This is a genomic window from Rhodopseudomonas palustris (assembly GCF_013415845.1).
In the GTDB taxonomy this organism is placed as follows: Bacteria; Pseudomonadota; Alphaproteobacteria; order Rhizobiales; family Xanthobacteraceae; genus Rhodopseudomonas; species Rhodopseudomonas palustris_F.
The window spans coordinates 3,581,506-3,639,176 of sequence record NZ_CP058907.1; the positions used below are offsets into that span (position 1 = coordinate 3,581,506).

The 57,671-nt window shown below is 64.4% G+C and carries 46 protein-coding genes and 2 tRNA genes (1 of these 48 running past the window's edge); 12 read left to right on the top strand and 36 right to left on the bottom strand.

The features are described from left to right. From HZF03_RS16415 to tuf, 20 genes are all read right to left on the bottom strand, one after another. Positions 1–709, bottom strand: the 5' portion of a protein-coding gene (locus HZF03_RS16415) for an ABC transporter ATP-binding protein (RefSeq protein WP_119019710.1). It extends 1,427 nt beyond the left edge of the window; only the first 709 of its 2,136 coding nucleotides appear in the window; its start codon is at positions 707–709; its stop codon lies off the left edge, out of view. A 119-nt stretch (positions 710–828) separates the two neighbouring features. After that, complete coding sequence (locus HZF03_RS16420) at positions 829–2,892, bottom strand: FAD-dependent oxidoreductase (protein ID WP_119019711.1); 2,064 nt, start codon at positions 2,890–2,892, stop codon at positions 829–831. A 302-nt stretch (positions 2,893–3,194) separates the two neighbouring features. After that, on the bottom strand, positions 3,195–7,397 hold the full coding sequence (gene rpoC, locus HZF03_RS16425) for a DNA-directed RNA polymerase subunit beta' (RefSeq protein ID WP_042441622.1): 4,203 nt from the start codon (positions 7,395–7,397) through the stop codon (positions 3,195–3,197). Positions 7,398–7,539: 142 nt separating this feature from the next. After that, positions 7,540–11,664: a DNA-directed RNA polymerase subunit beta gene (rpoB, locus tag HZF03_RS16430; RefSeq protein WP_011158811.1), complete on the bottom strand. Its 4,125-nt coding sequence runs from the start codon at positions 11,662–11,664 to the stop codon at positions 7,540–7,542. Between the two features lie 465 nt (positions 11,665–12,129). Then, the gene (gene rplL, locus HZF03_RS16435; RefSeq protein ID WP_011158812.1) at positions 12,130–12,507 is read right to left on the bottom strand and encodes a 50S ribosomal protein L7/L12; all 378 of its coding nucleotides are present in this window, start codon (positions 12,505–12,507) and stop codon (positions 12,130–12,132) included. Positions 12,508–12,562: 55 nt separating this feature from the next. Beyond that, positions 12,563–13,081, bottom strand: coding sequence for a 50S ribosomal protein L10 (gene rplJ / locus HZF03_RS16440; protein ID WP_011158813.1), 519 nt, complete (start codon positions 13,079–13,081; stop codon positions 12,563–12,565). A gap of 901 nt (positions 13,082–13,982) precedes the next feature. Next, complete coding sequence (locus tag HZF03_RS16445; protein ID WP_119019712.1) at positions 13,983–14,933, bottom strand: NAD(P)-dependent oxidoreductase; 951 nt, start codon at positions 14,931–14,933, stop codon at positions 13,983–13,985. Positions 14,934–15,032: 99 nt separating this feature from the next. Then, entirely contained in the window at positions 15,033–15,722 is a 690-nt protein-coding gene (rplA, locus tag HZF03_RS16450) for a 50S ribosomal protein L1 (RefSeq protein WP_011158815.1), read from the bottom strand. Between the two features lie 7 nt (positions 15,723–15,729). Beyond that, entirely contained in the window at positions 15,730–16,158 is a 429-nt protein-coding gene (gene rplK, locus HZF03_RS16455; RefSeq protein ID WP_011158816.1) for a 50S ribosomal protein L11, read from the bottom strand. A 221-nt stretch (positions 16,159–16,379) separates the two neighbouring features. Further along, positions 16,380–16,910 carry a transcription termination/antitermination protein NusG gene (gene nusG / locus HZF03_RS16460; protein ID WP_011158817.1) on the bottom strand — a complete coding sequence of 177 codons (531 nt, stop codon included), beginning with the start codon at positions 16,908–16,910 and terminating at the stop codon, positions 16,380–16,382. Positions 16,911–16,926: 16 nt separating this feature from the next. Further along, positions 16,927–17,115, bottom strand: a complete 189-nt coding sequence (gene secE / locus HZF03_RS16465) for a preprotein translocase subunit SecE (protein ID WP_012496665.1) — start codon at positions 17,113–17,115, stop codon at positions 16,927–16,929. A gap of 328 nt (positions 17,116–17,443) precedes the next feature. Beyond that, positions 17,444–18,292: an energy transducer TonB gene (locus HZF03_RS16470; protein ID WP_119019713.1), complete on the bottom strand. Its 849-nt coding sequence runs from the start codon at positions 18,290–18,292 to the stop codon at positions 17,444–17,446. After that, positions 18,289–18,738 (bottom strand): biopolymer transporter ExbD, encoded by a 450-nt coding sequence (locus tag HZF03_RS16475; protein ID WP_119019720.1) that lies wholly within the window; start codon positions 18,736–18,738, stop codon positions 18,289–18,291. The genes HZF03_RS16470 and HZF03_RS16475 overlap by 4 nt, the downstream gene beginning before the upstream one ends. A gap of 14 nt (positions 18,739–18,752) precedes the next feature. Next, positions 18,753–19,688, bottom strand: coding sequence for a tonB-system energizer ExbB (gene exbB, locus HZF03_RS16480; protein WP_119019714.1), 936 nt, complete (start codon positions 19,686–19,688; stop codon positions 18,753–18,755). Then, positions 19,685–20,368, bottom strand: a complete 684-nt coding sequence (locus HZF03_RS16485) for a biliverdin-producing heme oxygenase (RefSeq protein WP_119019715.1) — start codon at positions 20,366–20,368, stop codon at positions 19,685–19,687. Before HZF03_RS16485 ends, exbB begins: the two co-directional genes overlap by 4 nt. A 104-nt stretch (positions 20,369–20,472) precedes the next feature. Further along, a complete protein-coding gene (locus HZF03_RS16490) occupies positions 20,473–23,979 on the bottom strand; it encodes a TonB-dependent receptor domain-containing protein (RefSeq protein ID WP_234832327.1) in 3,507 nt (1,168 codons plus the stop codon). A 129-nt stretch (positions 23,980–24,108) separates the two neighbouring features. Beyond that, positions 24,109–25,074 (bottom strand): FecR family protein, encoded by a 966-nt coding sequence (locus HZF03_RS16495; RefSeq protein WP_119019717.1) that lies wholly within the window; start codon positions 25,072–25,074, stop codon positions 24,109–24,111. A 142-nt stretch (positions 25,075–25,216) separates the two neighbouring features. Further along, a complete protein-coding gene (locus HZF03_RS16500) occupies positions 25,217–25,792 on the bottom strand; it encodes an RNA polymerase sigma factor (protein ID WP_165858171.1) in 576 nt (191 codons plus the stop codon). A 307-nt stretch (positions 25,793–26,099) separates the two neighbouring features. Then, a tRNA-Trp gene (locus HZF03_RS16505) sits at positions 26,100–26,175 on the bottom strand. A 425-nt stretch (positions 26,176–26,600) separates the two neighbouring features. Continuing rightward, positions 26,601–27,791: an elongation factor Tu gene (gene tuf / locus HZF03_RS16510; protein ID WP_011158796.1), complete on the bottom strand. Its 1,191-nt coding sequence runs from the start codon at positions 27,789–27,791 to the stop codon at positions 26,601–26,603. Positions 27,792–27,976: 185 nt separating this feature from the next. On the opposite strand from tuf, the gene HZF03_RS16515 reads away from it, so the two are divergent. Further along, positions 27,977–29,200 (top strand): serine hydrolase domain-containing protein, encoded by a 1,224-nt coding sequence (locus HZF03_RS16515; protein WP_119019773.1) that lies wholly within the window; start codon positions 27,977–27,979, stop codon positions 29,198–29,200. Between the two features lie 122 nt (positions 29,201–29,322). On the opposite strand, the gene HZF03_RS16520 is transcribed toward HZF03_RS16515, so the two are convergent. Together HZF03_RS16520 and HZF03_RS16525 are read right to left on the bottom strand one after the other, a co-directional pair. Then, positions 29,323–30,090, bottom strand: coding sequence for an SDR family NAD(P)-dependent oxidoreductase (locus HZF03_RS16520; protein WP_119019774.1), 768 nt, complete (start codon positions 30,088–30,090; stop codon positions 29,323–29,325). 183 nt (positions 30,091–30,273) lie between these two features. Further along, positions 30,274–31,029, bottom strand: coding sequence for a histidine phosphatase family protein (locus HZF03_RS16525; RefSeq protein ID WP_119019775.1), 756 nt, complete (start codon positions 31,027–31,029; stop codon positions 30,274–30,276). Between the two features lie 156 nt (positions 31,030–31,185). Between HZF03_RS16525 and HZF03_RS16530 the strand changes: the two genes are divergently transcribed. Then, entirely contained in the window at positions 31,186–31,971 is a 786-nt protein-coding gene (locus HZF03_RS16530) for an SDR family NAD(P)-dependent oxidoreductase (RefSeq protein WP_047308228.1), read from the top strand. A gap of 347 nt (positions 31,972–32,318) precedes the next feature. Here HZF03_RS16530 and HZF03_RS16535 read toward each other — a convergent pair whose 3' ends face one another. Beyond that, a complete protein-coding gene (locus HZF03_RS16535; protein WP_119019776.1) occupies positions 32,319–33,377 on the bottom strand; it encodes a phosphotransferase family protein in 1,059 nt (352 codons plus the stop codon). Between the two features lie 151 nt (positions 33,378–33,528). Next, a complete protein-coding gene (locus HZF03_RS16540; protein WP_011158831.1) occupies positions 33,529–34,761 on the bottom strand; it encodes an acyl-CoA dehydrogenase family protein in 1,233 nt (410 codons plus the stop codon). Positions 34,762–35,004: 243 nt separating this feature from the next. Between HZF03_RS16540 and HZF03_RS16545 the strand changes: the two genes are divergently transcribed. Further along, on the top strand, positions 35,005–35,667 hold the full coding sequence (locus tag HZF03_RS16545; protein ID WP_119019777.1) for a TetR/AcrR family transcriptional regulator: 663 nt from the start codon (positions 35,005–35,007) through the stop codon (positions 35,665–35,667). 29 nt (positions 35,668–35,696) lie between these two features. Here HZF03_RS16545 and HZF03_RS16550 read toward each other — a convergent pair whose 3' ends face one another. The 10 genes from HZF03_RS16550 to HZF03_RS16595 all read right to left on the bottom strand — a co-directional run bounded on the left by HZF03_RS16550 (position 35,697) and on the right by HZF03_RS16595 (position 47,765). After that, a complete protein-coding gene (locus tag HZF03_RS16550) occupies positions 35,697–37,358 on the bottom strand; it encodes an NRAMP family divalent metal transporter (RefSeq protein ID WP_119019778.1) in 1,662 nt (553 codons plus the stop codon). A 209-nt stretch (positions 37,359–37,567) separates the two neighbouring features. Next, positions 37,568–37,834, bottom strand: coding sequence for a hypothetical protein (locus HZF03_RS16555; protein WP_119019779.1), 267 nt, complete (start codon positions 37,832–37,834; stop codon positions 37,568–37,570). A gap of 325 nt (positions 37,835–38,159) precedes the next feature. Beyond that, positions 38,160–38,912: an ABC transporter ATP-binding protein gene (locus HZF03_RS16560; protein ID WP_119019780.1), complete on the bottom strand. Its 753-nt coding sequence runs from the start codon at positions 38,910–38,912 to the stop codon at positions 38,160–38,162. Then, entirely contained in the window at positions 38,909–39,679 is a 771-nt protein-coding gene (locus HZF03_RS16565; RefSeq protein WP_011158836.1) for an ABC transporter ATP-binding protein, read from the bottom strand. Before HZF03_RS16565 ends, HZF03_RS16560 begins: the two co-directional genes overlap by 4 nt. Then, positions 39,676–40,899 (bottom strand): branched-chain amino acid ABC transporter permease, encoded by a 1,224-nt coding sequence (locus HZF03_RS16570; protein WP_011158837.1) that lies wholly within the window; start codon positions 40,897–40,899, stop codon positions 39,676–39,678. The genes HZF03_RS16565 and HZF03_RS16570 overlap by 4 nt, the downstream gene beginning before the upstream one ends. Before the next feature lie 4 nt (positions 40,900–40,903). Then, a complete protein-coding gene (locus tag HZF03_RS16575) occupies positions 40,904–41,911 on the bottom strand; it encodes a branched-chain amino acid ABC transporter permease (RefSeq protein ID WP_011158838.1) in 1,008 nt (335 codons plus the stop codon). Positions 41,912–42,157: 246 nt separating this feature from the next. Beyond that, positions 42,158–43,510, bottom strand: a complete 1,353-nt coding sequence (locus HZF03_RS16580; RefSeq protein ID WP_011158839.1) for a substrate-binding protein — start codon at positions 43,508–43,510, stop codon at positions 42,158–42,160. Positions 43,511–43,959: 449 nt separating this feature from the next. Further along, the gene (locus HZF03_RS16585; RefSeq protein WP_119019781.1) at positions 43,960–45,345 is read right to left on the bottom strand and encodes an alpha/beta hydrolase family protein; all 1,386 of its coding nucleotides are present in this window, start codon (positions 45,343–45,345) and stop codon (positions 43,960–43,962) included. A gap of 163 nt (positions 45,346–45,508) precedes the next feature. Next, positions 45,509–47,065 (bottom strand): acyl-CoA synthetase, encoded by a 1,557-nt coding sequence (locus HZF03_RS16590; RefSeq protein ID WP_119019782.1) that lies wholly within the window; start codon positions 47,063–47,065, stop codon positions 45,509–45,511. After that, positions 46,983–47,765: a TetR/AcrR family transcriptional regulator gene (locus tag HZF03_RS16595; RefSeq protein WP_119019783.1), complete on the bottom strand. Its 783-nt coding sequence runs from the start codon at positions 47,763–47,765 to the stop codon at positions 46,983–46,985. Before HZF03_RS16595 ends, HZF03_RS16590 begins: the two co-directional genes overlap by 83 nt. Positions 47,766–47,891: 126 nt before the next feature. Here HZF03_RS16595 and HZF03_RS16600 point away from each other — a divergent pair, with 126 nt between their 5' ends. The 6 genes from HZF03_RS16600 (at position 47,892) to nirK (ending at position 52,967) form a co-directional block, all read left to right on the top strand. Beyond that, entirely contained in the window at positions 47,892–49,076 is a 1,185-nt protein-coding gene (locus tag HZF03_RS16600) for a lipid-transfer protein (protein WP_119019784.1), read from the top strand. Between the two features lie 10 nt (positions 49,077–49,086). Then, positions 49,087–49,533, top strand: a complete 447-nt coding sequence (locus tag HZF03_RS16605; RefSeq protein ID WP_119019785.1) for a MaoC family dehydratase N-terminal domain-containing protein — start codon at positions 49,087–49,089, stop codon at positions 49,531–49,533. Further along, positions 49,530–49,955, top strand: a complete 426-nt coding sequence (locus tag HZF03_RS16610; RefSeq protein WP_119019786.1) for a MaoC family dehydratase — start codon at positions 49,530–49,532, stop codon at positions 49,953–49,955. The genes HZF03_RS16605 and HZF03_RS16610 overlap by 4 nt, the downstream gene beginning before the upstream one ends. Before the next feature lie 23 nt (positions 49,956–49,978). Beyond that, positions 49,979–50,806 (top strand): SDR family NAD(P)-dependent oxidoreductase, encoded by an 828-nt coding sequence (locus HZF03_RS16615; RefSeq protein WP_119019787.1) that lies wholly within the window; start codon positions 49,979–49,981, stop codon positions 50,804–50,806. 14 nt (positions 50,807–50,820) lie between these two features. Beyond that, complete coding sequence (locus HZF03_RS16620) at positions 50,821–51,597, top strand: enoyl-CoA hydratase-related protein (RefSeq protein ID WP_119019788.1); 777 nt, start codon at positions 50,821–50,823, stop codon at positions 51,595–51,597. 263 nt (positions 51,598–51,860) lie between these two features. After that, complete coding sequence (nirK, locus tag HZF03_RS16625; protein ID WP_119019789.1) at positions 51,861–52,967, top strand: copper-containing nitrite reductase; 1,107 nt, start codon at positions 51,861–51,863, stop codon at positions 52,965–52,967. Between the two features lie 29 nt (positions 52,968–52,996). On the opposite strand, the gene HZF03_RS16630 is transcribed toward nirK, so the two are convergent. Beyond that, positions 52,997–53,767, bottom strand: a complete 771-nt coding sequence (locus tag HZF03_RS16630) for an exodeoxyribonuclease III (RefSeq protein ID WP_119019790.1) — start codon at positions 53,765–53,767, stop codon at positions 52,997–52,999. 190 nt (positions 53,768–53,957) lie between these two features. Beyond that, positions 53,958–54,031: transfer RNA gene (locus HZF03_RS16635), tRNA-Gly, on the bottom strand. 227 nt (positions 54,032–54,258) lie between these two features. On the opposite strand from HZF03_RS16635, the gene HZF03_RS16640 reads away from it, so the two are divergent. From HZF03_RS16640 to katE, 3 genes are all read left to right on the top strand, one after another. Continuing rightward, entirely contained in the window at positions 54,259–54,768 is a 510-nt protein-coding gene (locus HZF03_RS16640; protein ID WP_119019791.1) for a YciE/YciF ferroxidase family protein, read from the top strand. Between the two features lie 14 nt (positions 54,769–54,782). Next, the gene (locus tag HZF03_RS16645) at positions 54,783–55,349 is read left to right on the top strand and encodes a DUF4142 domain-containing protein (RefSeq protein ID WP_011158851.1); all 567 of its coding nucleotides are present in this window, start codon (positions 54,783–54,785) and stop codon (positions 55,347–55,349) included. A gap of 144 nt (positions 55,350–55,493) precedes the next feature. Continuing rightward, positions 55,494–57,611: a catalase gene (gene katE / locus HZF03_RS16650; RefSeq protein WP_119019792.1), complete on the top strand. Its 2,118-nt coding sequence runs from the start codon at positions 55,494–55,496 to the stop codon at positions 57,609–57,611. Positions 57,612–57,671 lie beyond the last annotated feature (60 nt).

Sequence of the window (57,671 nt, forward strand, 5' to 3'; positions counted from 1 at the left end):
TCTCGCCGCGCTTGGTGCGGGCGAAGTAGCCGGCCGGCAGGCGCTGGGTGTGTTCGAACAGCCGGGTGCGGACATCGGAGATCACCGCCGCGGAGAGTCGGGCGTCCCAGCGCTCGTACCACACCGCGATGATCGAGGTGATGACGCCGGCGACGCCGAGGATCGACAGGATCTTGTAGAGTTCGTGGAAGTCCTCCTCGCCGAGCGCGTCGTCGATCAGGAACTTCAGGCTGAGCGGCATGATGACGTTGAACAGTGTTTCGACGACCACGCCGAACACCACGAACGCCAGCATCTTCTTGTAGTTGGCGACGACCGGCCGGATGAAGCCGGCGATCGTGGCGAGTGCGCCGGCGGCCTCGCGCGCGGTGAAGACGACGAGTTCCTCGTCCTCATCGTCGTCGTCATCTTCCTCGTCGTCGTCATCCTCATCGCCGTCGTCCGCGGCGGCGGCCTTGGCACCGGGCACCGGAGCGACCGGGACCTTGTCGGCGATCAGTTGCTTCACCGGAGGCTTGGTGGTCGGCACCACCGGCGCCGCGGCGCCGACCGGAAGCGCGAACTTCTCGTCGAGCGGCGAAGCCGGGGGGGCAGCGCCTTCTCTGCCGGGCGCTGAACTGCCGGCGGCAGCATCGGCCGGCGGCGTGGCGGCGGACTTGTCGTCCGGCCGGGAGTCCGGGGTGACGGGAGGATTGGGCTTGCGCGCCATGAATTGAAAACCGCTAGGTGGCCGGACCGCAGGACTACAATAAGCGACGCCGTGACTCGTTCAAAGCCACGGCGCCGGATCTGCTGAAGCGAACGCGAGCCGTCCGCGACGACCTTGGCTTAGTCGCCGTCCTCTTCGTCGTCGACCTTGTCGAAGAACGAATAGCGCAGGCTGTCGGCGTCGCTGTACCACTGGCCCGGGCCCCTGCCCGCCTTCACCGCCAGCTCCCACAGGGCGTCGCCGCAATCGTTGCGATGCACCGACAGATCGAAGCCGTTGTTGAAGAACAGCTCCGACCACTCCCACCAGGTGCCGAGCTTCTTGACGCCGCGCAGCAGGTCGTAGCGGTCGATCACGCCCGGATCCATGTCGCTGGTCACCGAGCCGAATATCACGCCGGTGCGCGCGACACGGTGCAGGTCGCGGATCGCCTTGACGACGCGGTTCTCCGCGAGGTGGCAAAGGCTGGTCTCAAACACGAAGTCGAACTCTTCGTCTGCAAACGGCAGTTCGACGACCGAGCCGAGCTTGTTGTAGGGCTTCAGCGCCTCCGGGGTCTTGCCGTGGATATAGCGGTTGTTCTCGACGCCGTAGGCATCGATGCCGCGCTCACGCAGCGCGCCGACCAGCTCGCCGCTGGCGGACCCGGCGACCAGCAGCTTGTAGCCGCCCGGCTTGTCCCACACCGTCTTGATGGTCTGGATCAGATAGTCCGGATCGGTGAACCGGCTCCAGACTTCGCGATACGGGCCCTGGTTGCGATAGTTCTCGAAATAGTCGCGGTCGATCTTATCGGAGACCGGCTTGCCGTCCTGGGCGCGGGCGCGGCGCAGCTTCATCGTCTCGGTGACGATGATGTCGGTGGCGGCGTCCGAGGAGTCGAGCAGGCCGTTCAGCGTCGAATCGAACAGATAGTCGCCGACGATCACGAAGCCCGGATGGTTCTTCGGCTCGGGGCGATGGTTGGTCATCACGTCGCGCACCGGCAAGCCGCCGGGGATGCAGTTCACCGACGACAGCCAGCGATGGGTCTTGCCCTCGAGGAAATGCCCGCGGACGTCGCCGAGTTCGGCCGGCAACGACTTCAGCGCCAGCTCGATCAGCTCGTTGTCGGTCAGGTTGGAGAACGCCAGCGCGTCCGAGCCCGCGATCAGGAAGTTGAGCACGCCGTATTTGCCAACGTCGTGGCGCGAGCCTTCGTTGTAAACGCAGCAGCCGCCGAACGCTTCCGACATGAACCAGGAGCCCGGGATCTTGTCTCCCCAGAACGGGGAATCGAACAGCATCGAGATCCGCAGGTAGTGCGCCGGGCGATCGAAATAGGAGACGTGCTTGACCATCGCCTTGCGCAGCTGCTCGTTGCCCCAGCTCAGCGTGGCGAGCCAATTGTGAGGCAGGCACATCAGCACGAGGTCGAAGTCGCGCGTTTCCGGCCCCTTGCCGTTCATCATGTTCAGCTCATAGCGGCCGCTCTCGGTCTTGCCGACCTTGAGGACGCGGTGATTGAACTGGATGTCGGCGTCGATCTCCGAGCGCAGGCACTCGATCAGCTGCTCGTTGCCGTTCTGGATCGAATACAGGCCGATATAGCCGTCGATATCCATCACGAAGTTCTTGAGCGCGTTGAGGCCGTTGGTGTTGTGGCTCTCGGTGGCGATGTCGGACTTCGCCATCACCTTGAAGAAGCGCTTGGCGGTGGAGTCCTCGATTTCCTTGTCGAGCAGTTGCTCGCAATTGGTCCAGGCCCAGGGGTGTTCGTTGTCGTGCGCGCCGACGCCCTCGTAATACTGGGTCGGCGTCATCTGCTCGGTGCACTTCTTGCGGAACGCGACGATCGCCTCGGCGGTCTTGTCGCCGTACTTCTTGCGCATGCCGGGGACGTCGTTGAGCAGCTCGCCGTCGAGCTGCACCTGCTCGGCATCCATCGGAATGGTCTGCAGGCCGAAGTGCTGCACCAGTTCCCGCAGCGGATCCGGACCGGTCATCGAGTAGTCGTACAACTCGGCGACGCCGGCCTCGTACATCGCCGGCGCGGTTTCGAATTTCTGGGTGACGATCTTGCCGCCGAGCCGATCGGAGGCTTCGAAGATGGTGACCTTGCACAGGCCCCCGAGCTTTCGTTTGAGATACCAGGCGCTCATCAAACCGCCCGGGCCGCCACCTACGATTGCAAGGTCAAACATGGTGCTCTTTCAACATCCCGCGGCATCGATCGCCACGCAGCGTGTCTCTGCTCCGCGCCGTCGGTCGAGGCGTGATTCTCCGAGAAAATCAGCGTGACTTCAGCGACTTGGGGCTGGTTTTGACGGCGAAACGGCGCCCCTGTGCCGGATTCCCGTCGTTCGGCATACAGCAAGGCGCCTTTCACCTGAAGGGAAGATGAACAACCCGTAAGGTGGCCGCAAAAGGCACGGAATGCGGCCCAGATATGAGAAAGGCCGGCACAAGGCCGGCCCTTCCCAGGATTGAATAGCAGAAGCGAACGTTACTCTGCCGGCGGCAGCGACAGCGGTTCGGCTTCCGGCGCAGCGGCCGGAACGATCGCCGCCTGCTTCTCGCGCTCGTCGAGAATCAGCCGATCGCGCTTCACCGCCACTTCGCGGATCTTGGCCATCGAGGCGCCGGTGCCCGCCGGGATCAGCCGGCCAACGATGACGTTTTCCTTGAGGCCTTCCAGCGGATCCACCTTGCCGTTGACCGCGGCTTCGGTGAGCACCCGGGTGGTCTCCTGGAACGACGCCGCCGAGAAGAACGAGCGGGTCTGCAAGCTGGCCTTGGTGATACCGAGCAGCACAGGATTGCCGGTTGCCGGCTTCTTGCCCTCCTCGACCGCCTTGGCGTTGAGCGCGTTGAACTCGATCTTGTCGACCTGCTCGCCCGAGATCATGTCGGTATCGCCCTGGTCGGTGATCTCGATCTTCTGCAGCATCTGGCGAACGATCACCTCGATGTGCTTGTCGTTGATCAACACGCCCTGGAGTCGATAGACCTCCTGGATTTCGTTGACGAGATAGGCAGCGAGTTCCTCGATGCCCTTGATTGCCAGGATGTCGTGCGGCGCCGGATTGCCCTCGACGATGAAGTCGCCCTTTTCGACGACGTCGCCGTCCTGCAAGTGGATGTGCTTGCCCTTCGGGATCAGGTACTCGCGCGCTTCCTCGTTCTTGTCGAGCGGCTCGATCGAGAGCCGGCGCTTGTTCTTGTAGTCGCGACCGAACCGGATGGTGCCGGCGATCTCGGCGATGATCGCCGCATCCTTCGGCCGCCGCGCCTCGAACAGCTCCGCCACCCGCGGCAGACCGCCGGTGATGTCACGGGTCTTGGCGCTCTCGGTCGAGATACGCGCGAGGATGTCGCCGGGCTTGACCTGGGCGCCGACGTCGACCGACAGAATGGCGTCGACCGACAGCATGTAGCGGGCGTCGCCGCCACGCGCCAGCTTCAGCACCTTGCCGTCCTTGCCCTTGATCACGATCGCCGGACGCAGGTCCGCGCCGCCGCGGGTCGAGCGCCAATCGATGACGATACGCTTGGCGATACCGGTCGACTCGTCGAGCGTTTCGGAGATCGACTGATCCTCGATCAGGTCCTCGAACCCGATCTCGCCCTCGACCTCGGTCAGGATCGGCCGGGTGTACGGGTCCCACTCGGCGATGCGCTGGCCGCGCTTGACCATATCGCCCTCGTCGACGTGCACGCGCGCGCCGTACTGGATACGATGGGTCGCACGCTCGGTGCCGTCCGGATCGACGATCGCGATCACCATGTTGCGGACCATCGCAACATTGTGGCCTTCGCCGTTACGGGCGATGGCGCGGTTCTTGATGACGATCTTGCCGTCGAAGTTCGACTCGATCACCGACTGCTCGTTGATCTGCGCCGCACCGCCGATGTGGAAGGTACGCATCGTCAGCTGGGTGCCCGGCTCACCGATCGACTGCGCCGCGATGACGCCGACCGCTTCGCCGTGGTTGACCGGAGTACCGCGGGCAAGATCGCGCCCGTAGCACTTACCGCAGATGCCGTTGACCAGCTCGCAGGTCAGCGCCGAGCGGATCTTCACTTCCTGCACGCCGGCCTGGTGGATCGCCTCGACGTCCCGCTCCTCCATCAGATCACCGCGCTTGACGATGATCTCGTTGGTGGCCGGGTCGCGCACGTCCTCGCCCGCGGTGCGGCCGAGAATACGGCTGCCAAGCGAGGCGACCACGGTGCCGGCGTCGACGATCGCCCGCATCTTGATGCCGAGCGAGGTGCCGCAGTCGGCCTGCGTGATGATGCAGTCCTGCGCCACGTCGACCAGACGACGGGTCAGGTAACCCGAGTTCGCGGTCTTGAGCGCAGTGTCGGCCAGACCCTTACGGGCGCCGTGGGTCGAGTTGAAGTACTCGAGAACCGACAGACCTTCCTTGAAGTTGGAAATGATCGGCGTCTCGATGATTTCACCCGACGGTTTGGCCATCAGGCCGCGCATACCGGCGAGCTGACGCATCTGCGCGGGCGAACCACGCGCACCGGAGTGGGCCATCATGTAGATCGAGTTGACCTGCTGTTCGGAGCCGTCAGGCGCCTTCCGAACCGCGGAGATCTCCTTCATCATCTCCTTGGCGATTTCTTCGGTGGCCTTCGACCAGGCGTCGACCACCTTGTTGTACTTCTCGCCGTGGGTGATGAGACCGTCGTTGTACTGCTGCTCGAAGTCCTTCGCCAGCGTACGGGTCGAGTCGACGATCTTCCACTTCGAGCCCGGCACGACCATGTCGTCCTTGCCGAACGAGATGCCGGCCTTGAACGCGTTGAAGAAGCCGAGCGCCATGATCCGGTCGCAGAAGATCACCGTCTCCTTCTGACCGCAGTGGCGATAGACCTGGTCGATGACGCCGGAGATCTCGCGCTTGGTCATCAGCTTGTTGATGACGTCGAACGGCAGCTTCGGCGACTTCGGCAGCACCTGCCCAAGCAGGATGCGGCCGGCGGTGGTCTCCAGCAGACGGACGGTGTTCTCGCCTTCCTCGTTCACCCAATGCCAGCGATACTTGATCTTGGTGTGGAGGTGGATGACCTTGGAGTACAGCGCGTGCTCAAGCTCGGCGAGGTCGGCAAACACCTTGCCCTCACCCGGCAGGCCTTCCCGCATGATCGACAGGTAGTACAGGCCGAGCACGATGTCCTGCGACGGCACGATGATCGGCTGGCCGTTCGCCGGATGCAGGATGTTGTTGGTCGACATCATCAGGACGCGCGCTTCCAGCTGCGCTTCGAGCGACAGCGGAACGTGCACGGCCATCTGGTCGCCGTCGAAGTCGGCGTTGAACGCCGAGCACACCAGCGGATGCAGCTGGATCGCCTTGCCTTCGATCAGCACCGGCTCGAACGCCTGAATGCCGAGACGATGCAGCGTCGGGGCGCGGTTCAGCAGCACCGGATGTTCGCGGATCACCTCGTCGAGGATGTCCCAAACCTCCGGCCGCTCCTTCTCGACCAGCTTCTTGGCCTGCTTGACGGTGGTCGACAGACCCTTGGCGTCGAGCCGCGAATAGATGAACGGCTTGAACAGTTCGAGCGCCATCTTCTTCGGCAGGCCGCACTGATGCAGCTTGAGCTCAGGACCGACCACGATCACCGAACGGCCCGAATAGTCGACGCGCTTGCCGAGCAGGTTCTGACGGAACCGGCCCTGCTTGCCCTTCAGCATGTCGGCGAGCGACTTCAGCGGGCGCTTGTTGGCGCCGGTGATGACGCGGCCGCGGCGGCCGTTGTCGAACAGCGCGTCCACAGCTTCCTGCAGCATGCGCTTTTCGTTGCGGATGATGATGTCCGGCGCGCGCAGCTCCATCAGCCGCTTCAAGCGGTTGTTACGGTTGATGACGCGGCGATACAGGTCGTTGAGGTCCGAGGTCGCGAACCGGCCGCCGTCGAGCGGCACCAGCGGGCGCAGATCCGGCGGGATCACCGGCACGACCGTGAGGATCATCCACTCCGGCTTGTTGCCGGAATAGCGGAACGCTTCGACGATCTTCAGGCGCTTGGCGAGCTTCTTGTGCTTGATGTCAGAGTCGGTCTCGGCCATCTCGGCGCGCAGCTGCGCGTCGATCTTTTCGAGTTCGAGCCCCTTCAGCAGCTCACGGATCGCTTCGGCGCCGATCATGGCGGTGAACGAATCCTGGCCGTACTGATCCTGGGCGCGCAGGTACTCCTCCTCCGACAGGAGCTGACGCTCCTTGAGGTCGGTGAGGCCCGGCTCCAGCACCACGTAGTATTCGAAGTACAGGATGCGCTCGAGGTCCTTCAGCGTCATGTCGAGCAGCTGCCCGATACGCGACGGCAAGGACTTCAGGAACCAGATGTGGGCGACCGGCGCGGCCAGCTCGATGTGGCCCATGCGCTCGCGACGGACGCGCGACAGAGTCACTTCGACCGAGCACTTCTCGCAGATGATGCCCTTGTACTTCATCCGCTTGTACTTGCCGCACAAGCACTCGTAGTCCTTGATCGGCCCGAAGATGCGGGCGCAGAACAGGCCGTCGCGCTCGGGCTTGAAGGTACGGTAGTTGATCGTTTCCGGCTTCTTGATCTCGCCGTACGACCACGACAGAATCTTCTCCGGCGACGCGATCGAGATCCGGATCTGGTCGAAGACCTGAGCCGGCGTCGTCGGATTGAACAGATTCATAATTTCCTGGTTCATCGCCATCTCCTCGCGTGCCGGTCGTCACCAGCCGCAAAATCGGAATTCCAGAGGCCCTCCCCGTCGCGCGCGTGACGCTAGCGCGGCGGAGACACCCGGCGGCCGGCGCAAAAGCGCACGCCGCCGGGCTTGACGCGTTGAGTTACTCGGCAGCCTCGGCCGGAGGCGGCGCCGCCAGCTTGGAGTTGTGCAGGTCGACGTTGAGGCCGAGCGAGCGCATTTCCTTGACGAGCACGTTGAACGATTCCGGAATACCGGCCTCGAACGTGTCGTCGCCGCGCACGATCGCCTCGTACACCTTGGTGCGGCCGGCGACGTCGTCCGACTTCACCGTCAGCATTTCCTGCAGCGTGTAGGCCGCGCCGTAAGCTTCGAGCGCCCACACCTCCATTTCGCCGAAGCGCTGGCCGCCGAACTGCGCCTTACCGCCCAGCGGCTGCTGGGTGACGAGCGAGTACGGACCGATCGACCGGGCGTGGATCTTGTCGTCCACGAGGTGATGCAGCTTCAGCATGTAGATGTAGCCGACGGTGACACGACGATCGAACTGATCGCCGGTGCGGCCGTCGTACACAGTCGACTGACCCGAAGCGTCGAAGCCCGCGAGCTTCAGCATCTCTTCGATGTCGGCCTCCTTGGCACCGTCGAACACCGGGGTCGCAATCGGCACGCCGTGGCTGAGATTGCGGCCGAGTTCGAGCAGCTCACCATCGTCGAGCGACTTGATGGTCTCGTCCTCGCCGTAGATCTTCCGCAGGGTCTCGCGCAGCGGCTTGAGATCCTGGCTCTGGTAGTAGGCGTCGATCGTCTCACCGATGCGCTTGCCGAGACCGGCGCACGCCCAGCCGAGATGCGTCTCGAGGATCTGACCGACGTTCATGCGGCTCGGCACGCCGAGCGGGTTCAGCACGATGTCGGCGTGAGTGCCGTCCTCGAGGAACGGCATGTCCTCGATCGGAACGATCTTCGACACCACACCCTTGTTGCCGTGGCGGCCGGCCATCTTGTCGCCCGGCTGGATCTTGCGCTTCACCGCGACGAAGACCTTGACCATCTTCATCACGCCGGGCGGCAATTCGTCGCCGCGCTGCAGCTTCTCGACCTTGTCGAGGAAGCGCTGTTCGAGGCCCTTCTTCGACTCGTCGTACTGCTTCCGCATGGCCTCGATTTCGGCCATCAGCTTGTCGTTCGGGGCAGCGAACAGCCACCACTGCGACTTCGGATACTCCTCGAGCACCGCACGGGTGATCTTGGTGTCCTTCTTGAAGCCCTTCGGACCGGCAATGCCCTGACGACCGTCGAGCAGGTCGGCGAGACGGCCGTAAACGTTACGGTCGAGAATCGCCTGCTCGTCGTCGCGGTCCTTGGCGAGGCGCTCGATCTCTTCCCGCTCGATCGCCAGCGCACGCTCGTCCTTGTCGACGCCGTGGCGGTTGAACACGCGGACTTCGACGATGGTGCCCTGCACGCCCGGTGGCACCCGCAGCGAGGTGTCGCGAACGTCCGAGGCCTTTTCACCGAAGATGGCGCGCAGCAGCTTTTCTTCCGGCGTCATCGGGCTTTCGCCCTTCGGCGTGATCTTGCCGACCAGGATGTCGCCGGCGCGGACTTCGGCGCCGATGTAGACGATGCCCGCTTCGTCGAGGTTCTTCAGCGCTTCTTCCGAAACGTTCGGAATATCGCGGGTGATTTCCTCGGGGCCGAGCTTGGTGTCGCGCGCCATCACCTCGAATTCCTCGATGTGGATCGAGGTGAAGACGTCTTCCTTCACGATCCGCTCGGAGAGCAGGATCGAGTCTTCGAAGTTGTAGCCGTTCCACGGCATGAACGCGACGAGCACGTTGCGGCCGAGCGCGAGCTCACCGAGATCGGTCGACGGACCGTCGGCGATGATGTCGCCCTTCTTGACGTGGTCACCGACCTTCACCAGCGGACGCTGGTTGATGCAGGTCGACTGGTTGGAGCGCTGGTACTTCATCAGCCGGTAGATATCGACGCCCGACTTGGTCGGATCGAGATCCTCGGTGGCGCGGATGACGATACGCGTCGCGTCGATCTGGTCGATGATGCCGGTGCGGCGCGCGGCGATCGCCGCGCCCGAGTCACGAGCAACCACGCCTTCCATGCCGGTGCCGACGAACGGCGCCTCGGCGCGAACCAGCGGCACCGCCTGGCGCTGCATGTTCGAGCCCATCAGCGCGCGGTTGGCGTCGTCGTTCTCGAGGAACGGGATCAGCGCCGCGGCGACCGACACCAGCTGCTTCGGCGACACGTCCATGTAGTCGACCTGGTCGGCCGGCATCGGCACCACGTCGCGGGTGCCGCCGGCGCGGCAGACCACCAGATCGTCGGTGAACTTGCCCTTGGCGTCGAGCGACACGTTGGCCTGCGCCACCGCGTAGCGGCCCTCTTCCATCGCCGACAGATACACCACCTCGTCGGTGACGCGGCCTTCCTTGACCTTGCGGTACGGGGTCTCGACGAAGCCGTACTTATTCACGCGGGCGAACGTCGCCAGCGAGTTGATCAGACCGATATTCGGACCTTCCGGCGTCTCGATCGGGCAGATACGGCCGTAATGGGTCGGATGCACGTCGCGGACTTCGAAGCCGGCACGCTCACGGGTCAGACCGCCCGGGCCGAGCGCCGACAGGCGCCGCTTATGGGTGATCTCCGACAGCGGGTTGGTCTGGTCCATGAACTGCGAGAGCTGCGACGAGCCGAAGAACTCGCGCACCGCCGCCGCCGCCGGCTTGGCGTTGATCAGGTCCTGCGGCATCACGGTGTCGATGTCGACCGAGCTCATCCGCTCCTTGATGGCGCGCTCCATGCGGAGCAGGCCGATGCGGTACTGGTTCTCCATCAGCTCGCCGACCGAACGCACACGGCGGTTGCCGAGGTGGTCGATGTCGTCGATCTCGCCCTTGCCGTCCCGCAGGCCGACCAGGGTCTTGATCACCGCCAGGATGTCTTCCTTGCGCAGCGTGCGATGGGTGTCCGGCGCATCGAGGTCAAGGCGCATGTTCATCTTGACGCGGCCCACGGCCGACAGGTCGTAGCGCTCAGCGTCGAAGAACAGCGACTGGAACATGTTCTGTGCGGAGTCCAGCGTCGGCGGCTCGCCCGGACGCATCACCCGGTAGATGTCGAACAGCGCGTCTTCGCGCGTCATGTTCTTGTCGGCGTTCAGCGTGTTGCGGATGTACGGGCCGACGTTGACATGATCGATGTCGAGCAGCGGCAGCTCCTTGTAGCCCTGCTCGTTCAGCATCTTCAGCGTCTTGTCGGTGATTTCCTCACCGGCTTCCGCATAGATCTCACCGGTCTTCGGGTTGACCAGATCCTCGGCCAGATAGTTGCCGACGAGCTCCTCGTCGGACATCCGCAGCGCCTTGAGGCCCTTTTCCTGCAGCTGACGGGCTGCACGCACAGTCAGCTTCTTGCCGGCCTCGAGCACGACCTTGCCGGTGTCGGCGTCGATCAGGTCGTTGACGGTCGAGTAGCCACGGAAGCGGTTGACGTCGAACGGAACGCGCCAGCCTTCCTTGGTCCGCTTGTAGAGGATCTTGTTGTAGAAGGTCGACAGGATCTCTTCGCCGTCGAGGCCGAGGGCGAACATCAGCGACGTCACCGGCAGCTTGCGGCGACGGTCGATACGCGCATAGACGATGTCCTTGGCGTCGAACTCGATGTCGAGCCAGGAGCCGCGATACGGGATGATGCGGGCGGCAAACAGCAGCTTGCCCGACGAGTGGGTCTTGCCCTTATCGTGGTCGAAGAACACACCCGGCGACCGGTGCATCTGCGAGACGATGACGCGCTCGGTACCGTTGACGATGAATGTACCATTCATCGTCATCAACGGGATGTCACCCATGTAGACATCCTGCTCCTTGATGTCCTTCACGGAGCGGGCGCCGGTTTCCTCGTCGATATCGAACACGATGAGGCGCAGCGTCACCTTCAGCGGCGCAGCATAGGTCATGCCGCGCTGGCGGCACTCGTCGACGTCGTACTTCGGCGGCTCGAATTCGTAGCGAACGAATTCGAGCATCGAGGCGTTGGAGAAGTCCGAAATCGGGAAGACCGACCGGAACACCGCCTGCAGCCCCTCGTCCGGCCGACCTCCGGGAGGCTCGGCAACCATCAGGAACTGGTCGTAAGATGCCTTCTGAACCTCGATGAGGTTCGGCATCTCCGCGACTTCCCGGATGTGACCGAAAAACTTGCGAACGCGTTTGCGACCGGTGAACGTCTGCTGCGCCATCGTGGCCTCTCGTTTCGTCGCCCGGTGGGGCGAACCTTCCGGAGCACGAGCCGCCTCGCCCCCGGGTTGAATACCGAACATCCGAAATTCAGGAGCCAGAGTTCAGGAACCAAATCCTAAGTCGGCTCAGCACTAATTCCGAACGCAAAATAACGCGCGGGGCGCTGCCGCACCCGCCCGTCGAAAACCTCATCGTCACAGACAGAAAAAGCCCGAAATTGCCGATTCTCCCAGAGGCTGCGCGGACACATTACCACGTCCTCGCGCCTGCGCTTTCGTGCTGCCGGACCAATATGGGACGGCAATGTGGAGATTCGAGGGGTTGTCCCCGTACCTTTCCACACATTCCTGTGACGGCTCGTCCGGGCACACCGCAGCCCGCCTTGCCGTTGCCGCCCGGACCCGAGGGCCCGAACCGCGATCGTGCCGGACCCGGGAGACCCGGGCCCGGCGAAACCGATCGGCTTACTTGAGCTCGACCTTGGCGCCAGCCTTCTCGAGCTGGGCCTTGACCTTCTCGGCTTCTTCCTTGTTGACGCCTTCCTTGAGCGGCTTCGGAGCGCCTTCGACCAGATCCTTGGCTTCCTTGAGGCCCAGGCCGGTGATGGCGCGGACTTCCTTGATCACCTCGATCTTCTTGTCGCCAGCCGAGGCCAGGACAACGGTGAACTCGGTCTTCTCTTCCGCCGGAGCAGCGGCGCCACCGGCGCCCGGAGCAGCGGCAACCGCGACGGCCGCAGCGGCCGAAACGCCCCACTTCTCTTCGAGCAACTTGGCGAGCTCAGCGGCTTCGAGCACGGTGAGGCTCGAGAGGTCGTCAACAATCTTCTGCAGATCAGCCATTGAATCAGTTCCTTACGGGTATCAGTTCGAACCAGGGTTGATTGGGAGTGAAGCGTCAGGCCGCTTCGCTTTTGGAGGCATAGGCCTGAACCACGCGGGCCAGCTTCGCAGCTGGAGCGGTGGTGACCTGCGCGATCTTGGTCGCCGGGGCCTGGACGAGGCCGACCAGCTTGGCGCGCAGTTCATCGAGCGACGGCAGCGAGGCGAGAGCCTTGACGCCATCGACGTTCAGGACGGTTGTGCCCATCGAACCGCCGAGAATGACGAACTTCTCGTTCGCCTTGGCGAATTCGACGGCAACTTTCGGCGCCGCCACCGGATCGCTAGATGTAGCGATCACAGTCGGCCCCTTCAGCAGGGGGCCGATGGCTGCGACGTCGGTGCCTTCAAGAGCAATTTTGGCGAGACGGTTCTTCGAAACCTTCACCGAGGCGCCCGCCTGCTTCATCTGCTGACGCAGCTTCTGCATCTGGGCAACGGTGAGGCCGGAATAGTGAGCGACGATCGCGACGCTGGTGGTCTGGAACAGACCATTCAGCGATTCGACCGCCTCTTTTTTTGCCGCTCTTTCCACAGCAAGCTCTCTCCGGTTGGCGGTCCCTGCGAGCAGGACCACCGGGTTGCACCCACCGTCCCGCTCCAACCCGACCCCGAGGCACAAGCCTCCAAGGACACGTAGGGCGAGACGATCGTGAATTGCCTGCCCTCCCGAACCGACTCCGGCTGATCGCCTTCGCCCGAACGGGGTGTCGAGGTTCGAACCCTATCCGCATCCCGCCGCCCGCAGCGTCGGGATACAAAATCCGGTCTTCACCCGTCTATGCAGGCCGTATGATTAAGCCTCTGAGGAAACGATTGCTTCCGCTTCGGCGCCTGCAGTCTCGGACAGGACCGAGATCGTTCTGGCAAACAGTCCGGCGAGCCGGCCTATCGACCTTTCCGATCCCTGCTCGCATTCCGATCGAGCGACAATGTCCTGCATCCTTCAGCGATCCGGGTGGATGAGTTGAAGGAACAGTCTCCTATCGATCAGGTCATTGGAATGCGCGCACGGGCGCGCCAGCCACAGCCGGCACGCCCGGAGCGGGGTGTTTAGCGAGTCTTAATGCGCTTGCCAAGAGCAAACTTCGCCAATCGGCACGATTTTGGCATAGGGGGCCCTCCCTAGGGGGCCTCGGTCGCAGCGGCTGAGTGAATCCTGCCGGATCGAGCCGGGCCGCGCAAGCCTCCCGGTCAACAGACCCCCCCTTCCGAACAAGGGGCGCCGGCCTCGGCGCAGGATCCAATCGGCTCGTCGAGCAGTTTCTGACCAAAGCAGGCGCGTCTCCCTCACCCGGAAGACGAGGCTAAGCTCGCCAGCTCATCTTCAGCGGTATGATGAGCTAAGACCACCATGTCCTTGTCGCGGCTGCGGGTTCAGCCCCTGACCTGGAAGCAAATCCGGGCCAGTTGGCGCTGGCGTTGGGTCGGAGCTGTTACCCCTGCACCGGATACGGCAGCGGCTTCCCCGCGAAGAACGCCGCAAGATTGGCGATGACGCAGTCCTGCATCGCGCGGTGGGCTTCCTGGGTGTGACCGCCGATATGCGGCGTCAACACCACGTTCGGAAACTCGGCCAGCGCATCCGGCGCGTAGGGCTCCAAGGCGAAGACGTCGAGACCTGCCCCGGCGATCGTGCCGTCGGCCAGCGCGGCGATCAGCGCGGCCTGATCGATCACCGAACCGCGGGAGATGTTGACCACCACGCCGTTCGGCCCGAGCCGCTTCAGCATGCCGGCATCGATGATCTTTTCGGTATCCGGGCCGGCGCGGACCGCGACCAGCAGCACGTCGCACCAGTCGACCAATTCGCCGAGATCGCCGACATAGCGATACGGCACGTCGTGACGGCTGCGGCTGTGATAGGCGACTTCGGTCTCGAAGCCGGAGACGCGGGCAGCGATCTTGCGGCCGATCTCGCCGATGCCATAGACGCCGACCTTGGCACCGGTCAGTCCGCGCGGCGGCTTCAGCATCGGCGACGGCTTTGCTCCGGACCACCCCCCGGCCCGCACGTAAGCGTCGGCCGGCAGCACGCGGCGCATCAAAGCGAGCAACAGCGCCAGCGCCAGATCGGCTACTGCCGAGGCATTCGCCGCCGGGCTGTTGCCGACCACGATGCCGCGCTCGGCAGCGGCTTTGAGATCGACCCCGTCGTAGCCGGTGCCGTAGCAGACCACCGCGCCGAGCGCCGGCAGCATGTCGAAGGTCTCGCGGCCGAGCGGCTGGCCGCCCATCGTCAGCAGCGCGCGGACGTCGGCGAGCTCAGTGGCACTGAAAACCTGATCAGCGGGCTTGCCGGCGGTCTCCAGCAGCTCGAACTGCTCGGCGAATCTCCCCAGCATCGACCGGCCAAACCGCGACGCGACCAGAACCTTGTCGGCCATTCCTGCCCTCATGTTTGTTATTGTTTTACGAGCAAACAAAAAGGGCGAACGGGTTGCCCCGTCCGCCCTCTTCAAATCGTCATCGTCCGGGCAACGGACTTAGTGGACGGTGCCCGGCTCGACCTTCACGCCGGGGCCCATGGTCGAGGACACCGCGACGCGCTGAATGTAAGTGCCCTTGGCGCCGCTCGGCTTGGCCTTGTTGACCGCGTCCGCGAGCGCCTTGATGTTCTCCACCAGCTTGTCGGCATCGAACGAGGCCTTGCCGACGCCAGCCTGGATGATACCGGCCTTCTCGACGCGGAACTCGACCGAACCGCCCTTGGCGCCCTTGACCGCGCCGGCGACGTCCATGGTCACCGTGCCGATCTTCGGGTTCGGCATCATGCCGCGCGGGCCGAGCACCTTACCGAGGCGGCCGACCAGGGGCATCATGTCCGGGGTCGCGATGCAGCGGTCGAAGTTGATGTTGCCGGCCTGAACCTGCTCCACCAGATCCTCCGCGCCGACGACGTCGGCGCCCGCGGCCTTGGCTTCGTCCGCCTTGGCGCCGCGCGCGAACACGCCGACGCGCACGGTGCGGCCGGTGCCGTTCGGCAGCATGACCACGCCGCGGACCATCTGGTCAGCGTGGCGCGGATCGACGCCGAGGTTGATCGCGACCTCGATGGTCTCGTCGAACTTCGAGATGGCGCGCTCCTTGACCAGCTTCACCGCCTCGTCGAGCGGATACAGCTTGGTGCGGTCGATGCCTTCCCGGATCTTCTTCAGACGCTTACCGATTGCCATGTTCGCCTTACCCCTCGACCCGCAGGCCCATCGAACGGGCAGAGCCCTCGACCATGCGCATGGCCGACTCGACGGTGTCGCAATTGAGATCCTTCATCTTCTTCTCAGCAATCTCACGCACCTGGGCGGAGGTCACCTTGCCGGCGAAGTCACGGCCCGGCAGCTTGGAGCCGGACTGGATCTTGGCCGCCTGCTTGAGGAAGTAGGACATCGGCGGGGTCTTCATCTCGAAGGTGAACGACCGATCGGCGTAGATCGTGATCACCACCGGAATCGGCGTGTTCTTCTCTTCCTTCTGGGTCTGCGCGTTGAACGCCTTGCAGAACTCCATGATGTTGAGGCCGCGCTGACCAAGCGCGGGACCGATCGGAGGCGACGGGTTCGCCGCTCCGGCCGGCACCTGCAACTTCAGGTATCCGGTCACTTTCTTTGCCATACCAACTCTCCTGTTGCCGGCGAACCGGCGGTTTCAGGTTCGTGGTGGGGCGCCTTCCGATGACTGGCGATCACCGGCACGCCTCCCACGCCTCTCAGAGCAGAGCCTCCGCCCCACCCTCTTCCGTCATGCCCTGACTTGATCCGGGCATCCATCCATTTCGCAAGAGTGTTGCGAAGAAGGTGGATTGCCGGGTCAAGCCCGGCAATGACAGTGCCCGATCAGACCTTTTCGACCTGACCGAATTCCAGTTCGACCGGGGTCGCACGGCCGAAGATCGACACCGCGACCTTCACGCGCGAACGCGCCTCGTCGATTTCCTCGACCACGCCGGAGAACGACGCGAACGGGCCGTCGGCGACACGGACGTTTTCGCCGATCTCGAACGACACCGACGCCTTCGGGCGCTCCACGCCTTCCTGCACCTGATGCAGGATGCGCATCGCTTCGGACTCCGAGATCGGCATCGGCTTGTTCTCGGCGCCGAGGAAGCCGGTGACCTTCGGGGTGTTCTTGATCAGGTGGAAGGCCTCGTCCGTGAGGTTCATCTTCACCAGCACGTAGCCCGGGAAGAACTTGCGCTCGGCATCGACCTTGCGGCCGCGGCGCACCTCGGTGACCTTCTCGGTCGGGACCAGCACCTGCTCGAACAGATCTTCCAGGCCGCGTTGCTTGGCCTGCTCCTTGATCGATTCGGCGACCTTCTTTTCGAAGTTCGAATAGGCGTGGACGATATACCAGCGCATGCTCATGGTAAGGGGCCTGCCGTCAAACGCCGAGCAACAGGCGGATCAGAACGCTGATCACCTGGTCGGCGGCAAAAAAGAAGATCGAAGCCAGCGCCACCATCACGAACACCATGATCGTGGTGATCGAGGTTTCGCGGCGGGTCGGCCAGGTCACCTTGGCGGTCTCGCTCCGCACTTCCTGCAGGAATTTGAACGGGCTGAAGGCCATCGTGTGATCCAGATCAGTCGAATGTGGGTGTTTCAGAAAACCGAACAGCCCCGGTGAACCCAACCCTGGCGATCCTCGCCGGGGATGAGCCGACAACGGGCCCAATTTTCGGGAAATCAAAGCCGCGCCGGAAATCCGTCGAAGCGGGCCGGCAGCGAGTGAGGCCTTGTATGGCCAGATCGCCGAAACGTCAAGCTGCGAACGGCTGTCGCGCACCCCGCCGACTGGCTCCCACCTCCCCTTCAGGTATCCCAAAAGCCGTAATATTCCAATCTCCTACACGGACCGGACTGCCGTCGTCAGCCTTGCGACAGCATGGCCCGAGAGCCTAGTCCGAGACAAATCCAACCGGCACCGTCAGGCTCCGGCTCGCACCGGGCGGCGGCGGCGGAACCGGAGATGCGCGCTGCACCAGCGCGAGCGCCTCCCGGTCGATCTCGGCGAAGCCCGACGACCGCACCAATCTCACCGACCGCACATTGCCGGACTGATCGATCGCAAAGTGCACATAGGCGATCCGGCGCCTCCCCTGGTCAGCGGCCGCCGACACCGAGCGCTTGCTACGCTGCAGATGCGCCATCAGTCGTGACCGCCAATCCGCCGGGGACTGCGAAGCCCCACCGAACGCGGTCTGAGCAGCCGCTATCCGATCCGACTGCCTCGCCTCGAGCTGCGCCTGCCGCATTGCCTGGGAATTGGCCGCAGCCCGCTGCGGGCGTGAGCGCTGCTTCTTCTTCGGCGTCGGCTTTGGCTCCGGGGGAGTCACCGCCCGCGGAGGTTCGGGACGCGGAAGTGGCACCTCCGCAGTCTCCACGACCGGCGGCTTGTCCTCCGTCTTGGTCTGCTCGGCCGGCGCTGTTTCATTCGGCTCGACCGGCGGCTCGGCGAGCTGCGGCGGCGACTCCTGCCGTTGCTCTGCTTGCGGCCGGCTGTCATCGGCCGATTTCTGGTCCGGTGAGATATCGGTTCTCGCCGTGACGATCGCTTCGGGCACCGCCGCCATGTCCACCATGATGGCGGCCGGTGCCGAGTCCTCCGCGGGGACCACCGGATCGGGCAGCAGCATCCAGGCCACGGCGCCGGCATGTGCCCCCATCATCAGCAGCGCCGCCACCGACCAACCGAACATTTCGAGAGCTTTGGTCCGGCGACTGATCGAGCTGTTGAAGTCGGTCACGGCACGGACGCGGGCGCAGGTAGCACGGCCACTTGCTCGAGACCGACCAGCGTAACTTTGAGATAGCCGGCGCCGCACAGCAGATTCACCACCTCCATCAGACTTCCATAATCGACCCTGCTGTCCGCGCTAACGAAGACACGGGTTTTCTTGTCGCCGCCGGCCTTGCGATCGATGATCGCCCGTAGATCCTCGCGGGCGACCGAGCTGTCGTCGATACGTAGCGTGTGGTCACTGTTCAGAGTGACATAGAGTGGCTTGCCGACTCGCGGCGTCGATTTCGCTGTCCACGCCAGCAAACCGAGATCAACATGAGCCGTCGCGAGTGGCGCCGCGACCATGAAGATGATGAGGAGCACTAGAATTACGTCAATGAACGGGGGCACCTTGGTCCTACGATCGTCATCGAACTGGCCGCCGCCATACTCTCTCACGCTGTCTGCCATGTACTTCTCCACTCTTACTCTGCTGCCAACATCGACGAAGATGTCCGGTGCTCGCCCGGGACTTTGCGGAAATCCAAATCGAGGCTGATCAGCCGCTCCACGCCGGCCGCAGCATCGGCCAAGACCTGGCGATAACCGGAGATAGCGCGTGCGAAGACGTTGTAGATGATGACGGCCGGGATCGCGGCGACCAGGCCGAACGCCGTCGCCAGCAGCGCTTCGGCGATGCCCGGCGCCACCACGGCGAGGTTGGTGGTGTGACTCTGCGAGATCCCGATGAAGGCGTTCATGATGCCCCACACCGTGCCGAACAGGCCGACGAAGGGCGACACCGCGCCGACGGTCGCAAGCAATCCGGTGCCGCGCATCAGCCTGCGCCCGGCCTGCGCCTCGATGCGCGCCAGACGAGACACCACGCGCTCCTTCAGGCCAGCTTCGCCGGAATAGGCCAGCACCGGCAACGAGCGATGCAGCTCGTCGCTCGCCGACCGCACCATGAACACGGCAGGGCCGCCTCGTTTGCTGAGGCGATGCACTGCCTCGTCGAGATCGCGCGATCGATCGACGATGAGAAATGCGCGCTTCGCCCTGGCGTTAGCGCACGCCACCTCGACGGCTTTGGCCACACATATCGTCCAGCTCAGAAACGAGGCGAGCAGCAGCGCGATCATCACGGCCTTCACCACCCAATCGGCCGCGATGAACATGCCGATCGGCGACAGATCGTGCGGCAGATCGGAGTGGCGATCCGATTTCGGCATGATCCGCGCCACCGATCCGCCGCCCTCGCCAGCCAGACCTGCAGCGGGCGATGCTGCCGGAGTCTCCGGGGACGTCACGCTCATCGGCGCCGAGCCGGGCTGCTGTGCCGCAGCGTCCGGCGCACACGCGAGCAATGCGCCGATCAGCGCAAGTGACGCCCATATCGATATTAGACGGGCTGCCGTCATCCCTCACCTTCCTTCACGTCGGGATGAAACCTCGTTGGATCGCCATCATCCGCTTCAAGGCTTCCGGCGGATTCCGCGGCGACGACCAACAACTCGTTCACCAGCTTGTGCACGCGCTGATACGCGGCGCGCGCGCCGGCGATCGCGCGCTCTTCCTCCATCGCCGACAGCGGCGCTGCATCGAGGGCCGCAGTGAACGTCTTCCAATGGAGGCCGCGCCCCTCCGGAGCGGCGACGAGATGCCTGGCACCGAACGTCTCCGACAAACCGAGGCTACCGGCCTGCTTCAGCAGAAACGCAGCACCGAGGTTGGAGCCTTCGGCCACATAAAGCCAACCCAGCGCCGTCGAGACGTCGATCGGCTGCTCGCCGATCGAGACGGGCGTCGCGCGCGAATTCTCGGGCGCAACGCCGAGATCACGAAGGTCCAACTCGATCAGTTCGAGCCGCCGTCGTTCCAACAGAGCCGGTAGCAATTCGCCCAGCGCGGCGCTGCGATAGAACGCGTCGACGTCCTGGTGAAAGCGATGCTGGACAAGGAGAAACGACGCATATCGCTCGCGGCTCGAAAACGGCCTCCGCGCCATGATCCCACTGTCCAGCCGTTCGTGCGTCGCCTGCGTCGCGGCCTTCAGCCGCCTCGAGCGACTGAGGACCAGTGCGCTATCCGTTACTGTCATTCAGACTCCTCCAACCTGCAGGATACGGCCACCCCGCCTTGCTTCTCGTGAACCGCACCACTGCAACGTTCATCGCTGCTGCGTCGCTGCGGTTCCTGCCGATGTCAAAACCGATAGTTGACTCCGACGCGGACCATGGGGATATCCACGTTGCTGCTGAGCTTGCGGCCGTTGCTCGTCGCGTAGGTCGCCGGCGTCACGAAATTGCCCGGCAGTACGCCTGCTCTGGCGTCGGCGAAGGTGAAGTCCTCGCCGGCGAACCGGGCTAGCAGATACTCAGCCTTGATCGACCACGCACCGCCCACAGCGAATTCGCCGCCGCCGCCGATCACATATCCAACTCGGATACGAGAACTGTCCTCGGTGAAAGCCGCCACGGTCGTCGTCGGCCACGAGAAGTTTCCGGAATTGACGGCACGGTACTGCGTCCGGGACTCGTCTTGCCTCATGAAAGCAACACCGCCGCTGGCAAACAGCATCAGCCTGTCGTTGACGGCGAAGCCGAGCCGTCCGCGCACGGTAGAGAGCCATTTGATCTCGCTCTGCTGCACGGCTTCGAACTGTCGCATCCTGCCCAGGTTGTTCGCGCAGTTGCAGGCGACGCCTTCGGACGCGAAAGTCACCTGCGACGCACCGATCTCAGTCTTGGCGACATCGGCCTCGATGCCGACGATGAACCGGTTCGCGAACTGATAGTCGTAGCCTGCGTGCAAGCCGAACGAGAGCGCGCCGACCTGCTGATTGGGCGCTTCGTTCGCCGCGTGACCGTCGGCCGACGCGGTCATCGCGGTCATCGTCCCACCGAATTTCGCGGAGTTGTAGGCTGTGTTGACGCCGGCATGGAAACCGCTCCAGTTCGCAACCGCTGCGCTCGGCGCGAACAGGCGCGTCAGAGATCCGGGTGTGACCGTCTCGCTGCCACCGAACTTCCCGCTCATACCGAGGCGGAACGTGCGCCCCGGCCCCGGCTGCTGAACCAGACTGAGCGGGTCGACGTAATACTGATCCGTCAAGTTCTCGACGGTCGCACGCAGCGCAATATCCTTGGTGAGCTTATACTCGGCGAACACATCGACCAGCCAATACGGCTGCCAGATAATCGGCGCGATGATGGCAGCCGCACCATACTGCACCGCCCCGTATCCGATCGAGCGCGGCCCGACATAACTCGCACGACCACCGACCGTCAGATCATCGTCGAGCAGCTTCTGCGATAAAGTGATGTTCGCCGAGTATTTCGGAGGCACCTGATTGGCCGAATAGTCGCCGGACAGAGTCGAATTGGCACAATTGGCCGCAGTCGGACAATATTCGACGTTGAGATAGTAATTCGCTGCGACCTCTGCGGTGAATCCGCCGCTCTGATAGCGGCCAGACCATTCGAGTCCTTCGAAGCGCGCACGATCGATATTGACGACCTGAAGGGCCGAGTAGGTGTAGCCGTAGGTCGGATCCACAAACGACTTGCTCATCCGGGCGACGTAGTTCGACACATTCCAGTTGAAGTAGCCGAACTTCATCATCGCCTTGTCGGCGGGCGCGAACACCCCCTCTCTGAAGAGGTTCACCCCAGCCTCCCAATTGTTGGAACGCTCGGGAAGCAGACCAGCGTTGGGGATCAGACTGTAGCCGGCAACCGATTCGAACAGGGTCGGCATGCGCAGGGCGCTGGAGTAGTTGACGTAGAACTGTGCGTCCTTGATCGGCTCGACCACGATTCCGGCGGACGGACTGTATCCGCCGGTGTCACGCGACGGCTGCGGATTCACCTGTGAGGCGTTGGTGATCGTGCTCCGATCCTGGGACCAGTAATGCGAATACCGGAGACCGCCGTTCAGCGTGAGCCAATCGACCGGCTTGTACGCGACTTTGCCGAAACCGGCGACCTCCTGCCTGGCGCCTTCACGGGACGGGATGCCGGCATTGAGCTCGTTCGTAAACGGCGTCGGCCTGGTCGCTTCCTGGACATATGACGCACCGTAATCGAAATCGAGCGAACCGAAGCGCTCCAATGACAGATGGGACCTGTTGCTGAGGTCGCCGCCGCCCATCGTGGTTTGATTGCCCGGCAGGTAGTTGTACGGGAGACCGAAGTCTTCAGGCTTGACGTTGGTCGCGATGCTCGTCCGGGGCGGCGTCAGCAACGTCAGATTGGTCATCCACATGTTGGCTTTGAGGTCGACGAGACCGTTGTCCTCCGGCTTCCAACGATAGCGGACGGTGCCGGTGTCGACCTTGGTCACGTCCTCCTGGACCTGTTGCACGGCCTGGTTTTGGGCGCTTGAGAACAAAGACGCGATGACGTCGCCAGCCTTGCTGCGATAGCCGTTGTATCCAACCTGTAGACTCTGGCCGTCGTCGGATCGCACGGTGCCCTTGGCGAGATAGGATTCGGTCTCGAGCTGAGTGTTCAGAACCTGCTCGCCAGCGCGATAACTGGTCAGACCGGTGTTTTGGTAGACATGCGCATACGAAATCGGGCTCGGCGGGTAATAGCAGAAGCCGCTCGAATAGCAGAGCGGCTGCGGCCCGGTGTCGAGTACGCCCGCGCCGGGCCCGTTCCTTCCGGCGAAATAGTTGCCCTGCTTCCGGTACGCATAGCCCCACAGCAGATCGTAATTCGCCTCCTTGATCGCCGCGACAGTGCTGAACGAGCCACTGGTCGGAGTGAGCAGTCCGGGGCGGTCGAGGCCGGAAGCCTGCGCCGTCGGCACCGGATAGGGCTGCGGATCGCTGACATAGGGCCGCGGCCAGGTATAACCACCGAGATCGCCCGGCCGCGGGTTGGCGGTGTTGGTGCCGAAGCTGCTCTTGACCAGCACGCCCCATTTTTCACCGGCCTTCACGACATCGTCGGCGCCGACCGTGCGCATCGCCACCGTGCCGGCGATGCCCCGCGACGAGACGTCCGCGCCCTTGGTGATGTCGACGCCGGCCAGAAGATCAGGATCGACGTAGGTCCGGTTCGAGATGCCCTGATAGCCCTGATAGACCGTCAGCCCGTTCTCAGCGCCATCAACCGTGACGGCGACACGGCCCATGCCCTGCATGCCCCGGATATTGACGTCGATCGAACCGCCGCCGTTCCTGGCTTCGCCCGACATCACACCCGGCGTACCGCGGAAGATGTCGGCCGGGCTGCTGCCCCGAAAGCGCTCGATGCTCTCCTGCGTAATCTGGGTCACGGGCGCGGGCGTGCGGTACGGCACCTCGGCCGGAGTTCCGCGACCACCCGAGATGTCGATCGTATCGAGCATCAGAGATCCATCGGATGCCGGCATCTGGTTCATGCTGGCGCTGACCGGACCGACGATCGTGACGGTGCCTCCACGCTTGATCCGATAGGAGAGCCCTGACCCAACCAGAAGCCGGTCGAGCGCAGCAGACGGTGTCAGCGCGCCGCGGACCGCCGGTGCGGACTTTCCCGCCACCAGAGCTTGATCGACGAAGATCTGGAGCCGCGACTGACGGGAGAATGCGATCAGTGCGCTCCCGAGCGGCTGAGCCTGGATGTCGAGCTCGCGAGAACCGGCGCCTGCGCGTGATGGTTGCGGAGCTTGTGCGTAGGATTGTTCGACCGTCGCGGCCGTCGACAAGAACGTCGCCGCCATCAACAGAACGGCCAGTCGCCCGTTAGAGCATACGCACTTTGTATCCAAACTCATCCCGAAGGCCCCCATCGTCGAGCGGCCGCGTGTAGCGACCTGCTGCGATGAAGACGGCGGAGTTGGACAAAGTAGTTACTCGACTACCGCGTCTTTTTGCGATTCTGGGCTTGGAATCATTACAGTCAGAAGGCCGGCGGCACGATAGATCCGCAGCGATAGCGATTGAGCGATGGTGTCGAGCGCCGCGTCCACGTCGTCGGTGTCGAACACCGCCGTGACGTGCCGCTTGCCGAGTGCACCGCCGAACAGCACGATCGGGCCGCGCCGATACCGGCCGAGGTCGGCCAGCACATCATCCAAGGGCACGTCGCGGAAGATCAGTTGATTGTGCCGCCACGCCTGTACGGCATCAAGATCCGCCGCGGTGACACCAGATACGCCGCCGGTGCCGTAGCGAACCTCGTGGCCGGCTTCGACTTTCACCGGCGTCGCCGCTGGCGTTCCGACCTGAACCGTGTTGTGCGCCACGGCGACCGCAACGTCTTTTGCAATCTTGACGTCGAACGCGGTGCCCAGCACACGCACCTCGCCGCCTTCCGCCATAACAATGAATGGCCTTCCGGGATCCTTCGCCACCGTGAAGAATGCCTCTCCAGTCAGCAGCTTGATGCGCCGCTCGGTGTCGCCGAACGAGACATCGATCGCCGTCGAGGTCGCCATCTCGACCTGCGAACCATCCTGCAGCATGACCGTCTTGCGCTCGCCGACGCCGGTTCGATGGTCCGCGAACAGGCCAACCGGCAGCAACTGCCAACCGAAACCGGCCATCGCCAGCAGCAGCACGGCAGTCACCGCGATGCGCTTCGGCAGGTTCGATCGCTGCCGCCGAGGGCTGCGCGGCGCCGGACGCAGTCCGACGGCATCGAGGCCGCTCCACATCCGCTCGACCGAGCGCCAGGCAGCCTCGTGGGCCGGATCAACCGCCAGCCACGTTGCAAAGTCAGCACGGTCCTCCTCGGTGGCCTCGTCATCGCGAAGGACGACGAACCATTGAACCGCCTGCTCGTCTATGGACGATGGTCCGTCCAATCTGTCCATGCGGCCTCGTGTGACACGATCGTACATTGCGGAACAGCACCGTCATGCGGTGGGAGACGTCGCCGATGCGGGACGTAGCTAGGCACGGAAAACGTTCATGTGAAGCAAATACAGCGAAACCGCATCCGTCAGGGGGATGGCATCACCGGACCGACGAGCCGTCCGCACCGCCCCCCTCTGCCGAGAAGCTTGCCTTGAGGCAAAGCATCGCTCTCAACATGTGCGCCATCACGGTATTTTTCGAGATTCCGAGCCGGTCGGCGATGTCGGCGTAGCTCATTCCTTCGAACTTGTGGAGAATCAACACTTCGCGGGGGCGCGGCGGCAATGCGGCCAGTGCAGCGTGCAACGCTCGGAATTCCTGGTGGGAAATCAGCACCGCATCGGGCAGCGGCGACGGGTCGGCGATCGCTTCGTCGAGTTCGACCGCCGTTGCCAATATATTGCGGCGACGCCGGCGGGCCTCGTCGATCGCCAGATTGTCGGTGGTTCGAAACAGATAGCTGCGGAGGTCACGGACCTCTTCGCGCGGCGCACGCAACAGGCGTAGGAAAGCCTCCTGCACGATGTCGGCGGCAGCGCTCGCAGACAGTCCGCGGGCAATCAGAAACCGCTGAAGCCGCCGATGCTCATCGGCATAGAGATGCGCCAGACTCTCGGTCAAATCGGTCATCGAATGAACGCCACTCAACCTTTCGCCCCCCCGAGCGAACGCCATCTCCACCAATCCGGTTATCAGCCGCCCGATTTCGCCGCAAACCCAGCGAATTAGATTGGCTCTAGCCGAGCGTGTGAGAATTCCACCGCATGACATGCAGCGCGGCAAGGCCACGGCGGCGCGATGGCGCCGCCCCAAGGCTCCGCCGGTCAGCCGGCGCGCCGGACGCCGCGATCGTCCGATCTGCGACGCAGCCGGCCGGAACGGCCGGTCCCGATTCGGGCGCAAATCCGGCTGGACGGCAGACCGTGAGCCGCCCTCAAGTCGCCTGATGCCAGAATATTGGATACAGATTGAGCAGTTTAGCTGGCAGGAGTGGCAGGGCTCGAACCTGCGACCCCCGGTTTTGGAGACCGGTGCTCTACCAATTGAGCTACACTCCTACGTCGGCGTCGCCGCCGAACGGGCCGTTTGAAGCACAGGCGGTGCCCTGCTGGCAAGTGGGATACGCGGTTAGGCTTTGGTCTATTCGACAGGTTCCACAGGCACGGCGTCCGGACCGGTTCCGGACTTGCGATGCGATCGGGGCGCGAGCGCGCAATCCCGGTTGGCACCCGTCCCCGGCGCATTCTCGAACACACAGCGCCTCGGCGGCACGCCACACACCCGGTCGAGCTCGCGGAAGCCGACGCAGTGACCATCCGGCGCCCGATAGCCGGTGCCGCCTTTGCAGCCGCAGCCTTTGCACGGCGGCCGGTCCGGACAGGCCGCCTCGCCTGCCGCCGGCCACGCCCAAACGAAAAGAATAGCCGCGCATACGGCAAAGCGTACGCGCGGCTTCCTTAAGCTCATCACGTCGATCGAGTTGTTACTCGATGATCGCGGCGACGACGCCGGCGCCCACCGTGCGGCCGCCTTCGCGGATGGCGAAGCGCAGCTTTTCTTCCATCGCGATCGGCACGATCAGGTGCACTTCCATCGCGATGTTGTCGCCCGGCATCACCATCTCGGTGCCTTCCGGCAGGTGCACAACACCGGTCACGTCGGTGGTGCGGAAGTAGAACTGCGGACGGTAGTTGGTGAAGAACGGGGTGTGGCGGCCGCCCTCTTCCTTGGTCAGGATGTAGGCTTCGGCCTTAAACTTGGTGTGCGGCTTCACCGAACCCGGCTTGCACAGCACCTGGCCACGCTCGACGTCCTCACGCTTGGTGCCGCGCAGCAGCGCGCCGATGTTGTCGCCCGCCTGGCCCTGATCGAGCAGCTTGCGGAACATTTCGACGCCGGTGCAGGTGGTCTTCTGCGTGTCGCGGATGCCGACGATCTCGATTTCGTCGCCGACCTTCAGAATGCCGCGCTCGACACGGCCGGTCACCACGGTGCCGCGGCCCGAGATCGAGAACACGTCTTCCACCGGCATCAGGAACGGCTGGTCGATCGGACGCTCCGGCTGCGGGATGTAGGCGTCGACCTGGCGCATCAGCTCCAGGATCGCGTCGTGACCGAGCTTGGCGTCCGAGTTCTCCAGCGCCGCCAGCGCCGAACCCTTGACGATCGGAATGTCGTCGCCCGGGAAGTCGTACTTCGACAGCAGCTCGCGCACTTCCATCTCGACCAGCTCGAGCAGTTCCGGATCGTCGACCATGTCGCACTTGTTCAGGAACACCACCAGCGCCGGCACGCCGACCTGACGGGCCAGCAGGATGTGCTCGCGGGTCTGCGGCATCGGGCCGTCGGCCGCCGACACCACCAGGATCGCACCGTCCATCTGCGCCGCACCGGTGATCATGTTCTTCACGTAGTCGGCGTGGCCGGGGCAGTCGACGTGCGCGTAGTGACGGTTCTGCGTCTCGTACTCGACGTGCGCGGTCGAAATCGTGATGCCGCGCGCCTTCTCTTCCGGCGCCTTGTCGATCTGGTCATAGGCCGTGAACGTCGCACCGCCCGTCTCCGCCAGAACCTTGGTGATCGCCGCCGTCAGCGACGTCTTGCCGTGGTCGACGTGACCGATCGTCCCGATGTTGCAATGCGGCTTCGTACGTTCAAACTTTGCTTTGGCCATCGTTCTCCATCCTTGTCGGCGCCAGCCTGGAAGGCGGCGAAACCGCGGCTGGTTACTGCGGAAAAGCACCCTGTTCAAGCCGGATTTTATGGGTCAATCTGGCGCGGAACGCCCCCGCAGGCCCGGATGACACCCATGTGAACACCGGTGCCGGATCACAACAAAAACAGCAATCGGGAAACGCCATGACAGCGACCGCCGCCGCACCCTCCGCCCTCCCCCCGCAGACCCCGGCTTTGCCGGAAGCCAAGCCCGAGACCCTGGGGCTGTCGCCGCGCCGGCTGCAGGTGATGTCGGACGCCTTCAAGCGCGAGATCGACAAGGGCACCATCCCCGGCGTCACTGTGCTGGTGTCGCGCAAGGGCAAGATCGGCTGGTTCGAGGCGCTGGGGCGGCAGGCACCCGGTTCAGACGCGCCGATGCGCCGCGACAGCATCTTCCGGATCTTCTCGATGACCAAGCCAATCGTCTCGGTCGGCATCATGCAGCTGGTCGAGGACGGCCAGATGCTGCTCGACGATCCGCTCTCGAAATACATTCCCGAATTTGAGAATACCAACGTCGGCGTCGTGCACGGCGGCGAGCTCGAACTGGTGCCGCCGCAACGCCCGATCACCATCCAGGATCTGCTGCGCCACACCTCGGGTATCACCTACGACCACACCGGCGACGGTCCGATCCACAAGATGTACCGCGCCTCGCGAATCCGCAGCCGCAAGATCACCAACGAAGAGCACGCCACTTTGGTCGCCTCGATGCCGCTGGTGTGTCAGCCCGGCGCGGCGTGGAATTACAGCCGCTCGACCGACATTCTCGGCCGGGTGATCGAAGTGGTCGCCGGCAAGACCCTCGGCACGTTCCTGACCGAACGCATCCTGGCGCCGCTGCAGATGAGCGAGACCGGCTTCCACACCGCGGCCGACAACAAGGGCCGCCTCGCCGAGGCGTTCCCGGCCGATCCGTGGACCGGCGATCCGGTGGCGCTGTTCAATATGCTGGAAAAGCCGGCGATGGAATCCGGCGGCGGCGGCCTGGTCTCGACCACGATGGACTATGCGCGTTTCTGCCAGATGCTGCTCGGCGGCGGCACGCTGGATGGGGCGCGCATCATCGGCCGCAAGACGCTGGAGCTGATGGCGAGCAATCACCTTGAGCCGCACATCCCGCCGGACAACTACATCCTGCCGCCGGGCAACGGCTTCGGCCTCGGTTTCGCGGTCCGCACCCAGCCGGGAATCTCGCCCTTCCCCGGCTCGGTCGGCCAGTTCTACTGGAGCGGCATCGCCGGCACGTTCTTCTGGATCGACCCGGCCGAGCAGCTATTCGCGGTATTCATGTCGCAGGGACCGGGGCAGCGCGAATACTTCCGCACCCTGGTGCGCGACCTCGTGTACGCGGCGGTGGAGTAGTCGCCGTTCTCTCCGAGTCATTCCGGGGCGCGAGCGCAGCTCGCGAACCCGGAATCTCTTCTTTGCTTATAACTTCGGGACTCCGGGTTCGCGCTTCGCGCGCCCCGGAATGACCCGAGAGGTCAACTAATCGTCGCGCCGCCGTCGATGACGATGGTCTGACCGGTGGTGAAGGTGCCCGCCTTGGAGGCAAGGAAGATCGCGGCGCCGGCGATCTCGTCGGGCTCGCCGATCCGCTGCAGCGGCGAACGCGCGGTCGAGGCCTTCAGCGTCTCCGGGTTCTCCCACAGCGCCCGGGCGAAGTCGGTCTTGATCAAGCCCGGCGCGATGCAATTGACGCGAATGTTGTGCTCGCCGTACTCGCAGGCCAAATTGCGCGCAAGCTGCATGTCGGCGGCCTTGGAGATGCAGTAGGCGCCGATTACGGTCGAGCCCTTCAGGCCGCCGATCGAGGACACGATGGTGATCGAACCGTCCTTGCGCGCGATCATCTGCGGCACGACTTCGTTGATCAGCCAGTGGTTGGCGACGATGTTGTTGTCGAGGATCTTGCGGAACTGATCGTCGTTGATGCCGGCCTGCGGGCCATAATACGGGTTCGACGCGGCGTTGCAGACCAGGGCGTCGATCTTGCCGAAGGTCTGCGTCGCTTCCTGCGCCAGGCGCTTCAGATCGTCCTTGCTCGAGATGTTGGCGGCGAGCGCCAGCGCGGTCCCAGCTCCATAGGTGTCGTTGATCGACTTGGCAACCGCATCGCAGGCGTCCTGCTTGCGCGACGAGATAACCACTTTGGCGCCGTGCTCGGCCATCCGCTCGGCGATCGCCTTGCCGATGCCGCGCGACGAACCGGTGATGACGGCGACTTTACCGCTGAGGTCGAACAAGTTCATGTTTCTCTCCCGTTTTGATTATTGTGAGTGACGACTTATCCGTCATTGCGATCACCCGGATCGGCGCTTCGCGCCGTCCGAGCACAGGCTCCGCGAAGCCATCCAGATCCGTGCACTACGCTGGATTGCTTCGTCGCTTCGCTCCTCGCAATGACGGAAAAGCTTCGTTCGCAATGATGTCACCTAAGCCAGCTTGCTCGGCGTCGCCAATTCCGGGCCGGCCGGCTGATGCATCGCGGCGTGCGATGGGTCGGCGATCCACGGCTGCTGATTGACCATCGGAATCCGCCAGCCCTCGTGACCGTTGGAGGCCATATGGTCGAGCCGGGTGATCGAGCAATTGTCGATCGTGAAGGCGAGCCCCCGCTCCGGCTGATCGCGCAGCGCGACGCCAATCGCGGCCTTGATGGTACCGCCGTGCGCGACCGCAACGATGTCTTCGCCCGGATGCGCGGCGGTGATCCGCGCGATCGCGCGCCTGGTGCGCTCGTACAGATCCATGAAGCTCTCGCCGTTCGGCGCGCGCTCGTCGATCGGCGCGAACCAGAAGGTGTCGAGATTGACCGGCAGCTTGGCGAAGAACGCGGCACGGTTGGTGCCCTGCCAGTCGCCGAGATGCTGCTCGTTGAGATCGGCGTCCTGCGTGATGGTATCGGGTCGCGGGAAACCGGCGGCGAAAATCGCTTCCGCGGTCATGTGGGTGCGCTTCAGCTTGCTTGCGTACCACACCGCGTTCTGCGGCAGCACCCGGCTGACAGCATCGAACACCACACGATCGCTGCAATCGCAGTCGATGTCGATCTGGCCGTAGATGTTGCCGCCGTCGCTGCGCACCGGCGCATGCCGCACCCACCACCACCGCGTCGCGGTGACGCCGACCGGCACCGAATGTTGGGCGACGAACGGTTTGTCGTTGGAAGACGGCGGCACGTTCGTCATGCGAGAAAATCCTTTCAATCCGGTCACAAGTCGCTGTACGTCAGACCTCGCATCGCCTCAAGTCACTTGTGTGTCGAACGCGCGATGTCGATCGAACGATCGTCGTTCCAATTCCGTCAAACGGCAAACGCCGAAGCGATCAGCAGGGAGCAACGCATGGGCCGCCTCGAAGGCAAATCCATCATCATCACCGGCGCCGGTAGCGGCATCGGCCGCGCGGCATCGCTGCTGTTCACCAAGGAAGGCGCGCAACTGATTGCGGTCGATCGCACCGAAGGCGTGCAGGAGACGGTCGAGCAAGTGCGCAAGGCGGGCGGCACCGCCGAAGCGGTGATGGCCGATGCAGGCTCCGAGGACGACGTGAAGGGGTTCGTCGCCAAGGCGATCGCCGCTTACGGCAAGCTCGACGGCATCTGGGCCAATGCCGGTATCAGCGGCGGCTTGGTGCCGCTGCCCGAACAGACACCGGAGCATTGGCAGGAGATCCTGCGCGTCAACCTGATCGGTCCGTTCCTGGCGATCAAACACACCATGCCGCATCTGATCAAACAGGGGCACGGCGCGATCCTGTGCACCGCTTCGGTCGCGGGCCTGAAGAGCGGCGCGTCGGGGCATCCCTACGCAGCATCGAAAGCCGGCGTGATCAGCCTAGTGCAGACCACCGCCTACTCGCTGTCCGGCACCGGCGTGCGCATCAACGCGGTGTGCCCCGGCCTGATCGAGACCGGCATGACCAAGCCGGTGTTCGACGGCGCGCGCGCCCGCGGCACCGATCACAAGATCGGCCAGCTCAACCCGCTGAAGCGCGCCGGCCAGCCGCACGAACTCGCTACCATGGGGCTATTCCTGCTCAGCGACGAAGCGTCCTACGTCAACGGCCAGGCGTTCCCAGTCGACGGCGGCCTGACCGCGTCGATGCCGTATGCGGGCAAGCCGATCTGAGACGGGTTGATTAGCGGCGCAGACCGCTCCACACACGACCGTCATCCCCGCGCATGCGGGGATCCAGTATTCCAGGGCGTTCGTGATAACAATGACGCACTGGGATACTGGGTCGCCCGGACGAGCCGGGCGATGACGACCTTTTTGAAATCAAGATCGAAGTTTCGTCATTCCGGGGCGCGCGTGAAATGCGCGAGCCTGGAATCTCTTCTTGGCTGTCACTCGTTCTTATCAGCTCGGGATTCCGGGTCTGCACACCTTCGGCGTGCATCCTGGAATGACTTTGGTGAGAGCAACAAAAAGGCGCGATCCTTGCGGACCGCGCCTTTTTCAATCTCGAAACCCGCTTACTTCGCGCCGGCCTTCTGGGCGTATTCCCACGCCAGCTGCGCCATCGGCACGGTGCGAGCGGCAGACTCCTTGGCCTTGTCGGAGGCCGCGGTGCCGTCGCGGACGCGGCCGGCGATGCCCGCCAGAATGCCGGCGAGGCGGAAGGTGTTATAGGCCAGATACCAATTGAGGTTCGGCACGCCGGCGATGCCCGCGGCCTTGCAATAGATGTCGGCGGCCTGCTCCAGCGTCGGCAGATTCAGCGCCTTCAGATCGGCCTCGGCGAGGCCCGGCATTGCCCACTGCATCAACAGATAGGTGAAGTCGGCCATCGGATCGCCGAGCGTTGACAGCTCCCAGTCGAGCACCGCCTGCACCCGCGGCTCGGTGGCGTGGAAGATCATGTTGTCGAGCCGGTAGTCGCCGTGCACCACCGACACCCGCTCCTGCACCGGAACCGTGCTCGGCAGCCATTCCATCAGCCGCTCCATCTCCGGTATGGGCTCGGCCACCGACGCCTTGTACTGCTTGCTCCAGCGGTCGACTTGGCGGGCGAAGTAATTGCCCGGCTTGCCGAAGTCGCCGAGACCGATCTTCTCCGGCTCGTAGCTGTGGAGCTGCGCCAGCGTCTCGATCTTGGCCTTGAAGATCGCCCAGCGCGACTCCGGCGTCTGGGTCGGCAGGGTCGGATCCCAGAACACCCGGCCCTCTTCCATCGACATGACGTAGAACGACACGCCGATCACGGAATCGTCGGTGCACAGCGCATAGGCCTTGGCGACCGGGAAACCCTGCTTGCCGAGCGCGGCGATGACGCGGAATTCACGATCAACCGCGTGCGCCGACGGCAGCAGCTTGCCGAACGGCTTGCGCCGCATCACGTAGGAACGGTTCGGGGTAATGAGCTTATAGGTCGGGTTGGACTGCCCGCCCCTGAACTGCTGAACCTCGAGCGGGCCCTGATAGCCCTCGACATTCGCCTGCATCCATTCGGCGAGGCGGGCCTCGTCGACCCGATGCCGCTCCTCGACCGGCTTGGTGCCGGTGTAATCGTCGTCGTTTCGCTTCCCGACCAAGTGACGCTCCTTGTTCTTGTTCGCGCGTTACGCGCCGCGCGTTCCGACAATCCCAAAATAGTCATACCCGGGCTTGACCCGGGTATCCATCTTTTCAAGAGATGGATCGCCGGATCAAGTCCGGCGATGACCTTTTTATGCGGCCTACGTGTCAGTGCGCCGCGTTGGCGTACTTCTTCATCTCCAGGCGGGCGATGGCGCGGTTGTGCACCTCGTCCGGACCGTCCGCGAGCCGCAGCGTGCGGATGTTGGCGTAATCCTTGGCCAGACCCGCGTCGTCGGACACGCCGGCGCCGCCGAATGCCTGGATCGCTTCGTCGATGATGCGCTGCGCCATGCGCGGCGCCGCCACCTTGATCATCGCGATCTCGAGCTGCGCGGTCTTGTTGCCGACCTTATCCATCATGTCGGCGGCCTTGAGACACAGCAGACGGTTCATCTCGATGTCGATGCGGGCTTCGGCGATCCGCTGCTCCCACACCGAGAATTCGATGATCCGCTTGCCGAACGCGACGCGCGACTGCAGGCGCTTGACCATCTTCTCCAGCGCTTCTTCGGCCTTGCCGATGGTGCGCATGCAGTGATGGATGCGGCCGGGGCCGAGGCGGCCCTGGGCGATCTCGAAGCCGCGGCCTTCGCCGAGCAGGAGATTCGACGCCGGAACGCGGACGTTCTCCAGCTTGACCATGCCGTGACCATGCGGCGCGTCATCGAAGCCGAAAACCGGCAGCATCTTCTCGATGGTGATGCCGGGGGTGTCGAGCGGCACCAGGATCTGCGACTGCTGCTGATGGCGCGCGGCGTTCGGATCGGTCTTGCCCATCACGATCGCGATCTTGCAGCGCGGATCGCCGACGCCCGACGACCACCACTTGCGGCCGTTGATGACGTAGTGATCGCCGTCCTTTTCGATCCGGGTCTCGATGTTGGTCGCGTCCGACGACGCCACCGCCGGCTCGGTCATCAGGAACGCCGAACGGATCTCGCCGGCCATCAGCGGCCGCAGCCACTTCTGCTTCTGCTCCTTGGTGCCGTAACGGAACAGCACTTCCATGTTGCCGGTGTCCGGCGCCGAGCAGTTGAACACTTCGGAGGCCCAGGAGATGTGGCCCATCTGCTCCGACAGCAGCGCGTATTCGAGGTTGGAGAGACCCGCACCGTGGAATTCATCGTCGTCGTGCGAGGACGGCGGCAGGAACAGGTTCCAAAGACCTTCGGCCTTCGCCTTGGCCTTCAGCTCCTCGAGAACCGGGATCACCTTCCAGCGCTCGCCCTCGGCGTCCTGCTGCTTGTAGATCGGCACCGCGGGGCGGACGTGGTCGTTCATGAACTTGGTGACGCGGTCCAGCCATTCACGCTGGCGATCGGACATCGTGAAATCCATCAGGCGATCCTCACTGTTTTCCCAGACTGTTGTGACCGACGGGGTGGCGGCACTGTCGTCCTGCCGCACCGCGCCCGCAAGTCGGATTTCCGCCCCGCGCCTCCCGAAAGGCCGGAGGCCACGAACCGCGAAAACGAAGCTGCCGGCGCCTCGGCGCCCGACGGCGCATTGACTTCCGGCTATGAAACGATAGTTTCATACAGCTGTTTGAATTGCAAGAACGATGATTTCCCGCGGAGCGGCATGTCCACCGACACCACACGCAGTGCCATCCTGACCGCCGCCGAACGGCTGTATGCCGAACGCGGCTTCGGCGACGTGACGTTGCGCGACATCGTCGCCGCAGCGGGCGTCAACCTCGCCGCAGTGAACTATCACTTCGGCTCCAAGGACGAGCTGATCGCCGAGCTGTTCGTGACGCGGTCGATCGTCACCAACCGCGAGCGGCTCAACGAGCTGAAGGCCGCGGAAGCTGCCGGCGGCGGCCGCGCACCGATCGAAGCGGTGCTACGCGCGCTGGTCGGCCCGACCTTGCGCGGCTGCCTCGGCCCGGACAGCCAGCGCTCGGATGCCGCGCGCTTCATGATCCGCGCCGCGATTGAAACCATCCCGCCGATCCGCAAGATCAAGAATCGCGAGATCGATCACTTGCGCAAATTCGCCGCGGCGATGCGGCGCTCGCTGCCCGGCAAGCCGGACGCGGAGATCTATTGGGGCCTGCACTTCGCGCTGGCGATGGCGCAGCAGACCGTGCGCGACAGCGAGCGCCTGCTGCGGCTGTCGGAAGGCATCTGCGATCTCGACGATGTCGACGGCGTCATCGACCGCGTCGTGGCGGTCGCGTCGCTGGCGCTGAAGATGGGCACCGTCGGCACCAGCGAGGTTGCAGTGTCACGGCGGCGCTGAGCCGATCGGCGCAGCAACCGCCGGATGCATCACCGCGCGATCAGCTCGACGATGCGATACAGCACCAGCCCGGCCGCCAGAACCAGATAGCCGCGCAGCACCAGCAGCCAGGTGCGGCTGACCGCGCTGAGGCGCGCGGGCGGCAGCGTGGCGAGCGGCGGCATCCGCCACTCTTCCGGCGCGACGACCGATCGCGCGGAGGGCTCGGCGCGGACGCCCTGCCCGCGGCGTGCGATCAGCGCCACGGCACCGGACAGCAGCAGCGCGCCGACCACGCCTCCGCCCAGGATGCCGAGGATCGTCGTCTCGCCGACGCCGGGAAACAGCACCGACACTGTGAGGATCACCGACAGCAGCACCAGCACCGCGACGATTGCACCGGTGAACAGGTTGCCGGCGCGGCCGTTGACCCACGGCCCGAGCACGGCCTTGTCGTTACACAGCAGCAGCAAGAACACCGTCGCGCTCGGCAGCAGCACGCCGGCAAGCGTCTGCACCGCATTGGTGAGCAGGCCGAGCGGCATTCCCGGCGTCACGACCAGCGCCGCCGCGAACGCGATCAGCCCGGCATAGACCGCATAGAATCCCTTCGCCTCACTCGGCTTGCGGTGCAGCGAATGCGCGACCGCGAACACGTCGCCGATCGCGTAGGCGGTCGCCAGCGACACTGCGGCGGCGCCGATGATGCTGGCGTCGAGCAGCGCCAGCGCGAACAGGATCGCCGGCAGCCGACCGGCGGCCTGCTCCAGCCCATGCGCAGTGCCGAGCGCATCGGTGTAGGCGCCGAATTCCGGCCGACCCGCAAACGCCGCCGCCGAAAACCCGATCATCGCCACCGCACCGATGATCACCAGCGCGATGCCGACACACAGATCCCAGCGCTCATAGCGGATGAAGCGCGGCGTGATTCGCTTGTCGATCAAATAGCTCTGCTGGAAGAACAATTGCCACGGCGCGATCGTGGTGCCGACGATGGCGATGATCAGCAGCATCACCTCGCCGAGCGGCGCGCCGGCCGGCATCTTCGGCACGAAGAAATCATGCGCCAGTTGCGGCAGCGGCGGATGCACCATCACGGCAACCGGGATCAGCAGCAGGCTGCCGGCGACCAGCACCAGCGCGAACCGTTCGAACCTTCGGAAATCGCCAGTCGAGACCGCGAAGGTGATGATCACCGCGGCCGCGATCACGCCCCAGAATTGCGACAGGCCGAGATACTGCAGCGCCAGGCTGATGCCGATGAATTCGGTGACCAGCGTCAGCGCGTTGAGCAGGAACAGGTCGGCGACGCTGAACGCGCCCCAGAACTTGCCGAACCGCGCGAAGATCAGCCGCGCGTGGCCGACGCCGGTGACCGCGCCCAGCCGCACCACCATCTCCTGATTGACGTACAGCACCGGGATCAGCAGCAGCAGCGTCCACAGCAGCGTGGTGCCGTAGTTCTGGCCGGCCTGGGTGTAGGTGCCGAATGCGCCGGCGTCATTGTCGCCGACCATCACGATCAGGCCGGGCCCGGCGATCGCCAGCAGCGTTTGCAGCCGGGCCTTGAACGTTCGCCGCGGCGCGCGATCGTCGGCCGCGATGGTGCCGAGCGCGCCGCGGATCTCGCCGAGATGGGCGCTGTCCAGCACCGCGCTCGGTGGAACGGCGGCGCAGGCCGACGTCGCCTGCAAGGGGATGTGCTTGGTCATTTGACTCTCCTGGTCCGGCTTGCGCTCAGGGCCGGACGCGGAGAGCGGCGCTAAGCGCTCTCGCCTGCCCGGCGCCGATGCGGCGCGGCCACGTCTGATGCTGATTTCGAGATCGGCAGGCCCGCCGCACGCACGCGGGCGGCGGCGGGCAATCTGGGTTGATGGTCCATCGTGATGGCTCCTGCCCGGCGCGCAGCCGGGCGTTGGATTTACGCCGCGCGCGAGGGCGGCTGGTACACGCGGTCACCGGTGTCACCGCCTTCGGCGCCCGCCGCATCGTCCGACGGCACCACCGTCCAGCCGGCCATCAGCGTGCCGGCCGAGCTGATATGCCAACGCAGCGCCAGCGCCGGACGCTGCGTCCGGTGCGACGTGCTGCGGACGTTGTCGTTGGCGTGGACGCGGCGGCTCTCGGCCGAGCGCGCGGCGCGGCCGGTCCATGCCGGCCACCAAGCGGTTTTGAAGTTGATCGACATCACTCACCTCCACGGCCGCAGAACGCGGCGGGACGGTGAGATCAGGCGGCTAGCAGCGCACCTTGCTCACGCGGCCCGACACGGTCGCGGTCCGATGTGTTGCGGTCGCATTCGCCCGGCCTATCGCGGGGAGAAAGCGGCCAAAGCTGCTAGGGCCCATGTGCTCTTCGTTGGATGAGAAGGAAGGCTCGCGCGCAAAGGCTCGACCCGGCCGGACCCGTACGCCCGCACCTGTGATCGAGTCAACACTGTTTGTGGTCGGTCACGCCGCCGTGTGCAGGCCGGCGGGGCCCGCTGCCCCGGCCGGCCCAGTTAACTTGGCGCCTCAGATCGCCAGATAGCGATGGCGCAGTTCTTCGCTGTCGAGGACGTGCTTGGCGCTGCCGTCGAACGCCACTTCGCCGGTGTCGAGAATGACGGCGCGGTCGGACAATTCCAGCGCCGCCACGGCGTTCTGCTCGACGATGATGGTGGTGATGCCGGCGGAGCGGACTTCGCGGAGCGCCTTGGCGATGTCGTGGCGGACTACCGGTGCCAGGCCTTCGTACGGCTCGTCAAGCAGCAGCAGCTTGAGATCACGGGCCAGCGCGCGGGCGATCGCCAGCATCTGCTGCTCGCCGCCGGACATCGTCACGCCTTCCTGCTTGCGCCGCTCGGCAAGCCGCGGGAACAGCTCGTAGATCCGCTCGAACGACCAGCCGACACTGCCGGAGATCACCGCGAGCTCCAGGTTCTGCTCCACCGTCATGCCCGGGATGATGCGGCGATCTTCCTGCACCAGCTGGATGCCGGCCTGAGCGGCGACGTAGTTCGGCTTGCCGTGCAGCTTGACGCCGTCGAGGATCACCTCGCCCGAGACAAGCTCCGGCGTCGAGGCGCGCGCGATCGAGCGCAGCGTCGAGGTCTTGCCGGCACCGTTGCGGCCGAGCAGCGCCAGGATCTCGCCCTTGTTCAGCGAGAACGAGACGTTCTGCACGATGTAGCTGTCGCCGTAATAAGCGTTGAGATTGCGGCAGCAGAAATACGGCGTCTCGCCCGGATGGGCAGCGTGCGGCCGTTCGGCGGTCATCGTCGTCATACTTGCTCCTCGCCGAGATAGGCTTCGATCACTTTCGGGTTGCCCTTGATCTCGTCGGGCACGCCCTGCGCGATGACGCGGCCGCCGGCCAGCACGGTGATGCGATCGGCGAGCGAGAACACCACGTGCATGTCGTGCTCGATGATCACGATGGTCATGCCCGACTGCTTGATCTGCCGCAGGATCTCGATGGTGGCGTTGGTATCGGCGCGGGCCATGCCGGCGGTCGGCTCGTCCAGCAGCAAGAGCTTCGGCTTCTGCACCAGGCCCATCACCAGTTCGAGCCGACGCTTGTCGCCGCGCGAGAGCGCGCCAGCCAGATGATACAGATGCCCGCCGAGCCCGCGCTCGCGCAGTGCCTGCACGGCACGCTGGCCAATGTCGCCCTGCTCGTCGAACCGCGACACCAGCTTGAGCCGGAACGCGCCGTCCTGATGCGACAGCATCGCCATCATGACATTTTCCAGCACGGTCAGATCGCCGAAGATCTCCGGCGTCTGGAACACGCGCGCCACGCCGAGCTGGTTGATCTCGTAGGGCTTCAGCCCGGTGAGCTCGGTGCCGTGGAACATCACCTTGCCTTGCGTCGGCGGCAGCACGCCGACGCAGACGTTGAGCAGCGTCGACTTGCCGGCGCCGTTGGGACCGATGATCGCGTGGGTCTCGCCCTCGCGAATGTCGAGATGCACGTCGGCCAGCGCGTGCAGACCCGCGAACGTCTTGTGGACGTGATCGATGTGCAGAACGATGTCGCTGTTGACGTTCATGGCGCGGTGGCTCTCGCTTTCTTCTCGGCGGCCTTCTTCTCGATCTCGGCGGTGCGGTCGTGCGCCGGCATCTCCTCGATCACCATTTCGCCGAGACCGTCACGCTGCGGCGAGTCGCCGAGCGATTTGACCTTCGGGGTGTGCTTGAGGCCGATCAACCGGTTGATGCCTTCCATCACGCCACCGGGCAGGAAGATCACCACCGCCATGAACAGCAGGCCGAGGGTGAGCTGCCAGCCTTCGCCGACGAACAGGCCCAGCGTCTTGACCACCGGCTCGCGCAGCCCGTCGGGCACGAAGGTGAACATCGCCTTGAGCTGGGCCTCGTTGTAGGCCGAGAAGATGTTCTCGAAGTACTTGATGATGCCGGTGCCGAGCACCGGGCCGAGCAGCGTGCCAGCGCCGCCGAGGATGGTCATCAGCACCACCTCGCCCGACGCGGTCCACTGCATGCGCTCGGCGCCCGCCAAAGGATCAGTGGCAGCCAGCAACGCACCGGCGAGACCGGCGAACATGCCTGAGATCACGAAGGCGGACAGAAGATACGGCCGGGTCGAGTAGCCGGTGTAGCCCATCCGGTTCTGGTTGGACTTGATGGCACGCAGCGTCATGCCGAACGGCGAGCGGAAGATCGCGATCGACAGGCCGAACGCCGCCACCAGCACCGCGCCGCAAATGTAGAACCCGGTCCAGCCGGTGATCTGCATCCCGAACAGCGACGGCGTCGGCGAGACGTAGCCGATCGCGGCGTCGAGATAGCGCGGATCCTGGCGCAGCACGCGCAGGCCGGTCTCGCCGTTGGTGATCGGCGTCAGCACCGAATACGCCATGTTGTAGCACATCTGCGCGAACGCCAGCGTCAGGATCGAGAAGTAGATGCCGGAGCGGCGCAAGCTGACGAAGCCGATCGCCAGTGCCAGCAAGCCGGCCAGCACCACCGACATCGCCACCGCGGGCAACAGATCCATCGACAGCAGCTTGAACGACCACACCGCGGCGTAGGAGCCGACGCCGAGGAACGCGGCATGGCCGAACGACAGGTAGCCGGTGAGACCGAACAGGATGTTGAAGCCGATCGCGAAGATGCCGTAGATCGCGAACTTCTGCAGCAGATCCGGATAGCCGGCACCGATCGGGGTGAAGATGATCGGCCCCAGCGCCACCACGATGGCGAAGCCGATCAGTAGCGCGATATCGGCGAGTTTGGAGGTGTGCTTCATCGGATCAGCTCTCCATCACGCCCTTGCGTCCCAGCAAACCGCGCGGACGCACCAACAACACCACCACGGCGACCAGATAGATGATGATCTGATCGATGCCCGGCAGCAGGCCTTTGATCTCGTTCATCGAAGCGAACGACTGCAGGATGCCGAGCAGGAAGCCGGCCAGCACCGCGCCCGGCAGCGAGCCCATGCCGCCGACCACAACGACGACAAACGACAGCACCAGGAAGTCCATGCCCATGTGGTAATCGGGCGGCACGATCGGCGTGTACATCACGCCGGCCAGGCCCGCGACGATCGCCGCGAGGCCGAACACGATGGTGAAGCGCCGCTCGATATTGATGCCGAGCAGGCCGACCGTTTCCCGGTCCTGCATGCCGGCGCGCACCACCATGCCGAAGGTGGTGAGCTGGAGGAACGCAAATACCGAGCCGATCACCACCAGCGAGAAGCATAGATAGACGATGCGCCAGTATGGATAAACGATCGCCTCGGTGATCTGCAGCGAGCCGGAGAACAACGCTGGCGCCGACTGCGCGATCGGGTTGGCGCCGAAGAAGTGCTTGACGATCTCCTGCAGCACGATGGCGAGGCCGAAAGTGACCAGGATCTGGTCGGCATGCGGGCGCTTGTAGAAGAACCGGATCAGGCCGCGCTCGATCAGGATGCCGATCAGCAGCATCACCGGAATGGCGAGCAGGATCGAGACCGGCACCGAGTAATCGATCAGCACCTTGCCCCAATCGCCCAGCATCGCCTGGACATACGGCGTCTTGACCTCCAGCGGCGAGCCCCACGGCGTCGTCCGCGTCGGATCGATCTTGACGATCTCCAACGTCAGAAACTTGTTGAACACCACGGCGCAGAACGCGCCGAGCATGAACAGCGCGCCGTGGGCGAAGTTCACCACGCCGAGCGTGCCGAAGGCCAAGGTCAGCCCGAGCGCGATCAGCGCATAGGCCCCTCCTTTGTCGAGGCCGTTCAGGATCTGCAGAACGATCGCGTCCATGCGTGCTCAATCTCCCCCTGTGTCCGCGGCACCAAGGCGCGCGTCCATCGAAATTCCCCGGCGACCGACACCGGCCGGCGGGCCAATACGAACTTTGCAGTCACTGTCGCCCCGACCATCGGTCGCAGGCGGTACGCGAATTATTGCTGCTCAAGAGACACGTGGCGGTCGGCTGCGCCCCACGGCTCAGCCGACCGGTCACGATTGTGCTCGCCGGGCCGCAGCGCGCAGCCCGGCTGGATCAGATCAGCCGCACGCCTTGGCGTCCTTGGAGCCGAGTTCGCCGCCGAAGATGCTCGGATCGTAGGTGACCTGCGACGCCGGCACGATCTTCTTGACTTCGAGCAGATCGAACTTGTCCTTCGGCTTTTCCTTGCCCTGCACCACCAGCACGTCCTTGAAGCACTGATGGTCGGCGGCGCGATACAGCGTCTTGCCGTTGCCGAGACCGTCGAACTCGAAGCCTTCGAGGGCCGCGATCACCTTCGACGGATTGAAGGTGCCGGCACGCTCAACGGCATCTGCATACAGGATAGCCTGGACGTAGCAGGTCTGCGCGGCCTGCGACGGCGGAGTGCCGTAGGCGGCGCCGAACGACTTGGTGAAGGCGCTGGTGGCGGCGTCTTCGAGCTTCCAGTCCCAGTTCGCGGTGCCGTAGATGCCCTTGATCGCATCGCCGGCGCCCTGCGCCATCAGCTCGGAGAACAGCGGCACCACGATCTCGAACTTCTTGCCGTTCGCCATCTTGTCGCGCAGGCCGAACTGCACCGCCTGGGTCAAGGAGTTGATCATGTCCTTGCCGTAGTGATTCAGGATCAGCACGTCGGCGCCGGAGTTCAGCACCGGGGTGATGTACTGCGAGAAGTCGGCGGCGCCGAGCGGCGTGCGGACCGCCTTGACGGTCTTCCAGCCCTGCTTCTCGGTGGCGTCCTTCATCGACTCTTCCTGGGTCCAGCCCCAGGTGTAGTCGGCGGTCAGGTGATACGCCGCACGATCCTTGCCATAGGCTTCGGCGAGCACCGGGCCGAGCGCGACGCCCGACATGTAGGCGTTGAAGAAGTGGCGGAAGCCGTAGGCGCGCTTGTCCTTGCCGGTGGTGTCGTTGGAGTGGGTCAGGCCGGCCATGAAGATCACGCCGACGTCCTGGCACAGTGACTGCACCGCGACCGCTTCGGCCGACGACGAGCCGCCGGTGATCATGATCGCGCCGTCCTTTTCGATCATGCGCTTGGCTGTGGCGCGCGCCTGATCGGCCTTGGTCTGGGTATCACCGGAGACGAAGGTAACCTTCTTGCCGAGCACGCCATTGCCCTTGAGCGCCAGCGGCTTCATGGTCTTCAGCATGCCGCCGTCGCCCTCACCGTTGAGGTGCTTGACCGCGAGCTGATAGGCCTTGAGTTCATCCATGCCTTCGTCGGCATAGGCGCCGGACTGCGGAACGTTGAAGCCGAAAACGACTTCCTTGCCCTTCGGGATGTTGCAGAAATCGTCGGCCCAGGCGTCGCGGATGAAAAAGCTCGGCGTCGCGAGGGCGGCAGCACCGGCCAGGCCGGTCTTGAGCGCAGTTCTGCGGTCGATGATAAATTTCTTGTCGGCCATGGGGCGTCTCTCCTCGGGTTCCTCAGGAAATCTTCTTGTTAGTCTCGGGTCGCGTCGCGCTTGCGCGCTGATCGATGCCCGGGCTGCTCTTGGTGGCAGCGGAGCCGAAGTCTTGGAGAGCGGGTCCAATAGGGTCAACCGCTCCTTTTGTCTAAGGAGCGTCAGTCAGTTTGCAGCGAAGGTAATTGCTCGTCCGGTTGACAGAACTAATCGTCATCTTATCGTGACAACTGGTCACAGTAACTATTGTGCATATTGATCAGAAAGCCTCGACGGATCAGTCACTGCTGCGTTGTCACAACTGTCACATATCGCGCCGCACAAATAACAACTCGTACATCTCCGCATCCGCGCCGATCAATTATGTGACGTTTGGTCGCTCAAGCGAGCGTTCGCACCCGCGACATCATGTCCGATGCCGCACAATTCTGTGTGTGTGTGTGGATCGTTTAGAATTTGCCAAACCAACTCGGCACATTCTCCGCACCACCGAGACTGGCGGCATCGCCATACAGCGCAGCGAGAAACGTCGCGCGATGGCTGGCTCTGGCGGTCGGGATCCCCATCGCCTGGTGACCGCCGGCCGACAGCGCACGATACACCATCGCTGGATGCAGCGCTTCGTCGGCGAGGCCATAGTGAAACCGGATCGGCGAATCGTAGCGCCAATACGAAGCCCGATTGGCTGCGAGGTGACGCAGGAAGGCGCTGTTGCGATCGTCGGTGGCGCGCTCGAAGAAGCCCGGCACCAACAGGTCGGAGCCGGTCGGGAACGGCTGCTGCGGATCGGCCACGACCTTGTAGTCACCCCAGTATTTGCGGGCCATCGCCCGGTATTCGGGGCGGATGGCGCTGTCGAGCAGACCGCTGAGGCGATAGTTCAGCTCGCAACTGCCGAGCGCGACAATCATGCACAGCGAGATCCAGTTCGGCAGTGCCGGATAGGACGTCATGCCGGCCGGCAGCGCGAAGCTCTGCGCGCCGGCCCAGTAGCTCCAGGCCTCATTCAGATCATTGAACGGGCTGTCGACCGCGGTCGCGGCGATCGGCCGCGACCGGCGGCGCAGCGCCTGATGAAGCCACTGGGTATTGAGCGCGCCCTGCGACCAGCCGTGCAGGAAGAGTTTGGAAGGCCTGAGGCCGAGCGACTTCATCGCCACCTCGCCCGCCGCCAGCATGTCGAGACAGGTCTGGACGCTGACGTCTTTGACCACATAGCTCTCGCCCCGCCCGTTGCGGAACGGGCCCTTGCCGACATAGTCGGCGGCGATCACCGCATAGCCTCGCGCCGCGAACCGCTGCACGTTGAACAGCGTCTCCAGCGAATCCGTCGCATCGCTGAGCTGGTACGCTGGATCGGCGAGCTTGGTCAGGTTGGACGGCACCTGATCGAACGACAGGATGGTGCCGTGCTGCCACGAGAGCAGCGGCAGCTCGCCGGTCTTGCCGGCCGGCACGGCCAACAGGCCGCTGACCGTCAGCCGTTCGCCGGTCTCCGGGACGCGGGTCGTAGTCACAATCCGGTGCAGATCGACATCCACCTGGGCGCCGGCGGTCGCTGCATCGAACGCCGGCAGGATTGCCGGCGCGTTGAACAGCGGGAACGCCTTGGCGACCTCGGCGTCGAGCCGCGCCGCACTGACCCGCGCCGACCGGTCGATCCCGGATCGCAACGACGGCCGCCGCACGGCCGCCGATGCAGGGCTTAGGCCAAGAGCAGCGGCGCCAGCGGTGGCCGCGGCACCGAACAGCAGAGCCCGACGCTGCCAGTCGATCCCGCCGGAGGCTGCCTGTAGTTGCGCCGGAACGGACTGGTCATTCAAAGGCAGCGGCATGCGAAGGGCCTCCGATCTCGAGCAAGGACGAATCGACGATCGGGCCAGTGTAGCGCGCGCCGATGACCGGGCATGAAGAGCGCAAAGAAAACGCCGCGCAGGAAAACGCCTCGATAAGGCGATCCCGCGCGGCGCTGATGATGTGTGGCAGCCCGCCGGCGCGTCAGCTGACGCGACGTTCGCGGCTCTCCCAATACGGCTGGCGCAGTTCGCGCTTGAGGATCTTGCCGGCGCCGGACAGCGGCAGCGGCGTCTCGGTGATCTCGACACTGCGCGGGCACTTGTAGCCGGCGATCAACGCCTTGCAGTGGGCGATCAGCTCCTCCGCCGTCACGGTGGCACCGGCCTTGGTGACGACGACGGCGTGAACCTGCTCGCCCCACGCCTCGTGCGGAATACCGATGACCGCGCATTGCGCCACCGCCGGATGCTGCGCCACCGCGTTCTCGACCTCGACCGAGTACACGTTCTCACCGCCGGAGATGATCATATCCTTGACCCGGTCGACGACGTAGACGAAGCCGTGCTCGTCCATGTAGCCGCCGTCGCCGGTATGCATCCAGCCGCCGGCGAGCGCCCGCGCTGTCTCCTCCGGCCGTTCCCAATAGCCCATCATCACGTTGTCGCCGCGCACGCAGATCTCGCCGACGGTCCCATAAGGAACCGTACGATCCTCGGCATCGACGATCCGTACTTCGCAGCCCAGCGTGGCGCGGCCGGCGGCGCGCTGGCGGCCCTTGGCCTTGCCCTCGCCGATGTGCTCCTTCCAGTGCAGCAGCGTGGCAATCGGCGACAGCTCGGTCATGCCGTAGGCCTGGGTGAACTGCACGTTGGGCAGCGCCGCGGACGCGCGGGCCAGCACCGCCTCGCTGATCGGCGACGCGCCATAGACGATGTTCTTCAGCGACGACAGGTCGTAATTCTTCAGCGCCGGATGATCGACGAACATCTGGATCATGGTCGGCACCAGCAGCACGTCGGTGACCCGATCGTTCTGCATCGCCTGCATCACGCCCTCCGGCGTGAACGACGGGATCATCACGTTGGAGCCGCCCGACAGCAGCAGCGAATACATCGCGGCGCCATTGGCGAGGTGGAACATCGGCGCGGCGTGCAGATAGACAGACGTGCCGGGAAACAGCCCTTCGCCCAACGCGTTGAGTGCATTCGCCATTAGATTCCCGTGGCTCAGCATCACGCCCTTGGAGCGGCCGGTGGTGCCACCGGTGTAGAAGATCCCGGCGAGGTCTTCGGCCTTGCGCATCGCATCCGGGATCGGCGCGTGAGTGGCGATCAGATCCTCGTAGCTCTGCATCCCGGGCGGCACGTCACCGTCGTCGGCATAGATAAGCGCCATCGACGGCATCGCCTGCGCCAGCGCGGCGCCGGTCGCGGCAAAGGCCTTGTCGACCACCAGCGCCACCGCGCGGCAGTCCTTGAGCGCGTCTTCGTTCTCCAGCGCGCTCCAGCGGATGTTGAGCGGCACGATCACGCCGCCGCACCAACCGGCGGCGAGATACATTTCCAGATAGCGGTCCGAATTCAGCGACAGGATCGCGACGCGCTCGCCCTCGCCGACGCCACTGGCGCGCAGGCCGGCAGCGAGCCGCGCGACGCGGTCGCCGACATCGCGCCAGTTACGCCGGCGGCCGGCGCAGACGGTGGCCAGCCCTTCCGGGTTGATCTGCAGCGCGCGCCGCAGGCCGTGGGTGATGTTCATGGTGTCCTCCCTTGGGTCGTTTCCTGTTGTTGTTGCCGTCGGGCACCTGAAGGGTGCTCTTCTTTTTGGTTGATCGGATGGCGAGCCCCTCTGTGAGGCGCATCGCGAATTCCTCGGCGATCGTCTCCGGCGATAGCGCGCCGTCGCGCTGATACCAGTGGCCGATCCAGTTCAGCGACCCGGCGATCGCGAACGCGGTGAGCTTCGGATCGCACGGCTTGATCGATCCGTCGGCGACACCCTCCGCGATGAAGCGCCGAAACGTCTGGTCGATGCCGCGCTTGGCGGCGCGCACCGTCTTCTCGTTGTCCGGCGACAGGTCGCGCGGATTGAACCGTACCATGCTGGCACCGAATTCCGTGGCCATCGTTGCGGCATAGGCACGCACCAGCGCGCGCAGCTTGCCGAGCCCGTCGTCGCCCGAGCGGTTGATGCCCGCAATGATCTCGTCGACCTGCTCCTGGCCGAGCGCCCAGCACTCGAACAGAATCTCCTCCTTGCTGCGAAAATAGTTGTACAGCGCCGGCTTGGTGATGTTCAGCCGCTCCGCCACTTCGTTGAGCGTGGCGCGATGATAGCCCTGTTCGAGAAACAGATGCACCGCCGTCCGCAGCACCGCCTCGCGCTTTTCGTCGCGGGCGCGGCGGCGGCTCTCGAACGGCATCCAGGGCGATTGATCGTCGGCGGCGTGTCCGCTCATCACAAATTCCGTAGGCAGCAATTTAGCAAGTAACTGATCCGGCGCCAATCGATTGACTCGCCAGCAGCTCGCATATATTACTCATGGGTAATAAAAAGTCCAATGGGTAAGTTTAGGGAGGAAACGATGGCGTCACCCGTCCACGTCGCCGGCGTCGGCATGATCCCGTTCGTCAAGCCGGGCGCGAACGAACCGTATCACCTAATGGGCGCCGAAGCGGCGCGGCTGGCCTTGCGCGACGCCGGCCTCGGCTACGATGCAATCCAGCAGGCCTTCGTCGGTTACGTCTATGGCGACTCCACCTGCGGGCAGCGCGCGCTGTATCAGGTCGGCATGACCGGAATCCCGATCGTCAACGTCAACAACAACTGCTCGACAGGCTCGACCGCGCTGTATCTGGCGCGGCAGGCGATCGCCTCCGGCGCCGCCGACTGCGTGCTGGCGCTCGGCTTTGAGCAAATGAAGCCCGGCGCACTCGGCTCGGTGTTCGTCGATCGCCCCAGCGCGTTCGAGGATTTCGATGCCGCCGCCGATCAGTTGATCGATGCACCCGGCGTACCGCTGGCACTGCGCTACTTCGGCGGCGCCGGCCTCAGCCACATGCAGAAATACGGCACGCCGCTGTCGTCCTTCGCCAAGGTGCGCGCCAAGGCGAGCCGCCACGCGGCGAAGAATCCGCTGGCACTGTTCCGCAAGGAGGTCTCGGCCGACGACGTGCTCAACGACCAGGTGATCTGGCCGGGCGTGATGACCCGACTGATGGCCTGTCCCCCCACCTGCGGCGGCGCCGCGGCGGTGCTGGTGTCCGAAGCATTCGCCAGGAAGCACGGCCTCAACACCGACGTCCGCATCGCCGCGCAAGCGATGACCACGGACACGCCGTCGACCTTCGAAGCGCACGACATGATGCGGGTGGTCGGCTACGACATGGCGCGTGCCGCGGCGACCAAAGTGTACGAAGACGCCGGCGTCGGACCGGATGATATCGATGTCGTCGAGCTGCACGACTGCTTCGCCCATAACGAGCTGATCACCTACGAGGCGCTCGGTCTTTGCCCGGAGGGCGGTGCCGAGAAGTTCATCGCCGACGGCGACAACACCTATGGCGGCAAGTTCGTCACCAATCCATCGGGCGGGCTGCTGTCGAAGGGCCACCCGCTCGGCGCCACCGGCCTCGCGCAGTGCTACGAGCTGACCCGTCAGCTCCGCGGCACCGCGGAGGCGACCCAGGTGGGCGGCGCCAAGCGCGCGCTGCAGCACAATCTCGGTCTCGGCGGCGCCTGCGTGGTGACGTTATACGAGCGCACGTGAGGCTGACGCAATGGTCGATCAATCCGCTGTTGGTCGCCGGTTCTCGCCGGTGACCGCCCATGTCGAAGCCGGCCGGCTGCGCTACTTCCTCGACACCCTCGGCGAGACCAACCCGGTGTATCGCGATGCCGCCGCGGCCAAGGCCGAAGGCTTCGCGGCCCCGCCGATCCCGCCGACCTATCTGTTTTGTCTGGAAATGCTCGACAACGAAAAACCGTTCGAGTTTCTCACCGCGCTCGAGATCGATCTCGGCCGAGTACTGCACGGCGAACAGAGCTTCACCTACCACGCCCCGGTGATGGTCGGCGACACGCTGACCTTCAGCCCGCAGGTCACCAGCGTCACTGACAAGAAGGGTGGCGCGATGACGCTGATCGGCGTCGCAACCACCGTCACCAATCAGCACGGCGTCCACGTCGCCGATACGACGCGGACCATCGTGGTGCGCAACGGATGACCGGCACGATGGACATCACCACCTCCCCCGCGGTCGGCGACCGCATCGTCCACAAGCGCTTCCCCGCGATCAATCGCCACCGTCTGGCGCTGTATTGCGGCGCCTCCGGCGATCACAATCCGATCCATGTCGATATCGACTTCGCCAAAGCGTCGGGTTTTCCCGACGTGTTCACCCACGGCATGCTGGTGATGGGCTATCTCGGCCAGGCGCTGAGCGACGCGGTGGCGCCGGGGCGTATCCGCAGCTTTTCGACGCGGTTCGCCGCGATCACCCAGCTCGGCGCCGAGATCACCTGCGAAGGCCAGATCGCCGAGCTGATCGAAGCCGGCGGCGAACGCCGCGCCCGGCTCGCCCTCACCGCCCGCGATCAGACCGGCGAGATCAAACTCGCCGGTGAAGCGATCGTCGCCCTGTCATAACAACAAGCATTCGAGGAAACCTCATGGGCAAACTGCAAGGCAAGGTGGCGCTGGTCACCGGATCGGGCCGCGGCATCGGTCGCGCCATCGCGCTGAAGCTCGCGTCCGAAGGCGCGCGCGTCGTCGTCAACGATCTCGACGCCGAGCCTGGCGACGCGGTCGCCGCCGAGATCAAGGCGATGGGCAGCGACGCGATTGCGATCAACGGCAGCGTTTCGGAAGCCGGCTTCGCCAACCGTTTCGTCGGCGCCGCGGTGGAGAAATTCGGCGGCCTCGACATCATCGTGAACAACGCCGGCTACACCTGGGACTCGACGATCCAGAAGATGACAGACGAGCAGTTCCAGGCGATGCTCGACGTGCATCTGGTTGCGCCGTTCCGTATCCTGCGCGCCGCCGCCGAGCCGATCCGGATCTTCGCCAAGAAGGAAGCCGAGGCCGGCCAGGAAGTGTTCCGGAAAGTCGTCAACATCTCGTCGATCGCCGGGCTCTACGGCAATGCCGGCCAGGCCAGCTACTCGTCGGCGAAAGCCTCGCTGGTCGGGCTGACGCGCACGCTGTGCAAGGAATGGGGGCGCTACAAGGTCAACGTCAATTGCGTCGCGTTCGGCCTGATCAACACCCGCCTCACCCAGCCGATCGAAGCGCAGCAGAAGACCATCGACGTCGCCGGCCGCGACATCAAGGTCGGGGTGCAACCGCAGATGCTGGAAGCGATGGCGCGGATGATCCCGCTCGGGCGCGGCGGCACGCCGGAGGAAGCCGCCGACGCGGTGTATCTGTTCTGCAGCCCGGAATCCAACTACGTCAGCGGCCAGGTGCTGGTCTGCGGCGGCGGCCTGATCCTGTAAGCGGGTATGCGGCGATGCCCCTGGTTCTGTCGGAGCGGCGCGGCGCCGTCACAGTGCTGACACTGAACAACCCGGCGCAATACAACGCGATGCGCCGCGGCCTGCTCGGCGATCTCGGCACCGCATTGAACGCGGCGCTCGCCGATGACGCAGTCCGCGCCATCCTGCTCACCGGTGCCGGCAAGGGCTTCTGCGCCGGTGCGGCGCTCGGCAGCGAGACCTTCGATGCCGGCGCCGACGTCGCGCCGTGGATGCGCGCCGAACTCAGCCCGGTGCTTGAGGCGATGCGCGGCGCCGCGAAGCCGATCGTCGTCGCGGTCAACGGCCCCGCGGCCGGCGCCGGCGTCGGGCTGGCGCTGGCCGGCGACATCGTGCTGGCGGCACGCTCGGCGAAGTTCGTGCTCAGCTTCGTCAAGCTCGGCGCCGCGCTCGATGCCGGCACCTCGCTGTTCGTGCAGCGCGCGATCGGCGTCGCCCGCGCCCGCGCGCTGGCGCTGCTCGGCCGGCCGCTGTCCGCCGAACAGGCCGAGCAATCCGGCCTGATCTTCCAGGCCGTCGACGACGATCGCCTGATGGACGAAGCGATGGCGATCGCCGAGCAACTCGCGGCCGGCCCGCCGATCGGCATCGGCGTGATCAAGCGCCAAATCGAAGCGGCATGGAGCGCCCCGCTCGCGCAGGTGCTGGACGACGAAGCCGAGCAACAAGGCCGTGCCTTCGTCACCGCAGACCTGCGCGAAGGCGCCGCCGCCTTCGTCGAGAAACGCGCGCCGAGTTTCAACGGGCGCTGACGTAGCGGTGCCGAGGCTGTAGCGGGTCAGCAACCGGAGTGCTGGTCGTCGCTAGTGCCCCTCCGTTCAATGAAGGTCATCCAAGCCTAGGCTTCGCTCATCAATTGCTCGATGGAGCTCGAACGAAGGCATTTTCAACGAACCGTCCGCGCGGGCTTTACTGGCCTTTAAGACTGGCATTTTCGCGCATTCTGAGCGCTGGACAACCATAGCGCGATTAGCACAGCATCCCTTTCCCGTACTCAGGCGAAGGGATTACAACGATGTTATTCCCTAAAGGTCTCCTGCTGAACGCCGCCGTCATCGCAGTCGCGCTGAGCGTGACAGGGCAGTCGCCGGCTGCCGACGACATCTCCAAACTGCCCCGCCAACGCATCGAGCTGGTCGCGCCGCCATTCGTCCATCCACATCAGCAGGCCACGACAGACGGCCCCAAGGTCGTCGAGTTCAAGCTGGTGGTGCACGAAAAGGAACTCGTGATCGATGACGAGGGCACGAAAATTCAAGCAATGACTTTCAACGGCGCTATCCCGGGCCCGCTGATGGTCGTGCATCAGGACGACTACGTCGAACTGACACTGATCAACCCCGCCAACAACACCATGCCTCACAACATCGACCTGCACGCCGCAACGGGCGCGCTCGGTGGCGGCGCGCTGACGCTGATCAATCCTGGCGAGCAGGTCGTCCTGCGCTTTAAGGCCGATCGCGCCGGCGTTTTCGTCTATCACTGCGCGCCCGGCGGCACGATGATCCCCTGGCACGTCGTGTCCGGCATGAATGGCGCGATCATGGTGCTACCCCGCGACGGCCTGAAGGACGGCGCAGGAAAGCCGCTGCGTTACGACCGCATCTACTATATCGGCGAACAGGATTTCTATGTCCCGAAGGACGACAAGGGGAACTACAAGACATACGGGTCGCCCGCCGAGGCATATTTCGACACCCGTGAGGTGATGCGTAAACTTATTCCGACGCACGAAGTGTTCAATGGTCGCGTCGGCGCGCTGACCGGCAACAACGCGATGACGGCGAAGGTTGGCGACACCGTGTTGATCATCCATTCCCAGGCGAATCGCGACACCCGCCCTCATTTGATCGGCGGCCATGGCGACTACGTTTGGGAGACCGGCAAGTTTTCAAATCCGCCGGAAACCAATCTCGAGACCTGGTTCGTCCGTGGCGGATCCGCCGCCGCTGCCCTCTACACCTTCAAGCAGCCGGGTATTTACGCCTACCTCAACCACAATCTGATCGAAGGGATCGAGCTCGGCGCCAGCGCCAATTTCAATGTCGAAGGCAAATGGAACGACGACCTGATGACACAGGTGAAAGCGCCGACGCCGATCCCGGCAGGATCCAGTAACTAGCTTTCTTCAACAGGTCGCTGACGCAGCGCTCACTCGATCACGACCCAGGCGGGCGCGTGATCGCTCGCCTCCGGCGCCGCCCGCACCTTGCGATCGACGCCGGCTTGCTTCAGCCGCGCCGCCAGCGACGGATCGAGTAGCAGGTGATCGATCCGCAGACCGGCATCGCGCTCGAACCGGTTTCGCCAGTACGACCAGAACGTATAGGGCGCGTCCTCCGGGTGGCAGTGCCGCAGCGCATCGGTCCAGCCCTGGCGCAGCAACGCGGCGAACAGCTTGCGCGGCGCCGGCTGCACCAGCGCGTCCTTGTCCCATGACTTGCTAGGGTAGATATCGGCCGGCGTCGGCACGACGTTGAAGTCGCCGGCCAGAACCACCGGCGCACCGCTCTTCAGCAGCGTCGCGGCATGACGGTTCAGCCGCTTCAGCCAAGCGAGCTTGTCGTCGAATTTCGGTCCCGGTTGCGGGTTGCCGTTGGGCGCATACAGGCAGCCGACGATGATCCCGGCAACCGCCGCCTCGATGTAGCGGCTCTGCTTGTCGTGCGGCGCGCCGGGCAGCCGGCGCCGCGTCACCACGATCTCGCGCCGGCGCCCGAGGATCGCCACGCCGTTCCAGCTCTTCTGCCCGACCCACGCCGCCGCATAGCCCGCCTTGCGCAACGCGGCTTCCGGAAAATCCTCGTCAGCCGCCTTCAGCTCCTGCAAGCAGACGATGTCCGGCCGCGCCGCTTTCAGCCACGCGAGCAGTACCGGTAGCCGCTTGTTGACATTGTTGACGTTGAAGGTCGCGATCTTCACGCCGCCCGCACCCGCTCGCCTCCCGCGCCTCGGCCTGAGCAACGCGAGCGCTGCCGGATTGATCCTAGGCGGCGCGAGTGCCTGCGCCCTATTTGCGCCCTGGCGTCAGGCCGCGCAGCACGAAGCACATGGAAATTCCGGCCCGAAGACCGTAACTCTCAGGAATATCTACCGAATTTTGATGGAAGACTGGAGCGGGTGAAGGGAATCGAACCCTCGTATTCAGCTTGGAAGGCTGCTGCTCTACCATTGAGCTACACCCGCGATGCAGCCCCCGTAACACGTTCGCCCGGGGCTCTCAACTCCCCTCGCCGGCGCGCCACCAACTTCTGTCGTCCGACCGCCCATAGCTCGCCAGACCGCTGCCCGACCGTCTTGCCCCGGCCCCGCGGCCGGTCGACCCCGGCGCTTGCCTCGCGACGGAACAGAATCGTTCGTCCCCGGTTCTCCGGTCGAGCCGCGGGAGGCGGACCATTCGGGCGGAGGCGACGATGGGATTTTTCAGCAAGGACATTCAGACGATGGAGGACCTGCTGCTGCACGGCGTCCGCGACATCTATTACGCCGAACAGAAGATCACCAAGGCGCTGCCGAAGATGATCGAGCAGGCCACCAATCGCGATCTGTCGCTGGGCCTGACATCGCATCTGGAAGAGACCCAGAAGCAGATCGAACGGCTCGACCAAGTGTTCAAGAAGCTCGGACAGAAGCCTTCGGGGGTGAACTGCCCGGCGATCGACGGCCTCATCAAGGAGGCCGACGAGACCGCCGGCGAGATCGCCGACAAGACCGTGCTGGACGCCGCGATCGTCGCCAATGCGCAGGCAGTCGAGCACTACGAGATCGCCCGCTACGGCACCCTGATCGCCTGGGCCGAGGAGCTCGGCCACGACGACATCGTCCGTTTCCTCACCACCAATCTCAACGAGGAAAAGGCCGCCAACACCAAGCTCAACACCGTGGCGCTCCGTAAGGGCGTCAATCGTAAAGCTGCAAGCTGAAAGGAAACAATCTCATGAACCGGACCGCACTCGTTCTCGGCTGTCTGCTCGTCGCCACCCCGGCGCTGGCGCAATCGGTCACCGAGAAAACCGGCGTCAATTCGGTGCTCGGCATCGCGCCAACCACGCCCGATTTCGTCAAGCAGGTCGCGATCAGCGACATGTTCGAGATCCAGTCGAACCAGCTCGCCGAGCGCAAGGGCAATGCCGCTCAGCAAGCGTTCGCCAAGCAGATGATCGCCGATCACACCAAGACCTCGAGTGAGCTCAAGGCGATGGTGTCGGACGGCAAGGTCAAGGCGGAGCTGCCGACCGCGCTCGATTCCGCCCATCAGAGCAAGCTCGACAAGCTGAAGAACGCCAACGGCGCAGAATTCAGCGAGACCTTCGACGAACAGCAGGTCAGCGCACACAAAGACGCGGTGTCGCTGTTCGAACGCTACGCCAAGGGCGGCGACAACGACGCGCTGAAGAAGTGGGCGGGCACCACGCTGCCGAAGCTCCAGCACCATCTCGAAATGGCGCAGCAGCTCGAACGTGACCGCACCAACACCACTTCGGAGTCGAAAGCGAAGAAGTGATCTGAACTCTTACGTATGACGGCCCGGCCCGGCGGAGCAATCCGCCGGGCCGTTTTGTTGTGAGGCGACCGGAACAGCCACGCAGGAACGGAGCCGCTTGCGCTGCATTGGGCCCGGCGATCTCCAACCTCGGGAAACCTCCTCATGGCAAAATCTGCGAAACCGACCAAAAACCGGATGGCGACCATTCACGACCAGAAGATGTCGCGCGGCGAAGGCGGCGAGCTGCACCAGACCGCCGAGGATCTCGGCACCGAGGTGATGACCACCGCGCAAGGCGGCCCGATCTCCGACGACCAGAACACCCTGAAGATCGGCCCGCGCGGACCGGCGCTGATCGAGGACTTTCACTTCCGCGAAAAGATCTTTCATTTCGACCACGAGCGAATTCCCGAACGCGTGGTGCATGCCCGCGGCTACGGCGCGCACGGCTTTTTCGAAACGACCCATTCGCTGGCGAAGTTCTCCCGCGCCGATCTGTTCCAGCGCGTCGGCGAACGCACTCCGGCGTTCGTGCGCTTCTCCACTGTTGCCGGCAGCAAGGGCTCGGTCGATCTCGCCCGCGATGTGCGCGGCTTTGCGGTCAAGATCTACACCAAGGAGGGCAACTGGGATCTGGTCGGCAACAACATTCCGGTGTTCTTCATTCAGGATGCGATCAAGTTTCCCGACCTGATCCATTCGGTGAAGGAAGAGCCCGACCGGGCGTTTCCGCAGGCGCAATCGGCCCACGACAATTTTTGGGACTTCATCAGCCTAACGCCCGAAAGCATGCACATGGTGATGTGGGTGATGTCGGACCGAGCAATCCCCCGCTCGTTCCGTTTCATGGAGGGCTTCGGCGTCCACACCTTCCGCCTCGTCAATGCCGAGGGCGAATCCACCTTCGTCAAGTTTCACTGGAAGCCCAAGCTCGGGATGCAGTCGGTGCTGTGGAACGAGGCGGTGAAGATCAACGGCGCCGATCCTGACTTCCATCGCCGGGATCTGTGGACCGCAATCTCGACCGGAAATTTCCCGGAATGGGAGCTGCGGGTACAGCTGTTCGATCAGGAATTCGCCGACAAGTTCGATTTCGACATCCTCGACGCCACCAAGATCATCCCGGAGGAGATCATCCCGCCGGTGCCGGTGGGTCGCCTCGTGCTCGACCGGATGCCGGACAATTTCTTCGCCGAGACCGAGCAGGTTGCGTTCATGACTCAGAACGTGCCGCCGGGGATCGATTTCTCCAACGATCCGCTGCTGCAGGGCCGCAACTTCTCCTATCTCGACACTCAGCTGAAACGGCTCGGCAGTCCGAATTTCGCGCATCTGCCGATCAACGCCCCGAAATGTCCGTTCGCTCACTTCCAACAGGACGGTCACATGGCGATGCACAACCCGGTCGGACGCGCCAACTATCAACCGAACTCGCACGGCCTGGGTCCGCGCGAGTCTCCGCAGCGCGGCTTCGTGCCGTTCCCTGAGGCCGAAGAAGGCGCCAAGGCGAAGTTTCGCGCCGAGAGCTTTGCCGATCACTACAGCCAGGCGCGGCAATTCTACCTCAGCCAGACCCGAACCGAGCAGCACCACATCGTTTCGGCACTGACGTTCGAACTCAGCAAGGTCGAGATTCCGGTGATCCGCGAACGCGTGCTGTCGCATCTGCTGCTCATCGACGAGACGTTGGCGACCAACGTCGCCAACCGGCTGGGCATCAAGGCAATGCCGAAGCCCGCGGACTCTGCGGTGCCGACGCGGCAGGACCTGCCGCCCTCACCCGCGCTCTCGATCATCGAGAACGGACCGGAGCGGTTCGAAGGCCGCAAGCTCGGCATCCTGATCACCGACGGCACCGACGCGGCGCTGCTGAAGAGCTTGCAGAAGGCTGTCGAGAAGGCGGGCGCGACGTTCGAACTGATCGCACCCCGCGTCGGCGGCGTAATCGCGAGCGACGGCAGCGAGATCGCCGCGCACCAGATGATCGATGGCGGACCGTCTGTCCTGTACGACGCGGTGGCGCTGCTGCCAGGCGATGATGAAATCGACGACCTGCTGCAGGAATCAACCGCCCGCGACTTCGTCGCCGACGCCTTCGCGCATTGCAAGTTCATCGGCTACGTCGCCGCCGCCCGGCCGCTATTCGCCAAAGCCGGCATCGGCGACGACCTCGATGAAGGCTGCATCGAGCTCGCCGCGCGTAAGGATGCCGGCGCCTTCGTCGATCAGCTCGGCAAGCTCCGGGTGTGGGCGCGCGAATCCGTCGTCAAAATGCGCTGAGGCGGCTGGCCGATGCCGGCGCTGAGCCGCCGGCATCGCTCCACTTTGCCTCATCAGCAG

What these genes read in the sequence shown, in the direction of transcription:
- HZF03_RS16420 (WP_119019711.1), bottom strand. Translation starts at nt 2,892, where the DNA reads ATGTTTGACCTTGCAATCGTAGGTGGCGGCCCGGGCGGTTTGATGAGC.
- rpoC (WP_042441622.1), bottom strand. Translation starts at nt 7,397, where the DNA reads ATGAACCAGGAAATTATGAATCTGTTCAATCCGACGACGCCGGCTCAG.
- rpoB (WP_011158811.1), bottom strand. Translation starts at nt 11,664, where the DNA reads ATGGCGCAGCAGACGTTCACCGGTCGCAAACGCGTTCGCAAGTTTTTC.
- rplL (WP_011158812.1), bottom strand. Translation starts at nt 12,507, where the DNA reads ATGGCTGATCTGCAGAAGATTGTTGACGACCTCTCGAGCCTCACCGTG.
- HZF03_RS16445 (WP_119019712.1), bottom strand. Translation starts at nt 14,933, where the DNA reads ATGGCCGACAAGGTTCTGGTCGCGTCGCGGTTTGGCCGGTCGATGCTG.
- rplA (WP_011158815.1), bottom strand. Translation starts at nt 15,722, where the DNA reads ATGGCAATCGGTAAGCGTCTGAAGAAGATCCGGGAAGGCATCGACCGC.
- rplK (WP_011158816.1), bottom strand. Translation starts at nt 16,158, where the DNA reads ATGGCAAAGAAAGTGACCGGATACCTGAAGTTGCAGGTGCCGGCCGGA.
- nusG (WP_011158817.1), bottom strand. Translation starts at nt 16,910, where the DNA reads ATGAGCATGCGCTGGTATATCGTCCACGCCTATTCGAACTTCGAAAAG.
- secE (WP_012496665.1), bottom strand. Translation starts at nt 17,115, where the DNA reads ATGGCCTTCAGCCCGTTCAAATTCCTGCAGGAAGTGCGGAGCGAGACC.
- HZF03_RS16475 (WP_119019720.1), bottom strand. Translation starts at nt 18,738, where the DNA reads ATGGCAGACAGCGTGAGAGAGTATGGCGGCGGCCAGTTCGATGACGAT.
- exbB (WP_119019714.1), bottom strand. Translation starts at nt 19,688, where the DNA reads ATGACGGCAGCCCGTCTAATATCGATATGGGCGTCACTTGCGCTGATC.
- HZF03_RS16485 (WP_119019715.1), bottom strand. Translation starts at nt 20,368, where the DNA reads ATGACAGTAACGGATAGCGCACTGGTCCTCAGTCGCTCGAGGCGGCTG.
- HZF03_RS16490 (WP_234832327.1), bottom strand. Translation starts at nt 23,979, where the DNA reads ATGGCGGCGACGTTCTTGTCGACGGCCGCGACGGTCGAACAATCCTAC.
- HZF03_RS16495 (WP_119019717.1), bottom strand. Translation starts at nt 25,074, where the DNA reads ATGGACAGATTGGACGGACCATCGTCCATAGACGAGCAGGCGGTTCAA.
- HZF03_RS16500 (WP_165858171.1), bottom strand. Translation starts at nt 25,792, where the DNA reads ATGGCGTTCGCTCGGGGGGGCGAAAGGTTGAGTGGCGTTCATTCGATG.
- tuf (WP_011158796.1), bottom strand. Translation starts at nt 27,791, where the DNA reads ATGGCCAAAGCAAAGTTTGAACGTACGAAGCCGCATTGCAACATCGGG.
- HZF03_RS16515 (WP_119019773.1), top strand. Translation starts at nt 27,977, where the DNA reads ATGACAGCGACCGCCGCCGCACCCTCCGCCCTCCCCCCGCAGACCCCG.
- HZF03_RS16520 (WP_119019774.1), bottom strand. Translation starts at nt 30,090, where the DNA reads ATGAACTTGTTCGACCTCAGCGGTAAAGTCGCCGTCATCACCGGTTCG.
- HZF03_RS16525 (WP_119019775.1), bottom strand. Translation starts at nt 31,029, where the DNA reads ATGACGAACGTGCCGCCGTCTTCCAACGACAAACCGTTCGTCGCCCAA.
- HZF03_RS16530 (WP_047308228.1), top strand. Translation starts at nt 31,186, where the DNA reads ATGGGCCGCCTCGAAGGCAAATCCATCATCATCACCGGCGCCGGTAGC.
- HZF03_RS16540 (WP_011158831.1), bottom strand. Translation starts at nt 34,761, where the DNA reads ATGGATTTCACGATGTCCGATCGCCAGCGTGAATGGCTGGACCGCGTC.
- HZF03_RS16545 (WP_119019777.1), top strand. Translation starts at nt 35,005, where the DNA reads ATGTCCACCGACACCACACGCAGTGCCATCCTGACCGCCGCCGAACGG.
- HZF03_RS16550 (WP_119019778.1), bottom strand. Translation starts at nt 37,358, where the DNA reads ATGACCAAGCACATCCCCTTGCAGGCGACGTCGGCCTGCGCCGCCGTT.
- HZF03_RS16555 (WP_119019779.1), bottom strand. Translation starts at nt 37,834, where the DNA reads ATGTCGATCAACTTCAAAACCGCTTGGTGGCCGGCATGGACCGGCCGC.
- HZF03_RS16560 (WP_119019780.1), bottom strand. Translation starts at nt 38,912, where the DNA reads ATGACGACGATGACCGCCGAACGGCCGCACGCTGCCCATCCGGGCGAG.
- HZF03_RS16565 (WP_011158836.1), bottom strand. Translation starts at nt 39,679, where the DNA reads ATGAACGTCAACAGCGACATCGTTCTGCACATCGATCACGTCCACAAG.
- HZF03_RS16570 (WP_011158837.1), bottom strand. Translation starts at nt 40,899, where the DNA reads ATGAAGCACACCTCCAAACTCGCCGATATCGCGCTACTGATCGGCTTC.
- HZF03_RS16575 (WP_011158838.1), bottom strand. Translation starts at nt 41,911, where the DNA reads ATGGACGCGATCGTTCTGCAGATCCTGAACGGCCTCGACAAAGGAGGG.
- HZF03_RS16580 (WP_011158839.1), bottom strand. Translation starts at nt 43,510, where the DNA reads ATGGCCGACAAGAAATTTATCATCGACCGCAGAACTGCGCTCAAGACC.
- HZF03_RS16585 (WP_119019781.1), bottom strand. Translation starts at nt 45,345, where the DNA reads ATGCCGCTGCCTTTGAATGACCAGTCCGTTCCGGCGCAACTACAGGCA.
- HZF03_RS16590 (WP_119019782.1), bottom strand. Translation starts at nt 47,065, where the DNA reads ATGAACATCACCCACGGCCTGCGGCGCGCGCTGCAGATCAACCCGGAA.
- HZF03_RS16595 (WP_119019783.1), bottom strand. Translation starts at nt 47,765, where the DNA reads ATGAGCGGACACGCCGCCGACGATCAATCGCCCTGGATGCCGTTCGAG.
- HZF03_RS16600 (WP_119019784.1), top strand. Translation starts at nt 47,892, where the DNA reads ATGGCGTCACCCGTCCACGTCGCCGGCGTCGGCATGATCCCGTTCGTC.
- HZF03_RS16605 (WP_119019785.1), top strand. Translation starts at nt 49,087, where the DNA reads ATGGTCGATCAATCCGCTGTTGGTCGCCGGTTCTCGCCGGTGACCGCC.
- HZF03_RS16610 (WP_119019786.1), top strand. Translation starts at nt 49,530, where the DNA reads ATGACCGGCACGATGGACATCACCACCTCCCCCGCGGTCGGCGACCGC.
- HZF03_RS16615 (WP_119019787.1), top strand. Translation starts at nt 49,979, where the DNA reads ATGGGCAAACTGCAAGGCAAGGTGGCGCTGGTCACCGGATCGGGCCGC.
- HZF03_RS16620 (WP_119019788.1), top strand. Translation starts at nt 50,821, where the DNA reads ATGCCCCTGGTTCTGTCGGAGCGGCGCGGCGCCGTCACAGTGCTGACA.
- nirK (WP_119019789.1), top strand. Translation starts at nt 51,861, where the DNA reads ATGTTATTCCCTAAAGGTCTCCTGCTGAACGCCGCCGTCATCGCAGTC.
- HZF03_RS16640 (WP_119019791.1), top strand. Translation starts at nt 54,259, where the DNA reads ATGGGATTTTTCAGCAAGGACATTCAGACGATGGAGGACCTGCTGCTG.
- HZF03_RS16645 (WP_011158851.1), top strand. Translation starts at nt 54,783, where the DNA reads ATGAACCGGACCGCACTCGTTCTCGGCTGTCTGCTCGTCGCCACCCCG.
- katE (WP_119019792.1), top strand. Translation starts at nt 55,494, where the DNA reads ATGGCAAAATCTGCGAAACCGACCAAAAACCGGATGGCGACCATTCAC.